At 30.3% G+C, this 57,671-nt stretch carries 54 protein-coding genes, 1 other RNA gene and 1 pseudogene (1 of these 56 running past the window's edge); 22 read left to right on the top strand and 34 right to left on the bottom strand.

Going from position 1 to position 57,671, the window contains the following annotated elements:
• Together HMPREF9131_RS05225 and HMPREF9131_RS08700 are read right to left on the bottom strand one after the other, a co-directional pair.
• Positions 1-1,036, bottom strand: a pseudogene (locus HMPREF9131_RS05225) (HylD family protein); the annotation flags it as partial.
• On the bottom strand, positions 996-1,376 hold the full coding sequence (locus tag HMPREF9131_RS08700) for an efflux RND transporter periplasmic adaptor subunit (RefSeq protein ID WP_009345828.1): 381 nt from the start codon (positions 1,374-1,376) through the stop codon (positions 996-998). The gene HMPREF9131_RS08700 and the pseudogene HMPREF9131_RS05225, both read right to left, overlap by 41 nt.
• Before the next feature lie 142 nt (positions 1,377-1,518).
• Here HMPREF9131_RS08700 and HMPREF9131_RS05230 point away from each other — a divergent pair, with 142 nt between their 5' ends.
• Entirely contained in the window at positions 1,519-2,814 is a 1,296-nt protein-coding gene (locus tag HMPREF9131_RS05230) for a Na+/H+ antiporter NhaC family protein (RefSeq protein ID WP_009345862.1), read from the top strand.
• Positions 2,815-2,868: 54 nt separating this feature from the next.
• On the opposite strand, the gene HMPREF9131_RS05235 is transcribed toward HMPREF9131_RS05230, so the two are convergent.
• Positions 2,869-3,270 carry an ATP-binding protein gene (locus HMPREF9131_RS05235; RefSeq protein ID WP_009345805.1) on the bottom strand — a complete coding sequence of 134 codons (402 nt, stop codon included), beginning with the start codon at positions 3,268-3,270 and terminating at the stop codon, positions 2,869-2,871.
• Between the two features lie 208 nt (positions 3,271-3,478).
• Here HMPREF9131_RS05235 and rd point away from each other — a divergent pair, with 208 nt between their 5' ends.
• A complete protein-coding gene (rd, locus tag HMPREF9131_RS05240; RefSeq protein WP_009345840.1) occupies positions 3,479-3,643 on the top strand; it encodes a rubredoxin in 165 nt (54 codons plus the stop codon).
• A 64-nt stretch (positions 3,644-3,707) separates the two neighbouring features.
• Here the strand turns inward: rd and HMPREF9131_RS05245 are convergent, their stop codons facing one another.
• The 4 genes from HMPREF9131_RS05245 to HMPREF9131_RS05260 are packed head-to-tail and all read right to left on the bottom strand — an operon-like array spanning position 3,708 to position 7,078.
• Positions 3,708-4,355 (bottom strand): ABC transporter permease, encoded by a 648-nt coding sequence (locus tag HMPREF9131_RS05245; RefSeq protein ID WP_009345817.1) that lies wholly within the window; start codon positions 4,353-4,355, stop codon positions 3,708-3,710.
• Positions 4,352-5,266: an osmoprotectant ABC transporter substrate-binding protein gene (locus HMPREF9131_RS05250; protein ID WP_009345813.1), complete on the bottom strand. Its 915-nt coding sequence runs from the start codon at positions 5,264-5,266 to the stop codon at positions 4,352-4,354. Before HMPREF9131_RS05250 ends, HMPREF9131_RS05245 begins: the two co-directional genes overlap by 4 nt.
• A gap of 2 nt (positions 5,267-5,268) precedes the next feature.
• Positions 5,269-5,895, bottom strand: a complete 627-nt coding sequence (locus tag HMPREF9131_RS05255; RefSeq protein WP_009345867.1) for an ABC transporter permease — start codon at positions 5,893-5,895, stop codon at positions 5,269-5,271.
• Positions 5,888-7,078: an ABC transporter ATP-binding protein gene (locus HMPREF9131_RS05260; protein WP_009345853.1), complete on the bottom strand. Its 1,191-nt coding sequence runs from the start codon at positions 7,076-7,078 to the stop codon at positions 5,888-5,890. Before HMPREF9131_RS05260 ends, HMPREF9131_RS05255 begins: the two co-directional genes overlap by 8 nt.
• A gap of 133 nt (positions 7,079-7,211) precedes the next feature.
• Here HMPREF9131_RS05260 and HMPREF9131_RS05265 point away from each other — a divergent pair, with 133 nt between their 5' ends.
• The 7 genes from HMPREF9131_RS05265 to HMPREF9131_RS05290 all read left to right on the top strand — a co-directional run bounded on the left by HMPREF9131_RS05265 (position 7,212) and on the right by HMPREF9131_RS05290 (position 14,158).
• Positions 7,212-7,565 carry an encapsulin-associated ferritin-like protein gene (locus tag HMPREF9131_RS05265; RefSeq protein WP_004825114.1) on the top strand — a complete coding sequence of 118 codons (354 nt, stop codon included), beginning with the start codon at positions 7,212-7,214 and terminating at the stop codon, positions 7,563-7,565.
• A 13-nt stretch (positions 7,566-7,578) separates the two neighbouring features.
• Positions 7,579-8,367 carry a family 1 encapsulin nanocompartment shell protein gene (locus tag HMPREF9131_RS05270; RefSeq protein WP_009345868.1) on the top strand — a complete coding sequence of 263 codons (789 nt, stop codon included), beginning with the start codon at positions 7,579-7,581 and terminating at the stop codon, positions 8,365-8,367.
• A gap of 11 nt (positions 8,368-8,378) precedes the next feature.
• Positions 8,379-8,546 (top strand): hypothetical protein, encoded by a 168-nt coding sequence (locus HMPREF9131_RS08495; protein WP_009345860.1) that lies wholly within the window; start codon positions 8,379-8,381, stop codon positions 8,544-8,546.
• A gap of 401 nt (positions 8,547-8,947) precedes the next feature.
• Positions 8,948-10,288: a DUF3798 domain-containing protein gene (locus HMPREF9131_RS05275; RefSeq protein WP_009345834.1), complete on the top strand. Its 1,341-nt coding sequence runs from the start codon at positions 8,948-8,950 to the stop codon at positions 10,286-10,288.
• A gap of 61 nt (positions 10,289-10,349) precedes the next feature.
• Positions 10,350-11,939 carry a sugar ABC transporter ATP-binding protein gene (locus HMPREF9131_RS05280; RefSeq protein ID WP_009345818.1) on the top strand — a complete coding sequence of 530 codons (1,590 nt, stop codon included), beginning with the start codon at positions 10,350-10,352 and terminating at the stop codon, positions 11,937-11,939.
• A 1-nt stretch (position 11,940) separates the two neighbouring features.
• On the top strand, positions 11,941-13,017 hold the full coding sequence (locus HMPREF9131_RS05285) for an ABC transporter (protein WP_009345826.1): 1,077 nt from the start codon (positions 11,941-11,943) through the stop codon (positions 13,015-13,017).
• Positions 13,010-14,158: an ABC transporter gene (locus HMPREF9131_RS05290; RefSeq protein ID WP_009345829.1), complete on the top strand. Its 1,149-nt coding sequence runs from the start codon at positions 13,010-13,012 to the stop codon at positions 14,156-14,158. The genes HMPREF9131_RS05285 and HMPREF9131_RS05290 overlap by 8 nt, the downstream gene beginning before the upstream one ends.
• A 33-nt stretch (positions 14,159-14,191) precedes the next feature.
• Here the strand turns inward: HMPREF9131_RS05290 and HMPREF9131_RS05295 are convergent, their stop codons facing one another.
• From HMPREF9131_RS05295 to HMPREF9131_RS05310, 4 genes are all read right to left on the bottom strand, one after another.
• Complete coding sequence (locus HMPREF9131_RS05295) at positions 14,192-14,821, bottom strand: AAA family ATPase (protein ID WP_009345804.1); 630 nt, start codon at positions 14,819-14,821, stop codon at positions 14,192-14,194.
• Positions 14,822-14,915: 94 nt separating this feature from the next.
• Positions 14,916-15,800 carry a DMT family transporter gene (locus tag HMPREF9131_RS05300; RefSeq protein ID WP_009345815.1) on the bottom strand — a complete coding sequence of 295 codons (885 nt, stop codon included), beginning with the start codon at positions 15,798-15,800 and terminating at the stop codon, positions 14,916-14,918.
• Between the two features lie 102 nt (positions 15,801-15,902).
• Positions 15,903-16,805, bottom strand: coding sequence for a DMT family transporter (locus HMPREF9131_RS05305; RefSeq protein ID WP_009345866.1), 903 nt, complete (start codon positions 16,803-16,805; stop codon positions 15,903-15,905).
• Between the two features lie 357 nt (positions 16,806-17,162).
• Complete coding sequence (locus HMPREF9131_RS05310) at positions 17,163-18,455, bottom strand: S1C family serine protease (RefSeq protein WP_009345816.1); 1,293 nt, start codon at positions 18,453-18,455, stop codon at positions 17,163-17,165.
• 433 nt (positions 18,456-18,888) lie between these two features.
• On the opposite strand from HMPREF9131_RS05310, the gene murJ reads away from it, so the two are divergent.
• Both murJ and HMPREF9131_RS05320 read left to right on the top strand, forming a co-directional pair.
• Positions 18,889-20,490 (top strand): murein biosynthesis integral membrane protein MurJ, encoded by a 1,602-nt coding sequence (gene murJ / locus HMPREF9131_RS05315; RefSeq protein WP_009345827.1) that lies wholly within the window; start codon positions 18,889-18,891, stop codon positions 20,488-20,490.
• Between the two features lie 258 nt (positions 20,491-20,748).
• Complete coding sequence (locus HMPREF9131_RS05320; protein WP_009345865.1) at positions 20,749-21,834, top strand: hypothetical protein; 1,086 nt, start codon at positions 20,749-20,751, stop codon at positions 21,832-21,834.
• A gap of 601 nt (positions 21,835-22,435) precedes the next feature.
• Here the strand turns inward: HMPREF9131_RS05320 and HMPREF9131_RS05325 are convergent.
• From HMPREF9131_RS05325 to pta, 9 genes are all read right to left on the bottom strand, one after another.
• Positions 22,436-22,783 carry a DUF3784 domain-containing protein gene (locus tag HMPREF9131_RS05325; RefSeq protein ID WP_009345821.1) on the bottom strand — a complete coding sequence of 116 codons (348 nt, stop codon included), beginning with the start codon at positions 22,781-22,783 and terminating at the stop codon, positions 22,436-22,438.
• 371 nt (positions 22,784-23,154) lie between these two features.
• The gene (locus HMPREF9131_RS05335; protein ID WP_036744444.1) at positions 23,155-23,337 is read right to left on the bottom strand and encodes a hypothetical protein; all 183 of its coding nucleotides are present in this window, start codon (positions 23,335-23,337) and stop codon (positions 23,155-23,157) included.
• A 499-nt stretch (positions 23,338-23,836) separates the two neighbouring features.
• Entirely contained in the window at positions 23,837-25,588 is a 1,752-nt protein-coding gene (pyk, locus tag HMPREF9131_RS05340; protein WP_009345807.1) for a pyruvate kinase, read from the bottom strand.
• Between the two features lie 8 nt (positions 25,589-25,596).
• Positions 25,597-26,553: an ATP-dependent 6-phosphofructokinase gene (locus HMPREF9131_RS05345; RefSeq protein ID WP_009345824.1), complete on the bottom strand. Its 957-nt coding sequence runs from the start codon at positions 26,551-26,553 to the stop codon at positions 25,597-25,599.
• A gap of 8 nt (positions 26,554-26,561) precedes the next feature.
• On the bottom strand, positions 26,562-29,999 hold the full coding sequence (locus HMPREF9131_RS05350; RefSeq protein WP_009345864.1) for a DNA polymerase III subunit alpha: 3,438 nt from the start codon (positions 29,997-29,999) through the stop codon (positions 26,562-26,564).
• A 54-nt stretch (positions 30,000-30,053) separates the two neighbouring features.
• Positions 30,054-30,320 carry an HPr family phosphocarrier protein gene (locus HMPREF9131_RS05355; RefSeq protein ID WP_004825121.1) on the bottom strand — a complete coding sequence of 89 codons (267 nt, stop codon included), beginning with the start codon at positions 30,318-30,320 and terminating at the stop codon, positions 30,054-30,056.
• The gene (gene whiA / locus HMPREF9131_RS05360; protein WP_009345808.1) at positions 30,313-31,254 is read right to left on the bottom strand and encodes a DNA-binding protein WhiA; all 942 of its coding nucleotides are present in this window, start codon (positions 31,252-31,254) and stop codon (positions 30,313-30,315) included. The genes HMPREF9131_RS05355 and whiA overlap by 8 nt, the downstream gene beginning before the upstream one ends.
• Before the next feature lie 156 nt (positions 31,255-31,410).
• Positions 31,411-31,980, bottom strand: a complete 570-nt coding sequence (locus HMPREF9131_RS05365) for a hypothetical protein (RefSeq protein ID WP_009345806.1) — start codon at positions 31,978-31,980, stop codon at positions 31,411-31,413.
• Positions 31,981-32,022: 42 nt separating this feature from the next.
• A complete protein-coding gene (pta, locus tag HMPREF9131_RS05370; protein ID WP_009345855.1) occupies positions 32,023-32,991 on the bottom strand; it encodes a phosphate acetyltransferase in 969 nt (322 codons plus the stop codon).
• A gap of 121 nt (positions 32,992-33,112) precedes the next feature.
• Here pta and HMPREF9131_RS05375 point away from each other — a divergent pair, with 121 nt between their 5' ends.
• On the top strand, positions 33,113-33,538 hold the full coding sequence (locus HMPREF9131_RS05375) for a hypothetical protein (protein WP_232202590.1): 426 nt from the start codon (positions 33,113-33,115) through the stop codon (positions 33,536-33,538).
• Positions 33,539-33,622: 84 nt separating this feature from the next.
• On the opposite strand, the gene HMPREF9131_RS05380 is transcribed toward HMPREF9131_RS05375, so the two are convergent.
• The 4 genes from HMPREF9131_RS05380 to HMPREF9131_RS05395 all read right to left on the bottom strand — a co-directional run bounded on the left by HMPREF9131_RS05380 (position 33,623) and on the right by HMPREF9131_RS05395 (position 36,853).
• Complete coding sequence (locus tag HMPREF9131_RS05380) at positions 33,623-34,219, bottom strand: hypothetical protein (protein WP_009345820.1); 597 nt, start codon at positions 34,217-34,219, stop codon at positions 33,623-33,625.
• Between the two features lie 5 nt (positions 34,220-34,224).
• Positions 34,225-35,088: a polyphosphate kinase 2 family protein gene (locus HMPREF9131_RS05385; RefSeq protein ID WP_009345857.1), complete on the bottom strand. Its 864-nt coding sequence runs from the start codon at positions 35,086-35,088 to the stop codon at positions 34,225-34,227.
• Between the two features lie 90 nt (positions 35,089-35,178).
• On the bottom strand, positions 35,179-35,898 hold the full coding sequence (locus HMPREF9131_RS05390) for an SDR family oxidoreductase (RefSeq protein WP_009345812.1): 720 nt from the start codon (positions 35,896-35,898) through the stop codon (positions 35,179-35,181).
• Positions 35,899-36,088: 190 nt separating this feature from the next.
• Entirely contained in the window at positions 36,089-36,853 is a 765-nt protein-coding gene (locus tag HMPREF9131_RS05395) for a serine aminopeptidase domain-containing protein (RefSeq protein WP_009345858.1), read from the bottom strand.
• A gap of 133 nt (positions 36,854-36,986) precedes the next feature.
• Here HMPREF9131_RS05395 and HMPREF9131_RS05400 point away from each other — a divergent pair, with 133 nt between their 5' ends.
• From HMPREF9131_RS05400 to HMPREF9131_RS05410, 3 genes are all read left to right on the top strand, one after another.
• Positions 36,987-39,542 carry a heavy metal translocating P-type ATPase gene (locus HMPREF9131_RS05400; protein WP_009345811.1) on the top strand — a complete coding sequence of 852 codons (2,556 nt, stop codon included), beginning with the start codon at positions 36,987-36,989 and terminating at the stop codon, positions 39,540-39,542.
• Positions 39,539-39,808 carry a metal-sensing transcriptional repressor gene (locus HMPREF9131_RS05405; RefSeq protein ID WP_004825692.1) on the top strand — a complete coding sequence of 90 codons (270 nt, stop codon included), beginning with the start codon at positions 39,539-39,541 and terminating at the stop codon, positions 39,806-39,808. Before HMPREF9131_RS05400 ends, HMPREF9131_RS05405 begins: the two co-directional genes overlap by 4 nt.
• 123 nt (positions 39,809-39,931) lie before the next feature.
• Positions 39,932-41,509, top strand: coding sequence for a potassium/proton antiporter (locus HMPREF9131_RS05410; RefSeq protein WP_009345842.1), 1,578 nt, complete (start codon positions 39,932-39,934; stop codon positions 41,507-41,509).
• A gap of 28 nt (positions 41,510-41,537) precedes the next feature.
• On the opposite strand, the gene HMPREF9131_RS05415 is transcribed toward HMPREF9131_RS05410, so the two are convergent.
• Both HMPREF9131_RS05415 and HMPREF9131_RS05420 read right to left on the bottom strand, forming a co-directional pair.
• Complete coding sequence (locus HMPREF9131_RS05415) at positions 41,538-42,275, bottom strand: SDR family NAD(P)-dependent oxidoreductase (protein WP_004825716.1); 738 nt, start codon at positions 42,273-42,275, stop codon at positions 41,538-41,540.
• 11 nt (positions 42,276-42,286) lie between these two features.
• Positions 42,287-42,697, bottom strand: coding sequence for a metal-dependent transcriptional regulator (locus HMPREF9131_RS05420; protein WP_009345819.1), 411 nt, complete (start codon positions 42,695-42,697; stop codon positions 42,287-42,289).
• A 263-nt stretch (positions 42,698-42,960) separates the two neighbouring features.
• Between HMPREF9131_RS05420 and HMPREF9131_RS05425 the strand changes: the two genes are divergently transcribed.
• The 4 genes from HMPREF9131_RS05425 to HMPREF9131_RS05435 all read left to right on the top strand — a co-directional run bounded on the left by HMPREF9131_RS05425 (position 42,961) and on the right by HMPREF9131_RS05435 (position 45,633).
• Positions 42,961-43,599, top strand: coding sequence for an HAD family phosphatase (locus HMPREF9131_RS05425; RefSeq protein ID WP_009345850.1), 639 nt, complete (start codon positions 42,961-42,963; stop codon positions 43,597-43,599).
• Positions 43,596-44,195, top strand: coding sequence for a VanZ family protein (locus HMPREF9131_RS05430; RefSeq protein WP_009345825.1), 600 nt, complete (start codon positions 43,596-43,598; stop codon positions 44,193-44,195). The genes HMPREF9131_RS05425 and HMPREF9131_RS05430 overlap by 4 nt, the downstream gene beginning before the upstream one ends.
• Before the next feature lie 48 nt (positions 44,196-44,243).
• Positions 44,244-44,594: a transfer-messenger RNA gene (ssrA, locus tag HMPREF9131_RS08265) on the top strand.
• A 91-nt stretch (positions 44,595-44,685) separates the two neighbouring features.
• Entirely contained in the window at positions 44,686-45,633 is a 948-nt protein-coding gene (locus HMPREF9131_RS05435; protein WP_009345822.1) for a DMT family transporter, read from the top strand.
• Positions 45,634-45,985: 352 nt separating this feature from the next.
• Here the strand turns inward: HMPREF9131_RS05435 and HMPREF9131_RS05440 are convergent, their stop codons facing one another.
• The 4 genes from HMPREF9131_RS05440 to HMPREF9131_RS05455 form a co-directional block, all read right to left on the bottom strand.
• On the bottom strand, positions 45,986-47,536 hold the full coding sequence (locus tag HMPREF9131_RS05440) for an S-layer homology domain-containing protein (RefSeq protein WP_009345814.1): 1,551 nt from the start codon (positions 47,534-47,536) through the stop codon (positions 45,986-45,988).
• Positions 47,537-47,602: 66 nt separating this feature from the next.
• Positions 47,603-48,904 carry a pyrimidine-nucleoside phosphorylase gene (locus HMPREF9131_RS05445; RefSeq protein ID WP_009345846.1) on the bottom strand — a complete coding sequence of 434 codons (1,302 nt, stop codon included), beginning with the start codon at positions 48,902-48,904 and terminating at the stop codon, positions 47,603-47,605.
• A gap of 114 nt (positions 48,905-49,018) precedes the next feature.
• Positions 49,019-51,025: a sodium-translocating pyrophosphatase gene (locus HMPREF9131_RS05450; RefSeq protein ID WP_009345838.1), complete on the bottom strand. Its 2,007-nt coding sequence runs from the start codon at positions 51,023-51,025 to the stop codon at positions 49,019-49,021.
• A 19-nt stretch (positions 51,026-51,044) separates the two neighbouring features.
• Positions 51,045-51,275 (bottom strand): preprotein translocase subunit SecG, encoded by a 231-nt coding sequence (locus HMPREF9131_RS05455; protein WP_004825712.1) that lies wholly within the window; start codon positions 51,273-51,275, stop codon positions 51,045-51,047.
• A gap of 359 nt (positions 51,276-51,634) precedes the next feature.
• Here HMPREF9131_RS05455 and cysK point away from each other — a divergent pair, with 359 nt between their 5' ends.
• Together cysK and epsC are read left to right on the top strand one after the other, a co-directional pair.
• On the top strand, positions 51,635-52,516 hold the full coding sequence (gene cysK / locus HMPREF9131_RS05460) for a cysteine synthase A (protein WP_004825715.1): 882 nt from the start codon (positions 51,635-51,637) through the stop codon (positions 52,514-52,516).
• On the top strand, positions 52,509-53,045 hold the full coding sequence (epsC, locus tag HMPREF9131_RS05465) for a serine O-acetyltransferase EpsC (RefSeq protein WP_004825706.1): 537 nt from the start codon (positions 52,509-52,511) through the stop codon (positions 53,043-53,045). The genes cysK and epsC overlap by 8 nt, the downstream gene beginning before the upstream one ends.
• A gap of 165 nt (positions 53,046-53,210) precedes the next feature.
• Here the strand turns inward: epsC and hydF are convergent, their stop codons facing one another.
• From hydF to HMPREF9131_RS05485, 4 genes are read right to left on the bottom strand one after another with little or no spacing between them, the layout of a single operon-like run.
• Positions 53,211-54,383, bottom strand: a complete 1,173-nt coding sequence (hydF, locus tag HMPREF9131_RS05470) for a [FeFe] hydrogenase H-cluster maturation GTPase HydF (protein WP_009345809.1) — start codon at positions 54,381-54,383, stop codon at positions 53,211-53,213.
• Positions 54,383-55,798: a [FeFe] hydrogenase H-cluster radical SAM maturase HydG gene (gene hydG, locus HMPREF9131_RS05475; RefSeq protein ID WP_009345832.1), complete on the bottom strand. Its 1,416-nt coding sequence runs from the start codon at positions 55,796-55,798 to the stop codon at positions 54,383-54,385. The genes hydF and hydG overlap by 1 nt, the downstream gene beginning before the upstream one ends.
• A gap of 37 nt (positions 55,799-55,835) precedes the next feature.
• On the bottom strand, positions 55,836-56,864 hold the full coding sequence (hydE, locus tag HMPREF9131_RS05480; RefSeq protein WP_009345810.1) for a [FeFe] hydrogenase H-cluster radical SAM maturase HydE: 1,029 nt from the start codon (positions 56,862-56,864) through the stop codon (positions 55,836-55,838).
• Positions 56,864-57,100 carry a TM1266 family iron-only hydrogenase system putative regulator gene (locus tag HMPREF9131_RS05485; RefSeq protein ID WP_009345823.1) on the bottom strand — a complete coding sequence of 79 codons (237 nt, stop codon included), beginning with the start codon at positions 57,098-57,100 and terminating at the stop codon, positions 56,864-56,866. Before HMPREF9131_RS05485 ends, hydE begins: the two co-directional genes overlap by 1 nt.
• 131 nt (positions 57,101-57,231) lie before the next feature.
• On the opposite strand from HMPREF9131_RS05485, the gene HMPREF9131_RS05490 reads away from it, so the two are divergent.
• Positions 57,232-57,671, top strand: partial view of a hypothetical protein gene (locus HMPREF9131_RS05490; RefSeq protein ID WP_009345831.1) — the 5' portion only. It continues 196 nt past the right edge of the window; 440 of the gene's 636 nt are visible here — the first part of the coding sequence; its start codon is at positions 57,232-57,234; its stop codon lies off the right edge, out of view.

Below are 57,671 nucleotides of genomic sequence, written 5' to 3' on the forward strand. Positions count from 1 at the left end.
CATCTTTTAAGGCTCTAATTTTAGTCTTTTCAAGTTCTTCATTTAAATATTTAAGTTCCACTTCATCTAAATTGTTAGAATTTGCATTTGCAGAATTTAGTGCATCTCTTAACATGGAAATTTCATTGTCTGCTGATGTTTGTGCAGATTTTAATGAAACAAGAGCTGCCTTATAGGAATTTTCTGCAGTATCCATGGCAAGTTTATAAGTTTTTAGCTGATCATCACGTGCTTGAGAAGCCTTTATTGATTTATCAGCATCTGATTTTAAGTCATCATGAGCTTTTTCTATATCAATTGACATTTGGTCAAGATTTTTTCTTTGACTATCAATTTCTTTATCAAGAGCATCGGCTTCTGATGTATATTTTTCCTTTTGAGATTTTGCACTAGCAAGTTCATCAGATAATTTAGAAAGTTCTATTTTTATTTCTTCTTGGTATCTAGTTAAACTATTTAATTCCTGCCTTTTTGATTTAATATCATCTTCTAATTTTTTTGCTTCGTTTTTGTTAACTTCGCTACCTTGTTCCTTATAAGATTGACCTTTACTTCCAATATCAGATATTTCATTTTGAACATCACTCATTCTTATTCCTATATCAGTAGATTTTCTTGTCAAATCATCAATCCTACTTTGAATTGCATCTATTCTACTGTTACAATCTTGTGCCAAAACTCTGTTATCACTTGATTTCTTTTTGTTATCTGAAAAATCGTTAATAAGTTGATTGTATTTCAATTGAGAACTCTTTTCCCCATAGGCTAAATTTTCTCTGGAATTTTTTTCTCCAACAATTTCTGGATTATATTGCTTTTCCAAAGAATTTTTATAATCTTCATAGGTTTTTTGTGCACTTTTATAAGCATCAAGACTTTGTTCAACACTTGCTTTTGCTGCTACAATTCCTGCATTTGTTCCATTAGATCTGTTTTCTACAGCTTCATCTAATCTTTTTTTAGCTGCGGCTATACCTGCTCCTACAGTTTTATTATTAGCTCTTGCAGAAGCTTTTTTTCTTTGCAATTTCTTCATCTATAGCACTTGAATCTAGAGTTGCAATTATATCTCCCTCTTTAACCTCATCGCCAACTTTAACATTAATTGAACTTACAGGTGAGTCCTTTTCAGCAAAAATATCAGTGCTTGTTGAAGAAACAACTTTTCCATTTTCATTTATTGAATTAACCACGTCACCTTTTTTCAGGATAATAACTTGGTTTGAAGAAATTTCTGTTCCTTTTTTCTTTAAAAACATTCCCTTAACCATAGATGCCATCAAAAATACTAAGGCTAATACAAGAATTATTAGAAGAAATTTGTGTGCCCACAAAAATTTTCCTATTGACCTAAAAAAATTCTTAACTTTTATCATAGAATCTCCTTTATGCTTTATACTTTATTTTGTTTAAATTATATTATACAATAATTTCAACAAACTTTTATGAAATTATAGTATATAATTATTAAATTATTCTTAAATTAATTTTAATTTTTGATTAATTGTGGGGGAAAATATGCTAGAAAACTTTGTACTTTTACTTTTTATTGTTGTCTTAATAGGTTCAATTGTTTTAAAAATATCTTTAGTTTTAGCCTTGCTGGCAAATTTAATAATTTTTATAATTTACTGTTTGATTAAAGGTCATAAATTAAAAGAATCCTTAAACTTTGTTTATCAAGGATTTTCAACATGTAAACTTATGCTTTTTATTTTTTTGCTTATAGGTATGATTACTGGAACTTGGAGAGCCTGTGGCACAATTTCTTACATAATTTATAATGCAGTAAAAATAATTTCTCCCAAGTATTTTTATGTTGGCATTTTCCTATTTAATGCAACAGTTTCCCTATTAACTGGTTCAAGTTTTGGAACATCTTCCACCGCTGGTATAATATCTATGACTCTTTCCTATGCCATTAATATGAATCCCTATTTCAGTGCTGGTGCTATAATTTCAGGTTGCTTTGTCGGTGATAGAACCTCACCAATGTCAACATCTGCTCTATTAATAGCTACAATTACAAAAACAGATTTTTATAATAATATAAAAAATATGATAAAAACCTCGATAATTCCTATAATTTTAACTATAATAACTTTTCAAATTTTAAATTTGAACAGCTTAGGGGCCATTCATAATGTTGATTTAACTTCAATTAAGAGCGATTTCAATTTTAATATTATCTTAGCTATTCCAGCTATATTAATAATTATTTTAGCAATGTTTAAAGTTCCCTTAAAATATAATATGAGCTTATCTATAATAATTGCAATTTCTCTTGCATATTTTTTCCAAAATATGTCCTTAAACCAAATTCTTAGAAGTGCTCTATTGGGGTATGTAAATGAAAATGCAGATAAATCAATAAATGGTGGTGGAGTAATATCCATGGCTAAAGCTATCTTAATAGTTGGCATATCTTCTGGTTATTTCGGTATATTCAAAAATACTGACCTATTAAAAAGTATCAAATTGACAGTAAACAGTCTATATAAAAAATTCCCACAACTTTTTGTAATGGAAATCTTGTCAATAATTATTGCGTGTTTTTCTTCAAATCAAACCCTTTCTATTATGCTAACCTATGAAATGAGTAGAGAAAACATAGAAGACAAAGAAAAACTTGCCCTTAATTTGTCAAATTCAGCCTTACTTAATTCTATGTTTATTCCTTGGAATATATCAGGTAGAATTCCTATAGACACAATATCAGCACCTATTGGAGGCATATATTTTTCTTTTTATAACATTTATATGATCCTTGTAAATACCCTAGCTGATATTTGGGCAAATAAAAAACACCATTAATTAGGTGTCTTTAAAAAATTATGAAACTCGATTAAAGATATATAAAAATGAGAATTATAAATTTTTTATAGCTATTACCTCATTGTCATGAAGGATAAGCTCATCAGTCAAGGCTTCAACGATAAATAAACCCCTTCCGTTGAAGTCCCACGATTTGCAGTCATCTCTTAAAGATTCATAGTCTATGCCCTCTCCTTCATCTTTAACAATTATCATAAGACTTTTTTTATCCATGACCATTTTTAAACGAACTTTTTTGGAACAATCTTTACAATTTCCGTGCATTGCTCCGTTAACTACCAACTCATTTAGAATTAATTTTATGTCAAATATTGCATCCCTGTCATCAATAAAGCCTTCTAATTCACTAACAGCTCCCTTTACGAAGGGTTCTATAGAGAATAAATCGCTAGTGACAGAATCGTCAAATTTATATATAACATTCATGTTATTCATCTCAATCATCCTTAATCTTTAATCGTAAAATATTTACCCCACTTTCAAATTGTTAAACTTTGTATAAAAATTTTTTTGCACAATTTTAAGATAAGTTTTTTAAATTTTTTTAATTTATTCTATTTTTTTATTTTAATGGGTATAAAGCATGTAATTAGAAATGGAATTATTGAATTTTTCTAATTATTAATATTGAAAGGAGAATAATATGAAAAAATACGAATGCACAATGTGTGGATACATTTATGATCCAGAAGTTGGCGACGAAGACGGTGGAATTGAACCAGGGGTAGCTTTTGAAAATTTACCAGAAGATTGGGTGTGTCCTCTTTGTGGAGCTGAAAAATCAGATTTTGAACCTGTAGAGGAATAATAATATTAAAAGGTAGTGTTACTAAATTGAATAGATTTATCTATTCAGTAACACTCCTTTTTTATTAACTAACTTTTTTAACAGATTTTGGCATTAATTTGTTTTCTATAATCCCTAAAACAAAATCACTGACAACTGCCATTAAAGCTGTAGGAACAGCTCCTGCAATTATAATCGCTCCTCCATTTGCAACATTTATTCCTCTTGAAATAATATCTCCAAGACCTCCTGCTCCAATAAATGTTCCAACAGCTGTAACTCCTATTGCGAGAACAAGAGCGTTTCTAATACCTCCCATAATAATTGCCATAGATAAGGGTATTTCTACTTTTAAAATTCTTTGTCCTGATGTCATTCCCATTCCCTTAGCTGCATCAATATATTTTTCGGGTATAGACGTTATGCCTACAACAGTATTTTTTAAAATGGGCAAAATTGCATAGAGAAAAACTGCAAACACTACGGTATTAGGGCCTGTCCCAATTGCAAACATTAATATTGCAAGCATTGCCAATGATGGTATTGTTTCTAAAATGTTTGCTACCCCTATTAAAAAATCGGATAATTTCACTTTCCTGGCAATAATAAATCCCAAGGGTATTGACAAGATTGAGGCAAACAAAACTCCATAAAAAGAAATTAAAAAATGCCTTATGAACTGTTCAAATATATAGGAAGAGTTTTGTAAATAATAAATTAAAAAATTTTTCATTTCTTATCCTCCTCAAAATAATTATGCTCTTCTAAAAATTTTTTCGCCAAGGTTTCCGGTTCAACTAAATCTTCATCACTTATCCTATTTAATTTTTGCATAGTTTCAGAATCTATAGAATTTTCAAGTTTTAAAAGTATTCTATCGAGCTCTTTGTGTTTTTCTAAAATTTTAATTGTGGCTACAGGTGAGCAATCATATGGTGGAAACAGCCTTTTGTCATCTTCTAATAAAATAAGTCCATAGGTATTTATCCTTCCATCTGTTGAATAACCCAAAACTACATCCATCTCATTTTCAGCCAAAGCTGTATATACCAAACTTATTTCCATGGGATAGAGCTTATTAAAGGAAAAACCGTAAATTTCTTGAAATCCCTTATATCCATCCCCAGGTCTGTTAATCCAACCTGTATCTACACCTACTTTTATTTGGTCTTTTATTTTTTCAAGATCCGAAACTTTTTTTAAATCATACTTTTGTGCCAAATCTTTTTTCACCATAAAAGCATAAGTATTTGCAAATCCAAAAGATGGATACCACTTCCTATTATATCTTTTTAAATATTCCACTTGCACAGTCTTTAGTGCTTTTTCCGGATCTTTGATAGGCTTCATTCCAAGTTCTCCAGTTAGTGATGTTCCTGTATACATTCCTCCGCTCACATTGAGATCCCCTTTAATCATGGCTACATTTATTAAAGTTGTTGATCCGAGGTTGGATATAATTCCTACATTTAAGTCTGTATAGTGTCTTATCATCTGTGCAACAATATTTCCTAAGATTTGCCTTTCAGTTGTTGATCCTGTTGCTACAATTACATCATTATTTGTATCCATACCAATTCCCGGTAAGCTGCATGATGTTAGAAAAATTAATACAAGACCCAATAATTTTCTAAGCTTTTTCATTGTTATGATCTCCTTAAGGGTGAGATTTTATTTTCAAGTTTTCTCAACAAAAAATCCGCCAATATTGCAAGTAGGGTTACAGGTATGGTCCCCCATACTACCATTGGCATTATTGCATTGTTTAAGCCGTTAAAAATAAAATCTCCCATACCGCCCCCGCCTATATATGAGGCAAGAGTAGCCCATGATAAAACATATACTGCAGATAGCCTTATTCCACTCATAATTACGGGCATAGCCATAGGTAATTGAACTTTAAATAATAACTGACTCTTAGTCATTCCCATGCCAAGAGCTGCATCTATTAAATTAGAATCTACCGCCTCAATGCCCAGATAAGTATTTCTCATAATTGGTAATAGTGAATATATAAATAAGGCACATATGGCAGGTTTTTTCCCAACTCCAAAAATTGGTATCATTATTGCCAAAAGGGCAAAAGATGGTACTGTTTGCAAAACTGAAGCAAGTGCCATAAAAATTTTAGCTATAACTTGACTTCTTATTAAAAAAATCCCTATTGGAACTGCAATTAAAATCCCCAGTCCAAGTGAAATGGTTGATATATATAAATGTTCTAAAATTTTTTTATAAATCTCAAAACTGTTTTCATTAAAAAATTTAAGCATTATTATCACTTTCATCCTTTATTACTGTGGTTTTTTCATTTTCATAATCACTGATATTTTCTATTTCATTAGACCCCCAAAGATTTGTATAAATTGTATCTACAATAGTTGCACGAGTTATTAGCCCTACAAAATGATTTTCTCCATCAACAACCGGCAAATTTTTAACATCAAGTTTCCAAATTTGCCTAATTGCATCCATGATTTTAGTTTCTTTTGTGATTGACAGAGCTTTTTTCATAACCTTATATAAGGGCAAAACTCTCCTGCCTTTGCTGCCTATATCAAACATATTTAAGTAGCCGCAAAGATGATTTTCACTGTCTGTAATAAACATATTGTCAACTCTTTTTTGTCTCATAAGTACCAGGGCATCATAAGTTGTCTTATCTTTAGAAATTGAAACCGGATCCTTAATCATAATGGTTTCAACTGAATTTAAAGAAGTTTTGGCTTCGTTTAACTTTTCTTCTCCTAACAGATCCCTAACATAATCATTTTTCGGATTTTTCAAAATATTTTCCGGAGTATCAAATTGTACAACTGTACCCTTGTTCATTATTACTATTTTATCCGCCAGTGTTAGGGCTTCATCCATATCATGAGAAACAAAAACAATAGTTTTCCCCATTTCTTTTTGTAATTTTTTTACAAGTTTTTGTAAGGAATCTCTGGTAATTGGATCTAAGGCACCAAATGGTTCGTCCATCAAAATAATATCTTGATTTGCTGCCAGGGCCCTTATAACTCCGATTCTTTGTTGTTGACCTCCTGAAAGTTCTCCCGGAAACTTATCCAAATATGAAAGCGGTAAATCCACTTTTTTAATTAAATCTTCTGCAATTTCTCTGTTTTTTCTTTCATCCCATTTTAATAATCTTGGAACAAGAACTATGTTATCATAAACACTCATATGCGGAAAAAGTCCTATTTGCTGAATCACATAGCCTATTTTTCTCCTTAAGCTTACGGGATTAATATCTTTGATGTTTATCCCATCAATTAGTATTTCTCCTTCAGTTAGCTCATTCATCCTATTAATCATACGCATACAAGTAGTTTTTCCGGAACCTGATAAACCAATAAAACAAATAAATTCTCCTGTGTTAAATTTTAAATTAATATCAGTTACTGCCACCTGATTGCCTGGATATATCTTCTTAACATTCCTAAATTCTATCATTTCGGTTCCTCTTTCCATCATCAATTATCACATATAATCATAAGTTAAATACCCTTCGACTCGAATTTATAAACTTCTGATTAATGATTGATTGGTCTTTTAATGGGTAGAAAAAAAGTATGGAGGTAATAATATGGCAAATGATTATCATGAACCTACAAGTGAAATGAGTCAAAAAGATAGAGATATAGTTAGAGCTATTGTTTCTTTAAAGGAAGAAATTGATGCGGTTGACTGCTATCATCAAAGAGTAGCTACAAGCTCAAATGAAGAATTAAATAGGCTTTTGCTTCACAATCAACATGAAGAAATGGAACATGCTATAATGCTTCTTGAATGGTTGAGAAGAAACCAAGATGGATGGGATGAACAAATGAGAACCTATCTTTTCACCAATAAAGATTTAACAAAAGTAGAAGAAGATGCCGAATCAGGTGAATCTTCCAAAGCTTCTTCTGATGAAGATTTAGGTATAGGAGAGCTTTAGGGGGTAGTAATATATGGATATTTTAAAAAGAAGTTTTGCTCCAATTACAAAAAATACATGGGATGAAATAGATAGTGCTGCTAGAGAAGCTATTATTCCAATGCTGAGTGCTAGACGAGTTTTAGATGTAAAAGGTCCTAAAGGTTTTAAATATAGCGGTGTTCAAGACGGAAGACTTGAAATTATTTCTCAAAAAAATGACAAGGTCCAAGCAGGTATAAGAAAGGTTGTTCCACTTGTTGAACTTAGAATTCCCTTAGAACTTTTGAAATGGACTTTAGATGATGTTGAAAGAGGAGCTAAGGATGTAAATTTTGACCCTTTAGAAGAAGCTGCTCGAAACATCGCTTTGGCAGAAGAAGAAATTATATATAATGGAAATAAAAGTGCAAAAATAACTGGTCTTGTTCAAAGTGCTGGTCATAAGCTTAAAATAGGTAGTGACGCAAATGAAATTTTAAAATCAATAGGTCAAGCTATATATAAATTATATGAAAGTTCAGCAGATGCCCCTTATGATTTAATTGTATCTAAAGAGATTTATGAAAAATTAAACATTATATACCAAGGTGCAAGTTTAATTAAGGTTATTTCAAAATTAATTGGCGGAAGCATTATAAGATCTAAAGTTTTAAAAGGTGCCTTATTAATTCCCCATAAAAATGAAGATTTTGAATTTGTACTCGGTTCTGACTTTGCAGTTGGATATGAAGGAGATTGTGGGGAAAGTGTAAGAATATTTATCACAGAATCTTTCACTTTCAGAGTATTAAATGCTGATAAAATTGTATATTTTTCATAAGGAGAAATAAAATGGATAAGAATTTATGTAAAATTAAAAAAAATGCAAGTAAGAAACTTGATGATATCACACATTTTTCAATATTTGAAAAAATTGCAATTTTCATCTCCCTAGCTGCTTTAATAATAAAAATTTTCGATTTGGTTGATGGAGTGTTAGACTTAATTAATAGAAATTAAAAATATAGGCGGATTCAATTCCGCCTTATTTTTTTTGCCCTTAATTATGATATAATCAATATAGTACAGGAACTACATTTAAAATAAAAAATTTCATTTTCTAATTAAAAATCTTTTATTTTTAAAGTAATTTTCTATAAATAACTACATTTTAAATCAATTATAATAAAAAAAGTTAGAATTATTAAAAAAATTTGATATTTTATAAAAACTTTTACAGGATATGACTAAGTTTGCAAAAGAAAATTATTACAAAAAATATATTATATGGTGAATTTACAAAATAAAAAACTTCTTTCTTTAGTTTGATAGTATTTTATTGACATAAACTCTATATTGTGTTAAACTGGTATAAAATATTTATTTTTAATAATGTTTAATTCAATTTAAGAGGTGTAATTATGAAAAAGAAATTTGTTCGATTTTTAACTGTTCTTTTGTTAATGGTCCTTGGACTAAGTATGGGAGCATGTTCTAAGGTTGAAAACACATCTTCTTCCAATGGAAAAGATGCAGAAGCAAAAGAAACAGAAGAAATCAAAGATTTACCTAAGGCTGATTACAAAGTTTTAAAAGAAGGCGAACCTTACCATATCGGTGTTGTTACAGGTACAGTTTCACAATCAGAAGATGAGTTCAGAGCAGCTCAAGCAGCTATTGAAGAGTTTGGTGCTGATATTGTAAAAAATGATACTTATCCTGACAGATTTGAAGCTGAAATTGAAACTACAATTCAAAAAATCACAGCCATGGCTGATGATCCTGATATGAAAGCAATTATTGTAAATCAATCTGTTCCAGGTACTTCAGCAGCTTTCCAAAAAATTAGAGAAAAAAGACCTGATATCATTTTAATCAACCTAACTCCTCAAGAAGATGTTATTATGGTTGAAAAAGCATCTGACCTTTGTATAGATGTTGATAATATATCAAGAGGTTATAGAATTGTTAAAGCTGCAAAAGAAGTTGGAGCTACTAAATTCGCTCATATAACTTTCCCAAGACATATGTCAATTGAAATGCTTGCTTTAAGAAGAGCTATTTTTGAAGAAGCTTGTAAGGATGAAGGGCTTGAATTTATTTCATTAAATGCACCAGACCCAACAACTGATATCGGTATTCCAGGAGCACAACAATATGTAGCTGAAAATATTCAAAGCTGGATTGATAAATACGGAAAAGATACTTGTTTCTTCTGTACTAATGATGCTCATACTGAACCTCTATTAAGAGGAGTTGCACAAGGTGGAGCAATATTTATTGAACCTGATTTACCTTCTCCAATAATGGGTTATCCTAATGCTTTCTCTGTAGATTTAAGCGATATTGCAGGAAATTGGCAAGCAATAAATAAAAGAGTTGAAGAAGCTGTCGTTAAAGCTGGCGGCGGTGGAAGAATGGGTTCTTGGGCTTACTCACTAGGATACACTGAAGTTAGAGGAGCCGTTGATCACGTTATTAAAGTTCTTCACGGTCAAGCTGAACTTACAAATGTTGAAGATATTAAGGCTTCACTTCACAAATATACTGAAGGTGCAAACTGGATGGCTTCAAAATTTGTAGATAGACAAAATGGTCAAGAAGTTGATAACCACGTTCTTATTTCTCAAGATACTTACCTATATGGTAAAGGATACATGGGAATGGACAAAGTTCAAGTTCCTGATAAGTATAAGAATCTAAATGTTGACTTAAAAGCTATTGAAAAATCTCAAGAACAAGCTGAAGGTCAAGCAGAATAAAAAAAGGCCAAAACCAACGGCTAAGGTCGTTGGTTTTTTTTAATAATTATGAGGTGATATTTTGACAGAAAATCTATTAGAAGTGCAAAATGTCAGCAAAAGTTTCGGTGAAAATCAAGTTTTAAAAGATGTTAACTTCACTTTAAAAGAAGGAGAAATTCTTGGACTTGTCGGAGAAAATGGGGCTGGAAAATCTACCCTAATGAATATTATTTTCGGAATGGAATTAATTCATGAAACAGGTGGATTTAATGGCAAATTAATTTTTGACGGTAAGGAAACAGCTTTTAAAAACCCAATAGAAGCTTTAAATGCTGGAGTAGGTATGGTCCATCAGGAATTTAACCTAATTCCAGGCTTTACTGTAGCTGAAAACATAACATTAAATATGGAAAATACTAAAAAATCTGTAGTTTCTTCTGTTTTCGGCAAAAAACTCGAAACAATTGATGGCAAAAAAAATATTGAAATCTCTGGTAACTCCCTTGAAAAGCTAGGTATTTCCATAGATGCAAATGAATTAGTATCAGAGATGCCAGTTGGTCATAAGCAATTTATAGAAATTGCTAGAGAAATAACCAGAAAAAATGTTAAGTTAATAATTATGGACGAACCAACAGCCGTGCTTACTGAATCTGAAGCAAATTCTCTTATGGAATCTTTAAAAAGACTTTCTTCTCTTGGTATAGCAATTATTTTTATCTCCCATCGTTTAAGAGAAATTTTAACTATTTGCGATAAGGTTGTTGTTTTAAGAGATGGTATTGTTGTTGAAAATAGACCTAATAAAGATTTATCTATAGAAGAGATTGCTAATTGGATGGTAGGAAGAAATTCTGACGACAAAATGGATGTTGTTAAGAAAAATAAAAAAGATATTGATGGCAAAGATACAATAATGAACATCAATAATTTATGGGTCGATATGCCTGGTGAAGCTGTTTTTGATGTTAGCTTATCTATTAAAGATGGCGAAATACTTGGTATAGCTGGACTTGCCGGTCAAGGAAAACTTGGGATTCCAAATGGAATTTTAGGTACTTATCCTGTAGGCGGTGAAGTTACTTTTAAGGGTGAAAAACTAAAACTTGGAAATACTTCAAAAATTCTTAAAAAAGGCATAGCATTTGTATCAGAAGATAGACGTGGAGTTGGTCTACTTTTAGATGAACCTATTTATTGGAATATTGCTTTTAATTCAATGCAAGTGCAAGATAAATATATTAAGAAAATATTAGGGCTTAAATTTAGAGATGAAAACGCCATGAAAGAATTGGCAAAAAATTACATTGATAGCCTCGCTATTAAATGCACAGGTCCTGAACAAAAAGCTGGTAATCTTTCTGGAGGTAACCAACAAAAAATATGTCTTGCAAAAGCTTTTGCCATGAATCCAGAACTACTTTTTGTTTCTGAGCCGACTCGTGGTATAGATATTGGAGCTAAACAACTTGTATTGGAAGCTTTGGAAAAATTCAACAATGAAAACAACACAACAATTGTTATGGTTTCTTCTGAACTTGAAGAATTAAGATCAATATGTGATAGAATTGCAGTAATCTGTGAAGGTAAAATTGCAGGAATTCTTCCTGCTGATGCTAGCCCTGAAAAATTCGGTCTATTGATGAGTGGAGAAAGTGTGGAGGTTTAAGGTGAAAAATAAAAATTTATTACAAAAATTTGGTTTGGCAAGAACAATAATTGCCCTCTTTTTAATAGCCTTATTTATAGCTGCTCCTTTTGCTGGTGTTAGTATAAAAGACTCTTTTGAAAATGTACTTTCAAGATTTGGTATGTTTTCAATATTAGTGCTTTCTCTTGTACCTATGGTTCAATCAGGTTGCGGACTTAACTTTGGTATTCCTATAGGAGTTGTTTGTGGTATCCTTGGTGGAGTTACATCTATAGAATTTGGATATGTAGGATATATGGGCTTATTTATGGCAATGGTTTTTGCTATACTTTTCTCCATATTTTTCGGCGCTATATATGGTTATGTTTTAAATAAAATTATGGGTGATGAAATGCTTATAGCTACTTATGTTGGTTATTCATTCACATCTTTTATGTGTATAGCTTATTTACTACTACCCTACAAAAATCCAGTTTCTGTTTTATCTTATGGAGGAACTGGACTTCGTCAACAAATTCCTGTTGCAAACTATTGGATGAAACAAGTTATTGGTAATTCAGGAAATAAGATGACTATGGGACTTATAAGTAAATTTTTATCATTTAATATAGGTGGAGTTCATGTACCTATAGGAATGTTTTTATTATTTGCATTTTTTGCCTTCCTTGTTTGGTCTTTCTTTAAAACAAAAACAGGAACAGCTATGACTGCTGTAGGTTCAAACCCTGAGTATGCAAGAGCAAGTGGTATAAATATTTCAAGAGTTAGATTTGTTTCTGTTATTTTATCAACAGCTATTGCTTCTGTGGGAATAATTGTTTATCAACAATCCTATGGATTCATTCAACTTTATCAAGCACCTCTAGCCTTTACTTTCCAAACAGTTGCTGCCCTTTTAATAGGTGGCGCTAGTATAAATAAGGCTACAATACCTCATGTTATAATTGGTACTTTTCTATTCCAAGGAATTATAACTCTTACACCTACTGTTATAAATGGTGCTTTTAATATTGATATTTCAGAAATACTTCGTATAATTGTTACAAATGGTATGATTCTATACGCACTTACAAGGAGGAACAAAGTAAATGAATAAAAATTTTGGAAAAACTTTAAGAAGCTCCATGGTTCCAATCCTATTTATAGTAATTTGCGGGATAGGAATTATAATTGCAAAACCACCAATAGCCTCTGTTACATCAGAACTTGCAACAAGATTAGTTAGAAATACTTTCTTAGTTCTTTCTTTACTAATTCCTATTATGGCAGGTATGGGAATTAACTTTGGTATACCTTTGGGAGCTATGAGCGGTCAAATCGGTCTTATATTTGCCCAAGATTGGGGATTTACTGGAGCTACCGGTCTTCTTGTAGCTGCTCTTATAGGTACACCCATTTCAATTTTACTTGGACAATTTTCTGGTATGGTTCTAAATAAAGCTAAGGGTCGTGAAATGATTACATCAATGATGCTTTCATTCTTTATACTTGGTTGGTATATGCTATTTTTACTTTTCTTCTGTGGAACAATAATCCCAATAAGAACTAAGGAATTGTTACTTTCTGAAGGATTCGGTATTAAAAATTCCCTTACCCTTGCATCTCGTGGTGCTTTAGATAATATTTTAAAATTTAGGATAAATTTGCCAGTTGGTCAAAGTCAAGCAATAAGATTTGATGTACCAATAATGACCCTTGTAGTCATTGGTATCTTGTGTGTTTTTGTTGTATGGTTTAAAAGAACAAAACTCGGACATGATATGAAGGCAGTCGGTCAAGACCAAATAGTATCAACAAATGCTGGTATGTATTCGAATAAAATTAGAGTTCAATCTATAATTATTTCAACTGTTCTTGCATGTTATGGTCAAATTATTTATCTGCAAAATATAGGCACTCTTTCCACATACGGAGGTCAAGACCAAGCAGCCCTTTATGCAGCAGCTTCCCTTCTAGTTGGTGGTGCTTCAGTTTCGAAGGCATCAATACCTAATGCAATCTTAGGTACAGCTCTTTTCCACTTGATGTTTATAGTAATGCCTCAAGCAGGAAAGGTAATCGCAGGAGATGCCATGATTGGAGAATATTTCAGAACTTTCCTTTCCTACGCAGTAGTAACTATAGCACTTATTATGCACGCTTACGAAAGGGCTAAAGCCTCTGAAGAAAAGAGATTAGAAACCAGACAGCAAAGAGAAAGGGCAACAGCCCAAGCTTCTGAAAAAATAAATAATTAAGAAAAAATCCCGAAATTTTCTTTCGGGACTTTTTTATCTTATTTTTTTATTGGCTAATTTAATTATTATATCCTCAATAGTATCAAAGGAAAATGCAGAAGAGTCAATAGATAAATCATAAACCGATGATTTACCCCATAATCTTCCTGTGTTTCTCTCATAGTGATTTTTTCTTTTCATATCTTCCCTATTCATCTTAGCTTCTATCTTATCTTTTTTAATGTTATAGTCTTTCTCAATCCTATTTAATTTAAAATCTTCTGATGCATAGATAAATACGCTTAGAACTATATCATCACCAAGTACATAATCTGCACACTTGCCCAAGATAACGCATTGACCTTTTTTTGCAATGTCCCTTATAGTTCTTGAATCCATAAGAAATTGTGCATCAGAAAAGGCTATATCTTCCTGTGAATAAGAATAATTTTCTCTATATAGATCATAAATTGTGCCTTGTAAGAAAGAATCATCTTTACTCAAATCCTCAGGTTTGACTTTCTTTTCTAAAGTCATAAGCTCTATTAATTTAGAATCGTAAAATTTAATATTTTCCTTTTCTGCAATATTTGCAGCTATATTATAAGCTCCAGACCCATATTCTCCGTCTATAGTAATTATCTTTTTACTTTTGTTAGAAAAAATTTTATCAATAAGTGACATCATCTCACCTCATTTTAATTATAAAATATAAATATGAAATAAAAATTTTAGAATTTTGTTAATTTTATGAAAAAAATATTAAATCTCATTAATATTAAACTTTTTTCTTAGATGGTAGTTGTGCAATAATTGTTACTACTAGGATGATTATACATCCTGTAATTTCTCTTAGATTCATCTTTTGACCAAGAATCATCCAACCTCCAACAGCAGCGAATACTGATTCTAAGGAAGAAACCAATGAACCTATTGTTGGATCGATATCTTTAATTGCAATCATCTGTAGGGTAAAACCTACCCCTGATGAAAGAACACCTACAAAAAGTATTGCTGGAATTGCAGCTTTTAAACTTGAAAGGACTATTTCTTCCTTAAATATTGCAATAACAAGAGATACTAGCATAACTACAAAAAATTGTGTCAGAGAAGCTAGGATAGCTTGGCAGTCATTTGGAAGTTTTGTCATAACCATGATATGTAAAGCAAAAAATATAGCTGAAAATAAAACCAAAAGATCATATCCATTTACTGTAAAGTTTTCCTTAACAGAGAGTAAATATGTTCCAACCATGGCAAAAAAAACGCACAAAATAATTCTTGGTTTTATTTTTTTGCCTAAGAAAAAATCAAATATTGGAATCAAAACTATATATGTAGCAGTTAAAAATCCTGCCTTGCCAGTAGTTGTACCAATAATTCCCATTTGTTGGAAATTTGTGGCAACTGTCATTAAAAGTCCACATACTGAACCAAATATGATTGTACTTTTTAAGGAAAAAATCTCATTTTTGTAATAATTTGATGTTTTTTTAAAGAAAAGATAAGTCAGCCATAAAAAAATACAGGCTACAAAGGACCTGGCAGTATTAAAGGTGAAGGGCCCGACTTCTTGCAAACCCAAGGCTTGGGCTACATAAGAAAAACCCCATATAATTGCTGAGATAAGTAGCATAATTACGGATTTAAATTCTCTAGTCATCTTACACCTCCAAAAAATTTGCACCTGATAATAACAAAGTGCATAATAAAAATGGTAAATAAGTAAATTTACGAAATAATCTTAAATTGATTAAGTAAACCTTTACCCTTTACTCAATCCTTTTGTTTTCCCCTTACTTGGTAATTGTGCAACCACTGTGGCTATTAATATTATAACACACCCACTAATCTCTCGTAAATTCATTCTTTGATTTAAAAATACCCAGCCTCCAAGAACTGCAAATACAGACTCAAGTGATGCAACTAATGACCCTATTGTGGGGTCTATCTCCTTAAAAGCTATCATTTGTAAAGTGTAAGCTACTCCTGATGATATAATTCCAATAAATAAAATTTCTTTATAGGCTGCAAAAATATCTCTTATTATAATATTTTCAAATATCAGTGCTATGATCAAAGAAAATGTACTTATTACTATAAATTGAATCATGGATACTAAAATTTTCTCGCAGTCATCAGGTAAAGATGCCATAATCATAATGTGAACAGCAAAAAATAATACTGAAATAAGGACAAACCCGTCGTATCTGTTTATTGAAAAATTTCCTTTGATGGATAATAAATAAACTCCAAGCGTAGCAACTCCTATACAAAATATAATTTTTTTTGATACTCTATTGCCTAAAAAAAATTGAATTATAGGTATAATTACAATATAAGTAGATGTTAAAAATCCAACCTTTCCAGTTGTTGTCCCTAATAAGGCAACTTGCTGTAAGCTATTTCCCACTGTTATAAGTAAACCGCAAATAATACCGTATTTTATAGTATTCCTCAATGAAAAAATTTCATTTTTGTAGTAGGGTATTGTTTTTTTGAAAATTGAGTAAATAATAATTAAAAATATCCAGCCGATAAAAAACCTTGCAAAATTAAAGGTAAACGGTCCAATATAGTTCATGGCAAGGACTTGTACCACATAGGCAAATCCCCATATTATTGCAGCATTCAAAAGCATAATAGTAGACTTTAATTCTCTAGACATAACTCACACCTAATTTTGAAAACGTTAATCATAATTACAGACTTAAATTTTTTATTTTGATTTGATGTACTTTATAAGTGCAAAAATAACTAATATAATAAGAATAATTTTTAATATGACCATAACAGAGCCTAAAATTATAGGAATATTTATTAACATAAGCCCTCCTTTATTAATATTTATTAAATTTCTATTTTATTTTACTATATTTATTTTATTATATCATTTTGTGATTTTTGTGTAAATAATATCATTTTATAATTCTTCTCCGCTGGGCTTACAAATTTATAAAAATAAAAAATGCTACAGCTTGTGCCATAGCATTTTTTATTAAATACTAATCAAATTAATGTTTATTTATTCTCCGAAAAAAGACCTCATATATTCTCTATATTGATTAAAAGGATCTGACTCATCATAATTACCTTGTGAATTTTGACCTTGGTCTTGTCTATTTTCAAAGTTTTCTTGTGTTTTTTTATCTTCCTTTAGCTTTTCACTTACAGGAACCCTGTAATTTGTAAAAGTCAATTCTGTTTGTTTTTCTTTGCCTTCCCTTATATAAGTTATGGTGACTTTATCTCCTTCTTGATACTTGTAAAGGGCAGCCTTAAGGTCTTTAACTCCTTTAATTTTGTCATCACCAAGTTTTGTAATAACATCTCCAACTTCTAGACCTGCAGTTTTTGCTGGCGAATTATCAAAAACTTTTAAGATAAATATCCCTTCATCTATTCCCAAATCTTTACCGATAATTTGGTTGGCATATTGAGCATCCGCTGAATATACGCCAAGAGATAATTCCTTGTAATCTCCATTTTTCACAACTTGATTGATTATTGTTTTTACATAATTAATTGGTATTGCAAATCCAAGACCTTCTGCAGATTGAACTTTTACTGTATTTATACCTATAACTTGTCCTTGTGCATTTAATAAGGCTCCGCCTGAGTTACCTCCATTTATTGACGCATCAGTTTGTATTAGCCCCATCATATAGCCACCACCAGAAACTTGACCAACATATCTATTCAATCCTGAAATAATACCTTGAGTAACAGTTTGACTAAATTGTAGAGAAATTGGGTTACCAATAGCTATTGCCACATCCCCTATATTTAATTTATCACTATCTCCAAGCTCTGCTGGAACAAGTTTTTCTTTAGTATTAACTTTAACTACAGCAAGATCAACATTTTCGTCAACCCAAATAGGTTTACCTTCTACAGTAACATCTTTATCAAGTTGAACATTTACCTTATCCACTACTTGATTATTTAATTTTACAACGTGAGCATTTGTTACAATATATCCTTTGTCATCAAAAACTATACCTGAACCCATACCTTGGACTTGAACAGGTCCAAAAAATGATGGTTGCACACCTGTTGTTGTAATCCCAACTACTGATGGCATTGATTTTTTTGCCACAGCACTAGCTACAGTTGAAACATCGCTTGCATTTATAGTTATATTCTTTGATGAATTTTCTGAATTAGCAGGAAATTTTTTATAAAAACAATAACTTGTAAATGCTGAACCTATAACTCCGCCTATAATCGCAAAAATTAAAGCCAAAATTATAAGGCCATTACCAGATTTTTTCCCTCTAGTGGATTTGTTACTTTCTATTATATTTCTATCTTCCAAAATTATTCCTCCTTATTTTTAGCTTGAATAAATATTAATAAATAAGTGTGAAAAATTAATGACAGCTTGTTTAAAGACAATTGAAAATCTATGTCTAAAACTTCTAAATTTGAAGCTTATTTTTTATTTTTTGGTCAAAAGGAAAAACAACCATATTTTTAGTAGAGATAAAAAATTTTCTTGAAGATATAGATTAATTATTGTCCTTTTAAAATTAAATTTATAAATTATTTTTTCCCATTTTACTATATCTAAATCAACAAGTTTTATATAATATGTAAATAAAGGCCATATGATAGTAAAATTAATTATTTAAATAAAATAATTGCATTAAAAATTTTAAAGTTTTATAATAGTTAAGATTGCTTTTAAAGGCTAAATATTGACACATACATACTTTATAAATATAATCTATAAAGACGTGGAGGTTTAAATGAATAAAAAATCATCTAATGGCTCAAAAATTGCAAAATCAACCCTTGCACTAATAATATTTTCACTAATAGGCAAAGTTTTTGGTTTTGTTAGAGAATCTTTAACAGCTAATGTATTTGGAGCAACTGTTGAAATGAGTGCATACTCACTTGCTCAAGCTGCTACAGCTATGATTTCAGCTTTCGTAACATCAGCTATAGCTACAACTTTTATCCCGGCCCTACAAAGAGCAGAAAATGATTTGGGAGAAGAGAGAAAAAATTATTTCACAAACAATCTTCTTTCTATATCAAGTGTAGTTTCAATTATATTAATATTACTCGGTTGGTTTTTTCCAAGACAAATTGCTTATTTAACAGCTTCTAGAGCAAACCCTGAAACTTTTAAAATAGTAGTAAGACTTATTCAACTCGGAATGCCTGTAGTAATTTTTTCTTGCTGGGTAGGTGTTTTTACAGGATATTTGCAATATGGTGGAAAATTTGCAGCGACAGGAGCAATATCTATTCCCTTAAATATTGTCTATATTGTTTATCTTGCTATGTTTTCCCACCATGTAGGAATAGTAGGTTTAACTGTTGCAGCAGTTGTCGGAGCCTTTGCACAATTTTTATTTCTATTACCAGACTCTTTTAAGCTAGGCTATAGACCTAAACTTATTTTTGACCTAAAGGATAAATATGTAAAAGAAGCATTAGAATTATCTTTACCTGTTTTGGTATCTGTTTCTGTAAATGATATTAATACAGCAGTAAACAGATCTTTAGCTTCTGGAATGGGAACTAAAGCCCCTTCAATTTTATATTTTTCCAACAAAATGAATACTTTAATAATCGGAATTTTTATAGCTGCTGTTACAGCTATAGTTTATCCAATTCTTACAAGGTCTTTTGGAAGAGGAAATATGCTACAAGGGAAAAAAGTTATGAATGCCTCAATAAAATCAGTTTTATTTTTAACAGTCCCAGCAACAATAGGTATGATTATCCTAGCAAGACCTCTTATAGAAATTGCATTTGTCCATGGTAAATTTACAGTAGAAGATGGAATTAGTGCAACTTCAACTTTAAGATTTTACTCATTATCGCTTATTTCTATATCTCTTACCAATGTACTAAATAGAATTTATTATTCACTAAATGATACAAAGACTCCTTTTGTTATAGGTGCCTTAAATGTAATAATTAATGTTGGTCTTAATTTATTAGTCGCTCACCACTATGGTACAGATGGGCTTGCAGCTTCAGTATCTATTGCTACAACTGCTGCTGTCTTTATAGGTTTCTACCTTCTACGCAAAAAAATTGGAAATTTAGGCACAAAGTCCTACATTAAAGCCATAATTAAAACGGTAATGGCCTCAGTTGCCATGGGATTAGTAGCACTTACCTACTTCCCAATAGAAAAAATATTATTCTCCTTTAGCTCAGGAGCACTGTTAACCCTACTAAGACTCATAGTATTATTGATAGTAGTTTCGATAGCAGCTCTAATCTACCTTGTAATTCTATATTATTTAGGTGTAAGAGAAATTAGAGATTTAGTAGCAATTCTTAAAGAAAAAATTCAAAATAGATATTTAAAATCAGCTAACAAATAAGATTATTATAAAACTTAATATATTATTTAATAAAACTCAGTAAATTCTGAGTTTTATTTTTTTCATATAATGGAATATATTTCTTATTTTGATATTTCTATTGACAATTTAAATTTGCCAGCTTATAATATAAATGATTTAACAAATAAATAAAATCACCCCTAAGAAAATCCCCCGGCAGGGATTTTTTTTATATCTTTTTTCAAATTCTTGTTGTTATATTATAGTAAAATGGTATAATATCAGTGGAGGTGCTTTATGAGAACATTTACATTACTAATAATTATTGCAGTGATTTTATGCATTGTTGCTTTTATTATTATAAAAAATATTTTATCAAAAAACGAAAGTTTAGCACATGACCAAAATTTAATTGAATGGGAAAAATCGAGAAATTCAAAAAACAATACCGAAGATGAAAACCTTATTAGTAAAGATAATAAGAATCCCACAATTGAAAATACAAGTAATGAAAGTGATTTTTCAGATAGTAAATATTTAGTTGATAAGGATAAGGCAATAACTCCTAGCAAACCTTCCGAAAAATCTATTGGCTCTAATGTTAATAAGTCTAAAACAATTGAGTATGGACATAACATTGATGATAAAAAAAATAAAGAAGTAAAAGAAGATTACTTAAATCAAAAAGAGGAGGCTAATGATTTGGTTAAGAAAAGAAGAAAATATCAAAGTAAAGAAACAACTAATAAAGAGTTAGAAAACAAAAATTTTGAATCTCCTGATTCAAAAAATAAGGAAGAATTCGAAAATGTTGATCTTGAAAAAACTGAAATAAAAACTCAAGAACAAGTAAAAGAAGAGATAAATGACAAAGAAATTTCTTCCCAAGAAAAAGTTAAGGCTGCAAATTCACATATTAAGGAAGTTGATGATTTCATAAATAATATTGAAGATATTGACTCTTTGAAAAAATCTTCTCCTAAGCTTTGTCAAAAAGAAAATTACGATTCAAAATTAGATTTTCACAAGTCCATTACAACTGGCGGCATGGATGAATTTGAAAAAACAGAAATTCAAATTAAGCCTGGAGATTATAACTTATTTGATGTAGTTGAATTTATTAAAAACACAAAAACTCTTCCAACTAAAATCAGTAAGAAAAAGCTTCTAACATTGCAATATTCTTCAACAAATAAAGAAGATATAAGAAAAATCCTATCAAATAATAAAATTATTGATGAAAAAGAGTTAAACGCTTTAAATGAAAATTCATCTGTAAACTCAACCATCATAATTGATAAGGAAAATAATAAAATCACAGAAGTAACAGATTCTATAAACTATAGTGATTCAAAAAGAACAATATTCTCAAAATTTTATTAAGGTCTTTTGAAAAGTTTTGTGTATCAGCCCTCCTGATAGGATGTGGCTGATATTTTTTTAATATCTTAAAAATAAATATATTCAAAATTTCACTTTTATGAATCTTTGAAAGCTAATTTTGGAACAAGAAAATTAGATTCTGTCTTCAAAGTATATTGTTAGCTGAGATAATGTTTGATTTTCTATGTTAGATATGTATTTGTCGTTTGTGCCCATAGATATATTTCTTTAATGCTTGTAGTTTCAAAGCTCCTTGTCTATGTCTTGGCATGTCTAGGTTTATATTTCCATATGATGATTTGACTGTTTTTTACTTGAAGCGTTTCTAGTGTTTAATGATAGTAGATATTCATCGTAATCATAGTCTAAATGCTCTTACAGTTCTGATTTAAGCACTTGCTTCATTGTTTCTCCTAAAAAATCATTTAAATCTTCTTGTAAATCTTTTACTGTTTATGGCTAATAATTTTCGATTAAAATTTTGATGTTTTGCTTATTCTAGTTTATGGTCTTTTTCTTGGCATAAAAATTCCTACTGATTAGTTTTCTCTACTATAATCAGTAGGTTTCTATACACAAAATATTTCAAAGCTTCTAGGAATTATTTTCTTACAGAATAATTAACAACTACAATTCCTAAAATCGTAATTATTCCAAACACCCCCCATGCTCCCATAAGAATATCATTATAAATCTTAATATTCTTAACAAAAAAATTAGACAAAAAGGCAATCACTAAAGGTATACTCATTATAAAAGTCATTTTTTTGACTTTAGATAGATATCCCTTTTTTATTAGCTGTTCTTTCTTGTCTTCTTCCATAGTATTAAATCCTGCTATAATATTTCCATTTGTCTTATCTATCATATATGAAGAAAATAATGTTAAAATAATCGGTATCAATAAAACTATTTTAACGGTAATATCTTTTGGATCCGCTAAATTCATATGTAAATCACTCTCCTTCAAAAGTTAAAATTTTACTTCCGTTTAAAATAGAAAATATCATCATATACTCGTTATACTTCTCAGGTTTTACATCAGTAAGTATCACTCTTATACTATCATTTTTTTTTGATATTTTCAAATATTTTTTCGTTAATATCTAAAACCAGCTCATTATCAACCATTATTTTAGTATAATCTAATTTAATTTTATCAAACTTAATACTTTCATTAAATCTATATTTTTTATTAAATGATATGTTATCTGTATCTATTCTATTAATGGTTAATAGAAAGCCATTATTAATATATTCAATTACAACAGAATACATTTTTGTAGCGTTATTTTCTCTGAAAATTCTTTCAAACTTTTTTCAAAAACTTGTCCTGTATTCTTCATCTGATAAATACAATATTAAATTTATATAATAATCTATTTGCTTATTAACTGGAATCGCTGTGATAACTCTAATATTAAGCATCCCTTTAGTCCTATATTTATTAAATACGTCAATTATATATGGTTGTGTATCACTTCCAATACATTCTAAAACCATATATGCATATCCTCCTTTAGATAAATATTTATCATATCTTTTTATTATCCTATCGACTATTTCAAATCCGTTTTCTCCATCGCCTCCACAAATTGGCACATTAATATTTTGAGGAGCTGGAACGTAAGGTAGATTAGATAAAATGCCATCAAATTTCTTTTCTTCCTATACGTTATATAAGTCCGATGGTTTTACAAAAATGTTTTTAAAAAATTTTTATTTGAAGCGTTTCTAGTGTTTAATGATAGGAGATATTCATCATAATCATAGTCTAAATGCTCTTACAGTTCTGATTTAAGCACTTGCTTCATTGTTTCTCCTAAAAAATCATTTAAATCTTCTTGTAAATCTTTTACTGTTTATGGCTAATAATTTTCGATTAACATTTTGATGTTTTGATTCTTCTTGTTTATGGTCTTTTTCTTGGCATAAAAATTCCTCCTGATTATTATCTTATCAAGAGGAATTTCTATACACAAAATATTTCAAAGCTCCTATTCTAATGACTGTTTCCTTGACTTATTGTGCCGTCTGTTGAATTAATGCTTATTATATCTCCTGTTTTTATTTTTTCTGTTATATTTTTTGCTCCTACTATTGTGGGAATTGCTAAACTAACTCCAACAACTGCTCCATGAGATGTGTATCCAGCTTTTTCTGTTACCAATCCGCCTGCTCTTTTTATATAAGGCATCATTTCTTTATTTGTAAATTTACTTACAATAATATTTCCATTTTTAAAGAAATTTACCAGATCATTAAGTTCGTTAACTACTATGGCTTTAGCGGTTATTTTCCCATTTCCGAGTCCTGTTCCCCTTGCAATTATTTCTTCTATATTTTCAATTTTTATTAAATTTGTAGAACCTGATAGACCAACAGGAACACCAGCAGTCACTATAACCTTGTCACCAGAAGAAAGATAATTTTCTTTTTTTGCTTCCTCTATAGCTTCTGAAATCATAAGATCTATATCTTCATAATTATCGAGTAGAATTGATTTGACTCCCCATTCAAGATTTAGTTGACGTCTTACCTTGGTATCGGGAGTTGCTGCAAGAATTAAACATTCAGGTCTAAATTTTGATATGGCACGAGATGTATTACCGCTTGTTGTTGCTGTTAAAATTAATTTAACTCCTAAATCTCTTGCCATTTGACAAGTTGATTTACCAATTGCATTTGTTGTAGTGTTAGAAATTTCTTCTATTTTTCTCTGTAAAATTTGAGAAAAATCCATAGATTTTTCTGTTACTTCTACAATTTTTCTCATGGTTTCTACGGCTTGTACTGGAAAAGAACCTCCTGCAGTTTCGCCTGAAAGCATAACAGCACTTGTTCCATCAAGGACTGCATTAGAAACATCATTGGCTTCAGCCCTTGTAGGTCTTGGATTTCTCATCATAGAATCAAGCATTTGCGTTGCAGTTATTACTGCTTTTCCCTTTAAATTGCATTTTTTTATTATTTGTTTTTGTGCAATAGGAACCTCTTCTGTTTCTATCTCTACTCCTAAATCTCCTCTTGCTACCATTATTCCATCACTTGCATCAATAATCTCATCAATATTATCCATTGCAGATTTTGACTCTATTTTTGAAATAATTAAAGTTGAAAAATCTCCAGCTTCTTCTAAAACTTTTCTTATGTTGTATATATCTTCCTTTGTTCTTACAAAAGATGCAGCAATAAAATCTACTCCCATCTCTACACCAAATTTTAAATCCTCGATATCAGATTCTGTCAAAGCTTCTATAGATAAGTTTGTGTCAGGTACATTTACACCCTTATGAGAGGATATTTCTCCTCCATTTTCTACAACAGTGTATATATCTTCACCTGAGATTTTTTGAACTTTTAAACCAACAAGACCATCATCAATTAAAATTTTTGCTCCAACTTTTATATCTCTAGGTAAATTTTTATATGAAACTGATGCTATTTTATCATCTGCAAGAACTTCTCTTGTAGTTAATATAAAAGTTTCTTCTGCTTTTAGGTTAACTTTTTTATTATCCTTAAAGTCTAAAAGTCTAATTTCTGGTCCCTTTGTATCAAGCATTATAGCTATAGGAATCTTTAGTTCTTCTCTTAATTTTTTTATTTTTTCTATTCTTTTTCTATGTTCCTCATGATTTCCATGAGAAAAATTAAGTCTTGCAACATCAACACCTTTTAGAAAAATCTCTCTTAAGGTTTCTAAATCATCACATGCCGGGCCAATTGTGGCTACAATTTTTGTTCTTCTCATAACTGCTCCTATATTGAAATTATCTTTAGTATATTCAACAAGTTGTAGGAAAATTTACTTTCTTCGCTAAAAATTTCCTCAAGATTTCTTGTAATTATTGTTTCTTTCCTTGTTCCAATAGCAAGATTAAAATTATTTTTATTTATTTCTTCTATTGCCCTAAATCCCATTTGCGATGCTAAAATTCTATCAAATACGCAAGGACTTCCCCCTCTTTGAATATAACCGGGAATTGTAACTTTTGTGTCAATTCCTGTTAAAGATTGGAATTTATCGGCAAATTCATAAGGGCTACCCATAGCTTCTGATATTAAAATAATATGGTGCCTTTTGCCACGATTTTTGCCAAGGATGGCTTTTTTTGCAATCTCATCAATATCTGTCGGGCATTCTGGAACTAAAATATTTTCTGCTCCACCAGCCAAACCTGCATAGAGAGCTATATTTCCGCAATTTCTACCCATAACCTCAACTACATTTGCTCTTCCGTGGGATTCTGTTGTATCCCTAATTTTTGAAATCAAATCGCAAAGAGTTTCAAGGCATGTCATAAAACCTATTGTATAATCTGTGTAAGCTAAGTCGTTATCTATGGAAGCAGGAATTCCCATGACTTTTATTCCAGCATTTTTTAATTTTAATGCTCCTTTTAAAGATCCATCTCCTCCACAGACTATTAAAACATCAATATTAAAAATATCTAAAACATTTATTGCTTTATTAAAACCATCTTGCTCTTGGAAAGATGGACTTCTTGATGTACCTAAAAAAGTTCCGCCTTTTTGAATAACATCTCCAACAGATGATTCATTAAGCTCTATAACTTTGCCTTCAATTAGTCCTTGGTAGCCCGATTCTATACCATAAACTTTGTGTCCATAATATATTCCACTTCTTACTACAGCCCTAATTAAGGGATTCATTCCAGGTGCATCTCCGCCACTTGTTAATATTGCTATATTCATAATTTTACCTACTTTAAAATAATTTTATTTGGATTCTCATTTAAATATACTAAAAGCTCAAGCTTAATATTTTCAAATTCTTTTTCGTTAATCCATATAGACATATCGGTTCCATAAGTTTTCTTTTGACTTTCGTCATAAAAAATGACAGGAACATTTCCTCTATATGACTTTAACACTTCTTTTATACCCACTAAAATATTTTTATCCGCCATAGATTTTATGGATATATATAATTTCTTGTCACTGGGTTCTTGTATCTGTATCAAACTATCAACTATTATTTTTGGATCCTCTACATCAGATGAAGAAATATGTCCCATAATGGCAAGAACTTTTCCATCTTCAATTAAATTTTTATATTGGGAATAAGTTTTGGGAAAAATTATTAACTCTATTGTTCCAAATAAATCTTCCAAAGATGCAAAAGCCATTACCTTATTAGTTTTTGTAATCATGGTCTTTTTGTTTTTTAATAGTCCTGCAATTCTTATATCTTTATTTTGAATTAAAGAAGAGCTGTTATAAGACTCAAAAATTTCTCCTGTATTGGTGTTAGAAAAACTTATAAGTGCAGGTCTATAGTCATCTAAGGGATGACCGGAAACATAAATACCTATAACTTCTTTTTCCATGTTGAGCTTATCCCTTAATGAAAAATCTTTTAAATTTGGTAGATCTTCAGACTTATTTAAATTTCCAAACAAAGTAACTTGACCTCTAATGTTGTTTCTTATGGATTTTTGATTATTCTCCATAACTTTTTCATATACTGCCAAATACTGTGCTCTATTTCCATTAAAGTCATCTAAAGTTCCACACCTAATTAAAGATTCCAAAGCTTTTTTATTTAGGACTTGAGCACTAACTTTTTGAACCTTATCTACAAAATCCCAAAGACTTGTAAAATTTCCTAATTTATCTCGTGCTTGGACTATTGCTTCAATTAAATTTTCTCCAACATTTTTTACTGCCTTAAGTCCAAAACGAATTTTTTTACCTTCAACGGTGAAATTTTTTTGTGAATAATTCACATTTGGAGGCAAAAGTCCAATACCTAATCTTTTTAATTCTTCTATATAAAGGCTTACCTGCTTAATATCAGATGTATATGTTGAAATTTGTGCTGCCATAAATTCCCTTGGATAATAGTATTTAATCCATGCACTCCTATAAGCTATAACAGAATAAGCAACTGAGTGAGATTTGTTAAAGGCATAATCAGCAAAGTCAATAATTAAATCATAAATTTCATTGGCAGATTTTTCATCCACTCCATTTCTTATAGCCCCACATACATTGTCTTTTTCATTTCCATAGATGAAATTCTTTCTTTCTTCTTCCATGACAGCCATTTTTTTCTTGGAAATTGCACGCCTTACTATGTCTGCTCGTCCCAAAGAATATCCGCCAACAATCTGAACTATCTGCATAACCTGTTCCTGATAAACGATGCAACCGTAAGTATCTTTTAATATAGGCTCTAAAATTGGATGAATATAAGAAATTTTACTTTTATCGTGCTTAGATTCAATAAACTTAGGAATCTGTTTCATAGGTCCCGGTCTAAAGAGTGCATTAGCCGCAACAAGATCTGAAAAAGCATCAGGTTTTAATTCCTTTAAGAACAATCTCATGCCAGAAGATTCAAACTGAAATACACCTAAGGTTTCAGCTTTAGCAAACATTTTTAAAACCTTCTCATCATCATAGGTAAATTCAGAAAAGTCAATTTTTACTTTATAATTATCATATACCAGTGAAATTGCATCCCTTAAGACAGTTAGAGTTCTTAGACCTAAAAAGTCCATCTTAAGAAGTCCCAACTCTTCAAGCTGAATCATATTAAACTGGGTAGCAATAATTTGGTCATTACGAGTTAGTGGTACATAATCTGTCAGAGGATTTTTTGAAATTACTACTCCTGCAGCATGAGTTGATGTGTGACGAGGAAGACCTTCAATTCTTTTTGCAATATCAATTAAATTTCTAGCTTCCTTGTCTTTTTCATAAAGTTCTTTAAAAGATTCTGAAATATCAAGAGCCTTATCTAAAGTCATCTTAAGTGCATGAGGCACCTGTTTTGCAATATAATCAACTCTAGAATAAGCAATATCTAAAACTCTTCCGACATCACGAATAGCCTGACGTGATTGCATCGTTCCAAAAGTTACAATTTGAGCTACTCTTTCGTCGCCATATTTTTCACAAACATAATCAATAACTTCTTCACGTCTTTCATAGCAAAAGTCAATATCAATATCAGGCATTGATACTCTTTCTTTATTTAAAAATCTTTCAAAAAGTAAATCAAATTTTAAGGGGTCAATATCAATAATACCAAGACCATAAGAAATTATTGAACCTGCTGCAGAACCTCTTCCAGGTCCAACCTGAATATTGTTTTTTTTCACATAGTTAATGAAGTCCCAAACAATTAAAAAATAGTCCACAAAGCCCATTTGTGTAATTGTTTGAAACTCCATATTAAATCTATCTTTAATTTTTTTATCAATAACTTTGTATCTTTTATTAAGACCTTCTTTTGCAAGCTTTTCTAAATAGGATTCATTGGTATAACCACTTGGCACTTTAAATTCTGGAAGATGATAATGCCCAAATTCAAAATCAACATTGCATCTATCTGCTATAATCCCTGTGTTATTTATAGCATCCAAATTATCAGAAAAAATATTTTCCATTTCTTCAGCAGACTTTAAATAAAATTCCTCTGTTGGAAACTTCATTCTTTTTTCATCTTTAATTTTGGCTCCTGTCTGTATGCACAAAAGAACATCAGTAGCTTTTGCATCCTCTTTTTTTAGATAATGCACATCATTTGAACAGCTTAGACTTATGCCCGTTTCTTTTGAAAGTCTATTAAGTTCTCTGTTAACTCTTTTTTGTTCAGGAATTCCGTGGTCCTGAAGTTCTAAAAAGAAATTATCTTTGCCAAAAATATCCCTATATCTTAGAGCTGCTTTTTTAGCCTCATCATAATCTCTTCTTTGAATTAATCTTTGTACCTCTCCGGCTAGGCAAGCTGAAGTGGCAATGATTCCCTTTGAATATTTTTTCAAAACATCTAAATCGACTCTAGGTTTGTAATAATATCCGTCTACAAAAGCAATTGATACAATCTTCATCAAGTTTTTTAAACCTTGATTATTCTCTGCAAGTAAAACTAGATGATATCTTTCATTAGTCCTATCTTTTAAATATAAGGACTTTTGGCTAACATATATCTCGCAACCAATTATTGGTTTTACACCAACTTTTTTACAAGCTTTATAAAAATCAATCGCCCCATACATATTGCCATGATCAGTAAGAGCTACAGCTTTCATTCCTAACTCTTTTGCTCTTACGGGAATTTCTTCTATTTTAGTAGAAGCATCTAGAAGGGAATATTCACTATGCACATGTAAATGAATAAAATTTGACATAAATCCCTCCTCAATTAAAATATTTTAAAACAAAAAATATAATAAATTTTTCCTTTAAATTTTTGCAAACTCATTTCCAATTAATTTATATAAGGTATCCACAGCCTCTTTTTCATCGCTGCCATCAGCATAAATAGTTACTTTTTCACCTTTAAAAGCTCCTAAAGACATAATGCCAATTATACTCTTTCCGTTGACTTTTTCTTCATGTGCTTCCAAGCTTATCTCAGAGGAAAATTTGTTAGCTTCTCTTACAAAAAGTGCAGCCGCTCTTGCATGAAGTCCATCTTCATTTGTCAAAGTGATGGATTTATTAGTCATTTAAATCACCCCTTAATTTATTTGCTATGTTGTTAATCTTTTTAAATCTATAATTTATAGTGGATTTAGATAGGGGCGGTTTCAACATTTTACCAATTTCCCCTAAAGATATATCTCTGTGTTTTAGTCTTATAAGACAAATTTCTCTTAAATCATCTGAAATCTTGTCAAGACCTAAGTGTTCTTTTATATATAATATATTTTGAACTTGATTATAGGATGTTTTAACAATTTTATTAATATTGTAAGATTCACAATTTACAATTCTATTCACATTGTTTCTCATGTCTTTTATGACTCTTGTGTTCTCAAAATCCAAAAGAGAATTATGAGCCCCCATAAGACTTAATATATCACTTATACTCTGAGCATCCTTCAAGTAAATAATCAGATTGTCCTTTCGAGTGACAATTTTTGCTCCCAAATTAAAATAATTTATGTTATCTCTTAAAAATTGTGCATGTTCTAAATTATTACATACAAATTCTAAATGATAACTTTTTTTGGGGTCTACAACAATACCTGCTCCTAAAAAAGAACCTCTTATATAAGCTTTTTTACCCAATACGTCCTGTGTTAAATTCAAAGGTTTGTAATTTCTAGTAAATACGTTTTCACCTTTTAAAAATTTAATCTCATCTAATAAAACCTTGGAAGAGTTCTCATCAAGACTTATTGTATAAAGATTTTTTTTTAACTGCTTAGACTTAACATTTCTAACTTCGCAATTAAAATCGAAATATCTCCTCAAAAAAGTAAAAACTCTTCTTGTTAAGGATGGATTTTCCGTATTAAATTCCAAGAAAATTTTACCATTATTATAACTTAGAATACCACACATGGGTACAAGGCCACTCAGCTCAGCAAGTACAATTTCATACCCTGAAACAGGAAGTTTAGAAAGTTCTTCCTTGACATTAGATGAAAAACTCACATAATCACCTCAATTAACCATGTATAAATATACTATCAGAAATTTTAAATTTTTTCTACATTTTTTTAATAATATTTATTGATGAAACTATAAGATTTTTACTATATGAAAAATATTAAATAAAAACCAAGCATCCGGCAATACCTGTTTTTACATTTAATTTTCTAATTCTTCATCTATAAATTTTTCAAATTCTTCTTCATCCTCAGGTAAGCTATCAACAAAAGATGGATCTAAATGAGCAAAAAACCACCTTTCTCCTTTACCGCTAATAGTTATAGCTTCGCCATCTTCTGAATCTTGAAGTTCTCTATTTACTTTATATCCACGAGATTTTAAAGCTTTTTGGACACGCTCAAATGCTTTTTCTCTTTGGTCAATATATGTCTTTAAATCTTTATTATCAATGGCATAATTTTCAATAACACTAAAGCCTTCGATTATTCCATTACCTTTTAAAGATAAATCTGTCAAATCACTTATACCAAAATAAATTTCATTGTATGGGGCAAAGGCATACTTACTTATAGGAATTAAATTCCCATTAATCTCAATATCCTCATAATCTTTAAGACTGTCCCTATAAAAACTTATATTGTAAATATCATCAAATGTTGTAATTTCAATATTTAAAAGTTTTTTAATGAATTTTTTAATATCTTTAAAATCATCAAACAAACCAATATTTAAATATTTTTCTTCTTGTAAAAAATATAAAAGTTTCATATATTTATATCATTATGTAAAAGAGCAGCTGCTCTTTTAATATTATAAAGCTTCAGCTGCTGTAACTATTGCTAAATCGTAAACTTCATCTTCAACGCATCCACGAGAAAGGTCATTTACTGGTTTATTTAATCCTTGTAGTATAGGTCCTATTGCCTTATATCCACCAAATCTTTGAATCAATTTATATCCAATATTTCCTGCTTCAATATTAGGGAAAATGAATACATTAGCACTTCCATGTAATGGTGAATCAGGAACTTTCTTATCTGCTACTTCTTTAACAAAAGCTGCATCAAATTGTAATTCCCCATCAATTAACATATTTGGATTTTTTTCTTTTGCAAGTTTTGTTGCATTAGCTACCAATGTAACTCTGTCATGCTTTGCTGAACCGTGGCTTGAGAATGAAAGCATAGCAATTCTTGGTTCTAGTCCGAATTTTCTTGCAGTTTCTTCTGTAACAACTGCAACTTCCGCAAGTCCTTCTTCATCAAGGTCTGTATTAATTGCACAGTCAGCAGCTACATACATTTTGTCATCTCTTAGTAAAACAAAAGCTCCGCTTGTTCTTTTAATACCTTCTTTAGTTTTAATAATTTGAAGAGCTGGTCTTACTGTTTCAGCAGTAGTGTGATTTGCACCTGAAACCATTCCATCTGCCTTACCCATATAAACATACATTGTTCCAAAATAATTTGGATCTTTTAAAATATCTCTAGCTTGTTCAACAGTTGCTTTTCCCTTACGTCTTTGAACAAAAGCATCAACCATTTTGTCAAATTCTTCAAATTTTTTTGGATCAACTATTTGTAAATCTGAAAGATTAACCCCTTCTTTATGGGCTAAATTTTTAATTTCTTCTACATCACCTAAAACAATAGGTTCAATTACTCCATCATTTTTAAGTCTAATTGTTGCTCTTAAAACTCTTGAGTCATTTCCTTCAGGAAATACAATTTTTACATTTTTACCTTTTAATTTTTCACTCAATGATTCGATTAATGACATTTTTATCAACGTCCTCCTTTTTCTTCAAAATAATTATAACACATTTAAATATTTTTTAAACAACTATATGAGCACTTATTTGCTTTTTATATATGGATATTTAGTATATAATGTAGGTGAGGTGAATTTTTTGAGCAAAATTATAAAAGAATTTTTTAAAGTCGAAACAATTGATGCCCTGCCTACAGGAAAAATTGAAGATATTTTAAATTTAGTTAATGATACTTATTTAGAAGTTATGGCTAGAAATCACCAAGTAGATTATGATAATTTATCAATGGATGATATAAAGGAAGAATTACATAAAAATATTTTAGAAAATTTCAAAGCTACTCTTATGAGCTTTGACAAAAAAGAACTTAAATCTTTTAATGAATTTTATCAAGGTATAGTAGATTATTCTGATGAAATGGTCTATGTAAATTTAAAAAAATTCTTATCTTTAGGATTTATCTTTTTATTTTTATCAAAGAGCGGAGGATATTTTACTTTTGTGATGCCCGACCCATTGATCGACCAATTTGAAGAACTTTTAAGAACTAGCTAAAAACTGATACCCATAAGTAAGGTATCAGTTTTTTGATAAAATATTTTTTTGAAATAATAAATTTATATTGGTAATAAAAAAATTCTAATTAAATTCTGAAGATTTATCCATAAATTTTAAACACATTAAATAATATTCATGGTCAGCCTGCCCCTCAAATTCATCAAGTGTTTTTACATCTATACTTTTAGTTCCTTTAGAAGCTGGAAAATAGTCTACTTGCATAAGTATATAGTCTTTATTTAATTCTATCTTTTCAAATTCTTCGTTAAAAGATATTGCTCTTGCTTCTTTTTTATCAACATTGACATCAGGTTTTATACTTGTAATATCTCCATTTCCTAAGCTAAAAATAAACTCATTTTTCAATAAACCACCAGCAAAAGAAAAGCTATTCTTAGAAAAATTTTTTATATATTTAAAATCTCCGCTAAAAGAAGATGTGTTTTTTTCATCTATTTTCCCGCTTTTTACCCTTACAATTGATAATTTATAGGAGATAGCATTTTCAGGAACTTTAGCCTTATAAAATTTTAAATCTGGAATAATAGCTTGGTATGTTTGTAACTTTTCTTGGTCTGTAATTCCTGTATCGGTACTCATCATAAATTTGCTTTTATTTGAAAAATTACAAGCCGTTAAAGTCATTATAATTAATAAGATTGATATTATTTTTTTCATATAGCCTACCTACTTGACTTCAAAATTTCTTTCCACTTATCTAAACTATCTTCTTCATCTTTAGAAAGTTTTGGAAATTTGGGGTCTAAAGCTTCAAGTTTTTCAAGTATAACTGTTGAAACAAGATAACGAGAAAACCATTTTCTATCTGCTGGAACTACATACCAGGGGCATTTTTTTGTGGATGTTTTTTCTAAAACATCTTCATAACACTGTCTGTACTTGTACCAATGTTGTCTTTCTAAGATATCACTCTTAGAAAATTTCCAATGTTTTTCAGGTCTCTCCAATCTTTCCATCAGCCTTTCTTTTTGTTTGTCTTTGGAGATATGAAGGTAAAATTTAACAACGCTGATTCCATTATCTGATAGGTATTCTTCAAAGTTGTTTATTTCTTCAAACCTTCTATCCCATATATCTTGACTTATAAGTTTTTCAGGAAGTGGTTGTTCTTCAACTAAATTATGAACCCTTGTTACGATAACATCTTCATAATGACTTCTGTTAAAAATACCTATTTCACCTCTTGCTGGGACCATGGAATGAATCCTATATAAATAATCCCTATCTAAGTCCATATAAGTTGGAACTTTAAAGGAAGCAACATGAGTGCCTTGAGGATTTAAACCAGTCATTATTTTTTTTATAAGCGAATCTTTTCCAGCCGCATCCATAGCTTGCAAAACAATTAAAAGTGCTTGCTTGTTTTCAGCATATAACTTTTCTTGTAAATCCTTCATCTTTTTTATATTTTCTGGAATAAGTTCCTTATAGACTTGATCCTTTGTTAGTTTTCCTTGATAAGAAGTGGGAACCTTATCTAAATTAATTTTTTCTTTAGGTCTAACTAGATATTCATTAGTATTCATAATTTACTCCCTTTTTAATATTTTAAAAGGTGGCTTTTAAGCCACCTGTTATTTTTCGATTCAAAATAAATCAAATCTTTTACACTTTAATTATAATGTAAGTCCTCCATCAATAACAAGAGTTTGACCTTGAATATATGTTGCTTGGTCTGAACATAAGAAATAAATTCCGTTAGCTATTTCATCAACTTTACCAAATCTCTTCATAGGGATTTGTTTTACATACATATCTTCAAGACCTTCAGTCATATGACTAACTATAAAACCTGGTGCAACAGCATTTACATTGATGCCCTTTCTTCCGAACTCACGAGCCCAAGTTTTAGTCATTCCCATTACGGCAGCTTTTGAAGCAACATAGTTACATTGTCCATAAGTTCCCATAATTCCTGAAACTGATGCTAAAGATACAATCTTTCCTTGTTCTCTTTTTAACATTTCAATACCTACAAGCTTAGTCATGTAGAATACAGAAATTAGATTTAAATCTATTACTTTTTTGAAATTTTCTTCACTCATTTTAACTGTGGAAGCATCTAAGATTCTACCTGCATTATTAACAAGTATATCAATCTTGCCAAATTTTTCCATCGCTTTATTTACGAGTTCTTGACAAGCTTCATATGTTATTATATCTTCTTTAACTTTCAAAATTTCAACATCATAGTCTTTTAAAGAATCAATAACATTTTGAATTTTTTCTTCATTTCTATATTGAAGAACTAAATCAATTCCTTCAGATGCAAATTTTCTAGCAATTGCTCCACCAATATCCCCTGACGCTCCTGTAATTATAGCACTTTTCCTCATTTTTTTTACTCCTTTCATAATTTAATTTTTTATGCCTTCCCTAAATCTTTAGATAATACTAAATATTATCATTTTATGTAAGCACAGAGAACTTTGCCGCCATTTTAAGATATTATTATAAAATCGAAGTAAAGTACCCTGTTAATATTATAACGCAAATTCCATTATTTGAAAAGTTTTTTTCCAAATTTTACAAATCTTTAAAAATTTTTATCGATTCTTCAAGCATGGGTGTCGTCAATTGATGAGTCGTAAGTTCAAACCTTTTAAACTTAATTAATTCTTTATTATCATAAATTTTATAAAGCTTTTTAAAGGCATTTTCTTCAATATCTGGGTTTATAACATTATCTTCATTTCCATTAAATAAAATTAAAGGTCTATTTTTTAATTTATCCATATTAGCTATAGGATTAACTTTTATTAGAAAATCACAAGTTTCAGTAAATTCTTTATCTTCATTTTCTGAAACTATAGATTTTTTCGCCCTGTCAACTATATAATCATAATCAATAATACCATTAAAAATCATTGCCATATTCAAATCTTTATTTAAAGTATAAATACCCCCACTAGATATAGCTCCCATAGAATGACCGGAAACGCCTATTTCTTTTTCCTTAAAATTTTCTTTTATATATGAGATAATTTGACTACTTTCCCTAATGTTTTGAGAAATTGCACGCACAAAATATTTAGCCCCTGTGTTTTTATCATCATAATCTATATGACCCCTTTGACCGTGAAAGATTGCATCTGGTAAAAATACTCTATATCCAAAACTTGCAAAAATGTTTGCTCTAAAAAGTTGATTTTCGGCAGAACTGGACCAACCATGATAAAAAATTAAATTTTTAATTTTAAAATTTTCTTTTTGAGGTTCAAGTACAAAAAGATTAATATCACAAATATTAATTTTATTCATCTTGCAATAATTATTTATTATATATTCCATAATATAAGCTCCCTTAAATTATTTATAAATCTATTATATATCAATAAAATTATTTTAGAATAATAAGTCTTTACTTTATTTGTTAAAGTGTTATAATAAAGATACCCCACCCAGGGTGTGAGGAGGTAAGGTTATGAAAGAAAAATTTGATATTTCCGGCATGACTTGTGCTGCTTGCTCAGCTAATATTGAGCGTGCAGTAAATAAAATTTCTGGTGTGAACAAGGCTGAAGTCAGTCTTATGACTAATACTATGAATGTTGATTTTGATAAAGATAAAACCGATATAGATGAAATTATTAAAGCAGTCAGTAATATTGGATATGGTGCAAACTTGCAGGCTCAAAAATCTCAAGTAATCCCAAATCAAAATATAAGTCAGGAAGAAAATTTAAGAAAAAGATTTTTTCTTTCTCTTGGATTTTTAATTGCCCTTATGTATGTATCTATGGGACATATGATAGGTCTTGCTCTTCCTGATTTCTTAACAGGTACCAAGGGAGCTATGTCTTTTGCATTTTTACAATTTTTACTAACATTACCTGTGATTTTTATTAATAGAACTTTCTTTATATCAGGTTTTAAAGGTCTTAAAAATTTTGCTCCAAATATGGATTCTCTTGTAGCTCTTGGGGCAAGTGCATCTTTAATATATGGTATTTATGCTATTTTTAAAATGTCTATTGGATTTGGAACTTCAAATCTTTCTCTTGTAGATGCTTACAGAGAAAATTTATATTTTGAATCTTCAGCGATGATACTTTCCCTGATAACACTAGGAAAATATTTTGAAGAAAAATCTAAAAACAAAACAAAAAATTCTATAAAATCTCTTATGGACTTGGCTCCTAAGATGGCAAATGTTGTTATTGATGGAGAAATTGTAAGTAAAAAAGTTGAAGACATAAAGCTTGGAGATATAATTTTAGTTAAAGCTGGAGAAAAAATTCCCTGCGATGGTATTATAGTCGAGGGACAAACATCCATAAACCAAGCTGCAGTAACAGGTGAATCAATCCCCCTTTATAAAAAAGTTAATGATAGAGTTATTTCTGCAACAATAAATGGGTCTTCACCATTTAAATTTAAAGCTACAAAAGTGGGTCAAGATACAACAATCTCAAAAATAATTTCTATGGTCTCTGTTGCTAATCAATCTAAAGCACCCATTTCAAAATTAGCAGACAAAATTTCTGGAGTTTTTGTACCTACAGTTATATTTATTTCAATTATGACTTTTATAATTTGGTTTTTAATTGATAAAAATGTAGAAAAGGCTCTTAACTTTGCAATTTCTGTTCTTGTAATTTCTTGTCCTTGTGCTTTGGGACTTGCAACCCCAGTATCAATTATGGTGGCTACAGGAATGAGTGCAAAGCAAGGTCTACTATTTAAAAATGCTGAAGTTTTAGAAAATCTCCATAAAATTGATTCCATTGTCCTTGATAAAACAGGAACTATAACAAATGGTAAGGCTCAAGTTACTGAAATTTTTACTTCAATGGATAAAAATAAATTTCTAGACCTCATAATTAATCTTGAAAAAAATTCTGAGCATCCACTTTCTAAGTCAATAATTGATTTAAAAAAAGATTATCCTACAAAGGATCTGAAAGTCGAAAATTTCAAATCAATAGCAGGTCGTGGCATTGAAGCAGAAATTTCAGGTAAAAAATATTTAGCTGGAAATCTTCCCTTAATGGAAGAAAAAAATATAGATATTTCTAAATATGAAAAACAAGCTAAAGAACTTCAAAAATCAGGCAAAACTCTGATGTATTTTTCTGATGAAAAAGAAATTATTGGCCTTGTGGCTCTTATAGATCTTCCCAAGAAAAATTCTAAGAAAGCTATAAAAAATCTTAAAGATTTAGGATATAAAATTATTATGCTTACAGGTGATAATATATATACAGCAAATGCTATTAAAGAGCTACTTAATATTGACAAAGTTTATGCAGAACTCATGCCTGAAGATAAAATTAAAATTATATCTAAATTGCAAGAAGAAGGTAAAAAGATATTAATGGTTGGAGATGGCATAAACGATGCTCCAGCCCTTGCTAAGGCTGATATTGGTATGGCAATTGGAGGAGGTACTGATGTGGCTATTGAATCATCTGATGTCGTTTTGATGAGTCAAGATTTATTAGATATAAGTAAAGCTATAGAAATTTCTCAAGCAACTATAAAAAATATTAAAGGGAATTTATTCTGGGCATTCTTCTATAATGTATGCGGAATTCCTCTGGCTGCAGGAATTTTATATAATTCTTTAGGATTAAAATTAAACCCTATGTTCGCATCAGTTGCCATGTCATTTTCATCAGTATTTGTTGTAACTAATGCCCTTAGATTATATAAATTCAAATCTAGAATTATAGATAACAATAATGACAAAAAATTTCAAACTCAAGATAATAAAAGTAAATTAAATTCACAAGAATTTAAAAATATAAATGAAAAAGGAGAAGATAGTATGGAAAAATTATTAAAAATTGAAGGAATGTCATGTAATCACTGTGTAAATCATGTTAAAGAGGCTCTTGAAGGTCTTGATGGAGTAAAAGAAGCTTCAGTTTCTCTTGAAAAAAATCAAGCGAGGGTTATTTTAGATAAGGAAGTTTCTGAAAAAAGCCTTAAAGATGTGGTTAAAAAAGCAGGATATGAACTGACAAGTATAAAATGAAAGCAAATAAAGAAGTACAAATAAAAAAATTAAAAACAGTTAGAGGTCAAATTGATGGTCTTATAAAAATGATGGAAGATAACAGATATTGCCTTGATATTTCTAATCAGCTCATGGCTTCAATTTCCATTTTAAAAAATATAAATAAAGATGTCCTTAGTGCTCACTTAAATGGATGCCTAAGAGATGCTTACGGAGCAAGCCAAGAAGATATTGATGAAAAAATCGAAGAGATTAATAAGCTTATAATAAAACTTTCAAAATAAATAAGTTTGCTAAAAAAATAAGTAGATATCTTAAAATTTTAAAAAAACATCCCTATTCTTAACCTTATTAAACTTTTATCGGGTATAATATAGTTAAATTTAGAATTTTATGGAGGTTTGTAGTTGCATCTACTTTTTATTGCCATAATTTTAATATTGGCTCTTATAGCTATTAGGATTTCTAATAAATCTGGAATCCCCGCACTTCTCTTGTTCCTGACTTTAGGAATATTATTTAATTTTTTCGGGGTGAATTTTAAAGACTATCATTTAGCAGATAAAATTGCAAATTTATCTTTAATGATAATTATGTTTTATGGGGGTTTCGGTACCAACTGGTCCATGGCTAGACCCGTTGCTGGCCCTGCTATTACACTTGCATCCCTAGGAGTAGTGTTTACATCCATAATAACAGGATATTTTTCATATAAATTTTTGGGCTTTGATTTTTATCAAGCTATGCTTTTAGGCTCAGTTGTCGGTTCCACTGACTATGCATCGGTATCAAATATTTTGGTTTCAAAAAATTTAAACTTAAAATATAATACCGCATCACTTTTAGAGATAGAATCAGGCTCAAATGACCCCACTGCCTATACTTTAACAATAGTTTTCATTTCTATAATTTTAAAAGAAAAAATTTCCATTCCATTATTAATTTTTAAACAGATATTTTTTGGCATTGGTCTAGGATTTTTAATGGGCTATATTTTTATGAAAATCATAAAAACTTTAAAATTATCAGAAGATGGATTATTTTCAGTTTTTATAGCTGCTGTAATGCTGGGAACTTATTCACTGTGTGATTTTATCGGTGGAAATGGATACTTAGCTTTATATATCTTAGGGATATATATAGGTAATAAAGAATTTACCCATAAAAAAGAAGTTGTGTTTTTTTATGATGGAGTTACAAACCTGGTTCAAATTGCACTTTTCTTCCTATTGGGATTGTTGTCTGACCCAACAAAAATATTTCATTCCCTTTTCTATGGATTTATACTTATGATTTTTATGCTTTTAATAGCAAGACCTATAAGCGTTTTTCTGCTATTAAAAGTTTTTAAAACAAAATTTAAACAAAATCTTTTAATTTCAATTGCAGGAATCAGAGGAGCTGCAGCTATTGCTTTTGCCATTATGGCAGTAAACTCCGGAGCAAATTTAGGAATAGATTTATTTCATATAGTATTTGTAATATGTCTATTCTCATCATTAATCCAAGGATCACTCATGCCCTATCTGACAAGAAAACTTTCTATGTTTGATCCAAATGATACAGTTCTTAACACATTCAATTATTATCAGATAAAATCTCCCTTCGGCTTTATTATTTCAAGAATAAAAAATGGAAGTTCATGGGTTGATAAAAGAATTAAAGAAATAAATCCTCATTTTGACCTTATTATTGCAAAAATAGAAAGAGATGGAAAAACAATAATACCAAAGGGTCATACGATAATAAAAGAAGGCGACACTTTGGTAATAGGTGGAGAAATGTTTTTTGATGAAAGCGGAAAAGAACTTGAAGAAATAAAACTTTCAAATGGTCATCCTTGGGTTAATAAATATATAAAAGATTTGCATATAAATAAAACTACCCTAATAGTTATGATAGTAAGAAATAATAAAGAGATAATAATACCAAATGGTCAAACCCAATTGAATGAAAATGATAGAATTGTAATTTTAAAAAAATAAGTTCCCTGCCTTGTGTGCAGGGACTTTTTTAATCGTAATATCCTCCATTTACTCCTAAAACTTGACCAGACATATATGAAGCCTTGGAAGACAAAAGAAAATTAATTACTTGTGCAACTTCTTCAGCCTTACCATTTCTCATTAAAGGAACTTCTTGAGCAAAGCCATCTAGGGTTTCTTTACTCAATATTGCCGTCATATCTGTTAATATGCAACCGGGAGCTACAACATTAACCCTAATATTTGAAGGACCAAGTTCCCTTGCTAAAGCTCTTGAATATGCAATAACTGCGCCCTTACTTGCCCCATATGTGGATTCCATAGACCCGCCAGTTTGTCCCCAAACAGAGGATAAATTAACAATTGCTCCTCTTTTTTGAGAAACCATATAAGGAACAGCCAATCTACAAGTGTTAAATTGTCCTCCTACATTGACTTCAAAAACTCTTTTCCATTCAGAATCCTCAACTTCTTGACATAATTTAGGGAAGGGAGCAATACCTGCATTATTTACAAGCTTATCAACGCCACCAAAATTTTTTTCAATAGTTTTAAACATATCCTTAACTTGATCAAAATCAGAAACATCGCACCCCACAGCCATGGAATTTATGCCCCTTGATTTAAGAATACTTACTACTTCTTCTGCCTTTTCTTTTTCTTTTATATAATTAATAACTATATTTAAGTTTTCATCAAAAAAACTAAGGGCAGTAGCTCTACCTATGCCCCTGGAAGAACCTGTTATTAAAATAGTTTCTTTCATAATATCCACTCCTATATATTTTCCTTAGCATTAATATAAATTATCCTACCGTGAGGACAATTTTTAGGATAATTTAAATATTTATTAAGAGATTCGACAAGCTCATCTGAGGTCACATGTTCTAACAAATCAGCTTGATTATGCACTTGGTCTGCTGGAAAATCTAAAACTTCTTCCAAAAACTTTTCCCACAATCTGTGAATAGAAATTAATTTTTCTCCAATTTTTAGACCTTGTTCAGTTAAATAGATTTTTGAATTTTCAGTATAAACTAAATTATCATCTTTCAATTTTCCAATCATTTCTGTAACAGAAGGTTTAGAAACTTCAAGATAATTAGAAATATCCTTATTTTGTGCAAAGCCAGCATTTTCAATTCCTTTAAAAATATTTTTTATATAATCTTCTCTTGATGGACTCATCTTAACTCCTCTCAAATCTCAATACTTATAAAAGATTTTATATATTAAATCTCTTCTATTTTACATCATATCAGGACACTTTACGAATTTATTTAAAAAGCTTTATCTTATATAAACTAATTTTATACATTTATCATCATTTTTATATTATAATATATTAGGAAAAATATTTGTATAAGACAAACATTCAAATTACTGAACTAATTATTATAAATTGACATAATATTTGTACTTATATATAATCGTTGGGATTGGAGGATATTATGAAGCTAATTATATTTGACTTAGATGGAACCCTAGTAGATTCTATGGGATATTGGAGAAATCTATCAACAGATTTTTTGAAAAAAATGGGTCTTACTTTAAAAAGAGAAGATGAAGATTATATGACAACTTTAAACCTAAAGCTTTCAACATCTTTTTTAATAGATAAATTTAACTTAGATATGTCTTATGATAGCCTTTATAATACCTTTAAAGAACAAATTGTTGATTTTTATTCAAATAAAGTGCAATTAAAATATGGTGCTATAGATATTTTAGAATATTTCAAATATAAATCTTATAAAGTAGTAATAGGAACTTCAACCAACAAAGAATTTGCTAAAATACCTGTTGAAAAATATGATCTAAAAAAATATATAGAAAACATCTATACGGTAGAAAGTCAAACTTATGCAAAAAATGATCCAAAATTCTTTAAGAGTATATGCCAAGAAAATAATATTTTACCCGAGGATGCTATTTTAGTAGATGATTCAGTAATAGCTTTAAGAAATGCTAAAAAAGCAGGTCTTGTTACAGTCGGTATTTATGATGAAAACTCTAAAGATACTTTTCCATATATAAAAGCAGAAAATCCCTATTCGATAAAAAAATTAACTGAGCTAAAAAATATATGAAACTATTTTTATTTTTCTTTACAAGAAGTTTAGTAGCTTTTCTTCTCACTTTTATAGGATTTTCACAGATTAGACTTCACTTCTTCAGAGATTTTAGAAAAAAATCTAATGGTCAAAGAGAATTTTTCATGTGCCTATTGGCAAGTTATCTGGTAGTTTTAGCTATTATTTTATTTACTCCAAATTCTTTTATCTCATCACATGGCATAGACCTTACAAATGACCATTTTAATTTTGTAGGAAATTTTAAAGATAGGATAAGCGCTGGCAATTGGGGAGTGAATTTGATACCTTTTAGAACCATAAAATCATATATAAAATATTCAGGATTTTTACACTCTCTAATAAATATATTGGGAAATGTATTAATATTTCTTCCCTTAGGTTATATTATCCCTATAATCTATAATAGATATAAAAACTTTACCAAATTTATATATCTGACCATATCCATATCAATATTTATAGAATTTATACAATTCTTTATAGGCAGAAGCGTAGATATAGATGACTTAATTTTAAATACCCTTGGTGGAATTTTAGGATATCTATACTACAAAAAGCACAGCAAAAAACTTGATAAAATAGGAAGATAATTGACAAAAAAAATCTTATTTTATATAATGTAATTTACAATAAAATAAGGGGGCGAAAATGGTTTCGACGGGGATTCTGAGCCTTAAGTAGCGAGTCGTTGATGAATCACACAACGCTAAAATGGTTCATAAAAATAAACGACGAAAATAATTTCGCACTAGCTGCCTAAGGGTAGCTTATCTAGCTTAAAGTGCCCACGCTTTAAAATCTAGGTATCAAATTTTGTGGGGAACCGCACTGCACAAGTTGTCATAATGCAGGACGGAACTTATGACAATATCCTACGATTTTTTTGATTATTTAAAAGACTAGGAGAAAATTTAAAAATAGTCTGCACTCGGAGAAGCTTTTTGCAGACGAATCTTCGGACGTGAGTTCGACTCTCACCGCCTCCACCATACAAATACATTCTTTTGAATGTGTTTTTTTTATTATCTTTAAAACTTGCATGAGTCTACTACTAACCTTATAATGATTAGGGAGGCAATAATGAATTTAATATATGTATTTTTAGCCGCCATATTTTTTTCAAGTATGGAGGTTGCAATTAAACTTTCTGGAGGGGCTTTTAATCCCATACAATTAAATCTTCTTAGATTTTTTATAGGTGCATTAATCCTATATCCCATAAGTAAAAGAGAATTAAAAAAAGCAGATTATAAACTGAAAAAAGATGACTACATAGGCTTTGCTATTACCGGACTTTTGTGCATAGTTTTTGCAATGACATGCTACACCCTATCCGTATATTACTTAGATGCCCATGTGGCAGGTATACTTTTCTGTTCCAACACATTTTTTTCCATGATTTTGGGACATCTATTTACCAAAGAAAAAATCAGTAAAAATGTTTTTATAGGAATAGTCATAGCTTTTATAGGATTTTTAGTCTTAATAAATCCTTTGAATTTCAAGGGTTCCTTGTTCGGATTTATTGTAAATATTTTATCGGCGTTTTCTTTTTCCCTTTACTCTTTAGTAGGCAAAAAATTGAATGCCCATAAACCTATAAAATCACCAACAATAACATCATTTACCTTTCTCTTTGGCTGTGTTGAACTATTAATATTAGTATTAGTATCTAGAATCTCTTCTGTCAGCGAATTCTTTATGGGAATTGGACTTGATAAATTTGCAAGTATCCCAATAATTTCAGGAATAAACAAGGATAATATTTTAATACTACTTTATATAGCGATTTTTGTAACAGGAATGGGCTTTGCTTGTCATTTCTTTGCAGTAGAAAAAAATCCAATAGCAATATCATCTCTTGTATTTTTTATAAAACCTATACTTGCACCAATATTTTCCCTAATATTTTTGAAAGAAAGAATTTCTACAAATGAAATTATAGGTGTGATTCTTATAGCCATAGCTTCATCAATAATATTTATGGAAAAAAGAAATTTAGAAAAAAGAGTAAGTTTAGAAAATTAACTTTAAAAATATTATTTTGATGGTCGTATGATATTTAATACATTAGAAAAGGTGATGTTGCAGAATAGGTAAATCTATTATGCTCATCACTTTTTTCTTTAATATTTGTATTAAGCCATTAATTTATATAGTTTTTTTTAACAATAATGAATCTTTCCACATTTTCCTTAAAAAGTAGGGTCACATAATAAAGCTAGCTATAGTGAATATTTTTTTATTATTGGTAATATCTATAGGAGATTTATACTGATTTTATTTAATAACATTAATACTTTAAAATTAATATACTTTTCTCCATAAAAAAAGACTTTTAAGATTTATAAAAATCAAAAAAGTCTTTTTTATAAACTTTTTACAAACCACTGACCTCAAGTATTTGATAATATGCCCAGTGTTTATCTGATAAATCCTTGTAAGGATTTTTGCTATAGGTATTTAAAAATTCCTTATTTACTTTTCTATCTAAAATATTATTTACAATTACCGCTGCCTGACATCTTTTAAGCTTGCCATCAGGGTTAAAGTGTTTTGAATCTGTACCTACCATTATTTTATTAGCCACTAGGGTATCTATAGCTTTTTTTGCCCAATGATTATTGGAAACATCCGAAAATTTTACACTTTCAGAACTTTCATCAAGTTTTAAATAATTATAAATAATCATGGCAAATTCTGATCTTTTTATTTCTTTTTCAGGTTTAAAGGTCCCGTCACTATATCCTGAAATAAGCTTTCTGGATTCAATTGCAGTTACTGCTCCTGCATACCATTTTTCTTGATCAACATCTTTAAAAGATGAAAAATCACTAACAGTCTTATTGCCCATTATGATTTTACTTAAAACTTGACAAACTTCAGCTCTAGTCATTGCCTTATCAGGATTGAATTTGCCCTCGCTTCCAACCATATAGGGCTTTCTAACACCTTTGATTGCTTCTTGAAGTTCATTAAAGACTTTTCCTATATCTTCATCTTTAACCACTTTTTTTACTTGAAGATATTCTCCACCAGCTATTGCTGCCTTTAGCCTTGCTTCTTCTTCCTTTGTAGCCTTAGCTGTTGGCAATCCTTTTGCAAAAGCTACATAGTCGCTTATTTTTTTCATATTTGAAATAGAATTTATTACTTCTTCGCTGGACTTTTTTACATCCTTTGTTTTATAAGACTCATCTACTCCCTTAATTATATAATCAACATATACATTATCATCTTCATAGTAGGCATAGAGTCTAATTTTTTCACCTTCACTAAAAGGATTTACATCAATAGAAAAGTTACCATCTTTATCAGCTTTAACTCTTTTTAACTCATCTTTACCCTTATAAAGAACAATAGTTGCATTTTTTTCTGACTTACCCTTAATTGTTTTTGAATTAGCATAGATGTCGTAAATTTTTAATTCAATATTTCCTGCCTTTGTTGAAGATTCCAAATTTTTTTGACTAGAACCCGTATATCCCTTCCTATCCTGATAGGAAAGAACAAAGGAATTTTCTAAATTTTCACCTGATTTGATTTCTTTTCTCACCTTTGTGTTGATCTTTAAGCTTAAGTTTTCCTTATCAATCTTACTTATATCATCAACATTTAAGCTGATAATATTTTGAGAAGTTTTAGAGTTTTCTGTTGTTTTTAAATTAATCTTTCCCGGATTTACTTCTGCTCCCACTAAATCTGTAGAAAGTACTTTTAAATTACCATCCATAAGTACGCTGACAGAAAAAGATTCATATTTTTTCTTATAATCTTTAGGTAGTTTTATATTTAAGTTATATAGAAGATTTTCCCCACTTTTTGCACTTGAAACGGCAGGTTGTTCTAAAACTACCTGAATATCTTCATCAGCATATACACCAATAAAAATTAAAAACATGGAAAGAAAAATTACAATTAATTTTTTCATGAAAACCTCCTTTTGTTACATTATACTAAAGTATCAATTCCTTATCAATTAAATTAATAACATTATCTACTTTAAAATCTCTTCAATAACCTTAATTTTTTCCACCTTATTTTTTGAAAACTCATAAGCTTGGTAAAAGCTATCTATTAATTGCTTATCTAATAAATCATCATAGTGGATTTGACCTAAACTATCCCCAATTTTTACATAATCTCCAACTTTTTTATCCATAATTATGCCCACAGCATAATTAATTTTATCCTCTTTCTTTTTTCTTCCTCCTCCAAGTTTCATGGATAGAATCCCTAACTCTTCTGAATTTATCTTAGAAATATATCCTTCTTCTTTAGATTTCATATCTTCTATATGTTTTGATTTAGGCAAGAGGTCTAAATCATCAATTTGATCAACATTTCCACCTTGAGATCTGACCATCTCTTTAAATTTTAAAAATGCTTTTCCATTTTTTATATTTTCCCTCAACATCTTATCAGCTTCTGCTTCATCTGATGTGATTTTTCCTTGCATTAACATAATTTTCGCTGCAGAAATAATAAATTCTGTAAAAGACTCTTCACCCTGACCTTTTAATGTCAATACAGCTTCTTTTATTTCTAAAGCATTACCAATTGTTCTTCCAAGAGGAGCATTCATATCTGTAATCATCGCCATAGTATTTTTACCAAGACTTTTGCCTATTGAAATCATAGTTTTTGCAAGTTTTTTTGCATCTTCCACAGTGTGCATAAAAGCACCCTTGCCATATTTAACATCGAGAAGAATTGTATCTGAACCCGCAGCTAATTTTTTTGACATTATTGATGAGGATATCAGGGGAATAGAATCAACTGTTGCCGTTACATCCCTTAGGGCATAAAGTTTTTTATCTGCAGGCACAAGCTCTCCTGTTTGTCCAACAATTGCTATACCAATTTCAGCAACTTGTTTTTTAAATTCATCTTCTGATAAAAATATATTTAAACCGCTTATAGATTCCAATTTATCTAGAGTTCCACCAGTATGACCCAAACCACGTCCACTCATCTTGGCAATTTTTAAACCACAAGATGCTACAAGAGGTCCTAAAACTAGAGAAGTTTTATCTCCAACTCCCCCTGTAGAATGTTTATCTGCTTTTATACCTTCTATCTCCGATAAATCAAGAATATCTCCACTATGTACCATTTCTTGGCAGAGATTAACCGTTTCTTCTTGATTCATTCCCTTCAAGCGAATAGCCATAAGTAATGCTGAAGTTTGATAATCTGGAATATCTCCACTACAAAGTCCCTTTATCCAAAAAGAAATTTCTTCCTTTGAAAGTTGTTCTCCTAATTTTTTCTTTTCTATTATATCTAAAATTCTCATAAACCCTCCTAATATAAATATATTATAAAAAATATTTCTTATAAATTAAAGATTAAAAATATAAAAAAAGTGCAAGGACTTGCCTCGCACTTTAATCAGGGTAAATATTCTTTATTATTTAATTAAAATTCCACCATAAGCTACAAATAATGGTGCAAATACTAATGAAACAACTGTAATAAGTTTAATTAAAATATTTAGAGAAGGTCCAGATGTATCCTTGAATGGATCTCCTACAGTATCTCCAGTTACAGCAGCCTTGTGAGCTTCTGAACCCTTTCCACCATGTTTTCCACCTTCAATATATTTCTTTGCGTTATCCCATGCTCCACCAGCATTAGACATAAATATTGCCATCAAAACTCCTGTTACAAGAGCTCCAGCTTGAAGTCCTCCAAGTGCTTCAGTTCCAAGAAGTATACCAACAACAATTGGTACAACAACTGCTATAAGACCTGGTACAATCATTTCTCTTAAAGCTGCTGTAGTAGAAATATCTACACACTTTGCATATTCTGGAGTAGCTTCTCCTTCCATGATTCCTGGAATTTCCTTAAATTGTCTTCTAACTTCATCAATCATAGCTGATGCTGCATTACCTACTGCTGACATTGTTAAAGCAGAGAATGCAAATGGAAGCATACCACCAATAAATGTTGCGGCAATAACTGCTGGTTTAGAAATATCAATTCCTGTAAGACCAGTAGCATTTATATAAGAAACAAATAATGCTAAAGCTGTTAGTGCTGCTGAACCAATGGCAAATCCCTTACCAATAGCTGCTGTTGTATTACCAACTGAGTCAAGAGAGTCTGTAATTTCTCTAACCTCTTCAGGTAATTCACACATTTCTGCAATACCACCTGCATTATCTGCAATTGGTCCGTAAGCATCAACGGCTATTGTCATACCAGTTGTAGAAAGCATACCAACAGCTGCAAGAGCTATACCATAAAGTCCATAAAGTGGTTCAATATTTCCACCTGCTCCTATATAAGAAGCGATGATTCCAAGAGCTATAACAACAATTGGCCAAACAGTTGAACTCATACCTACTGAAAGACCTGCAATAATATTTGTAGAAGAACCTGTTTCAGATTCAGCCGCAATTCTTTGAACTGGCTTATATTGATCAGCAGTATAATATTCAGTAAATTTTGAAATAATAAGACCAACAACAATACCAATAATAACTGGTATAAATGGTTTAAATGATGCAAAAATATAATTTGATAAAAGTGCTGCTGCTACCATTGTAACTGCTGCAGCTACATATTCACCACTGTTTAGAGCCTTTTGAGGATTCTTATCTCCCTTAACAAAAAATGCTGCAATTATTGAAGCTACAATACCGAAAGCTGCAATTAGAGTTCCGTATAAAACTCCATTTTCACCATAAGCTACAACTCCAAGAGTAATAACTGAAAGTAAAGCTCCTACATATGATTCAAAAAGGTCAGCTCCCATTCCTGCAACGTCCCCAACATTATCACCAACATTATCTGCAATAACAGCAGGGTTTCTAGGGTCATCTTCAGGAATTCCTGCTTCAACCTTACCAACAAGGTCAGCTCCAACATCTGCTGCCTTAGTATAAATACCCCCACCAACTCTTGCAAAAAGTGCAATAGATGATGCTCCTAAAGAAAATCCAGTAATAATTTCAACTGAAGCATCAGCAAAGAAATAAGCTCCAATAATACCTATAATTCCAAGACCAACAACGCACATTCCCATAACTGCTCCACCTGAAAATGCAATATCAAGTGCTTTTCCAAGTCCGTGAGTCATGGCTGCATTAGATGTTCTAACATTTGCCTTAGTGGCAACCTTCATACCTACAAATCCGGCTAATACTGAAAATAAAGCCCCAAAAACAAAACAAACTGCAGTTTGAATTGAATGAAGCCCAATTGCCAAGATTAATGCAAGTACGATTACAAAAACAACAAGAGCCTTATACTCTCTTGTTAAAAATGCCATAGCTCCTTGTGAAATGTAAGAAGAAATTTCTTTCATTCTGTCATTACCTGGATCTTGTTTTGAAACAAAAGATGCCTTATATCCGGCAAATAAAAGTGCCAAAACACCAGCTATAGGAGCAAGTAACAATAAATTCATCCTTATAATCCTCCTTAAATTAGCTTAAAGCTGCAAGTACTAATAAAACTACTGCAAATATAATACTTGAAACAATTACAATTTTATTTTGTATTTCTTTCTTACTTGAACCCTTATGTTGACCCCAAAGACTTGTGTCGCTAGCGCCTTGTAAAGTTCCAAGACCTGCTTGCTCAGTTTCCATTTGGGCAATAATAAGAGTTACAATTATACCTGCAATTATTATTATAATTGATAATAAAGTTTTCATCGTGTCCCCCCAATTTATTTATAACATATTGATTTTAACACACAGCGCTCTATTTATCAAATAAAATATTCATAAAGATGGCTTAAAATTAAGAAAAACTTTAAAATCGTTAAAATGAATAGTCTTTAATTTAAAATTATTTTTTAACTTATTGACATAATATAGTTTTTATTGTATGCTTATGTCTAAGAGAGAGTTGATTACTTATGAAAAATTTATTTTTAAAAAATTCAACTATGGCATTCTGTTGTCCTATCTACAAATAGGGCTTCTTTGAATGTGTAAAATCTTTCCAAAGTTTATTCGGGATATATGTTTTACATATATCCCTTTTTTATTATAAGAAAGGAAAAAATTATATGAAATTATTAGAAACCATAGGAAAAACAAATTTAGTACAATTAGAAAACATCAGCAAAAATATTTATGTCAAAGTAGAAAAATCAAATCCTGCAGGCTCAATTAAGGATAGGGCTGCTTATCAAATGATTATGGGTGCAATAGAAAGAGGAGAACTAAAAGAAGGCATGAAAATTGTTGAGCCTACAAGTGGTAATACCGGCATAGGTCTTGCCCTAATAGGTAGAACTTTGGGTTTCCCAGTAGTATTAACAATGCCTTCATCCATGTCTATTGAAAGGGTAAAATTAATCAAAGCTTATGGAGCTGAAGTTATTTTAATTAAAGAAGGTGGCATGGCAGGATCAGTAGAAAAAGCAAAAGAACTTGTTGAAAATGGAGCTTATTATATGCCTAATCAATTTGATAATAAAGACAATGCTCTTGCACATTATAAAACAACAGGTCCTGAAATTTATAATGATCTAAAGGATATAAATGGATTTGTAGCAGGATTTGGAACAGGCGGAACTGTTACAGGCGTAGGAAGATATTTAAAAGAACAAGACAAAAATATTAAAATTTGGGCAATGGAACCTTACGAATCTCCCCTTTTAAGTCAAGGAAAATCCGGCAGTCACAAAATTCAAGGAATAGGTGCTAATTTTATTCCTAAAGTTTTAGATGTAGATTTATTAGATGAAGTTATCACAGTTAAATCTGATGATGCTATAGATATGGCAAGACGTCTATCAAAAGAAGAAGGTCTTTTAGTTGGTATATCTTCAGGTGCTAATGTTGTCGCTGCATTAAAAATGCAAGAAAAACTTGGAGGAAATATTGTAACCGTTCTTCCCGATACGGGAGAAAGATACCTGTCCACAGAATTATTCAATGATTAAATATTTTAAAGCCTTAAAAGAATATGGCGAATTTATCCTGGACCAAGACCCTGCATGCCAAAGTCTTTTTGAAGCAGTCTTTTTATATCCAATAGTTCGTGCCATGATTTATCACAGGATTGCCCACCATTTCTACAATAAAAACCACAAGATTTTAGCAAGATGGATTTCTCAAATTTCTAGAAGAAGGACAGGTATTGAAATTCACCCTGGAGCAAAAATAGGCAAAAATTTATTTATAGACCACGGCATGGCTGTTGTTATAGGAGAAACAGCAGAAGTTGGGGATTATTGCCATTTTTACCACAATATAACTCTTGGAGGTACAGGTAACGAAAAGGACCACAAAAGACACCCAACTGTTGGTAACTATGTAACAATAGGAACTGGCGCCACAATTCTTGGTCCTGTAAAGGTGGGAGATTTTGCAAAAATTGGTGCTGGTGCCTTGGTTCTTTCTGATGTTCCAAAGGGTGCCACAGCAGTTGGTCTGCCGGCAAAAGTTGTAAAAATTAAAGAAATTGATTAAATTTTATGATTAATAATAATATATACATGATAAATAGCTAACTTCTTTAATAATTATCTATTATTTCCTATGAGAACTATTAATGTATATTAAAAAAATTCAAAAAAATATAAAACTTACCCCAAAGATTCAAATTTTAACTGAGTTTGGGGTAAATTTTATATTTTATATAGTTATTTTATCAAGAATTTTTTTAAAATAAGCAATAGTCAGCCCGTAGTTTGTAATGGGTACATTTAAAACTTTTGCTTTTTCAATCCTATTTAATATATTATTTCTTGTCAGCATGCAACCACCACATTGGATGATTAGATCATATTTTTCAATATCTTTTGGTAGGGATGCTCCACTTTGAAAATCTACCTGCAAATTTTCTCCATATTTTTTCTTTAACATATTTGGAATCTTAACTCTTCCAATATCTTCGCTTAAAGGAGCGTGGGTGCAACATTCAGCTATTAAAATTTTTGAATTTTCATCAATTTTTGAAAAAACTTCTGTACCTTTAATATAAGCGTCAATGTCACCCTTCATTTTTGCAAATAATACAGAAAAAGAAGTGAGTTTTGATTTTTCCGGTTTTAGTTTATAAACATCTTGTAAAACTTGGGAATCAGTAACTATTAAATCAGGCGCCTCTTTTAAGGATGAAAGCATATCTTCCATATTTTCCACCTTTGCAATATATAAAAGTGCTTCTCTATCTAAAAGTTCCCTTATAGATTCCACCTGAGGCAAAATCAGTCTTTTTTTTGGAGCTGCAATATCCTGTGGCATTATGAGTAAAACTCTGTCGCCTTTTTTTACAAGACCATCAAAAATTAAAGGAGCCTCCTCTGGTTTTAATTTGACAAGTTCTTTTTTTAATTCTTCTATTCCATTTTTTTCTTTTGTAGAAATTTCTATAATTTTAAAGGGCAAATCTTTTAAATTCTTATAAATATTTTCTTTTTCTTGGGCTGATAAAATATCTACCTTATTAATTACAAGTAAAATTTTTGATTTTTTAAGTTTTTTTATGAGTTCAAGCTCTCTTGCAATATCAGAATCAGAAAATAAAATTATGGCAATATCTGCCTTTTCAATATCTCTTTCTAATCTCTGTTCCCTGAGCTTACCTAAAAAACTTTTATCACAAACCCCTGGAGTATCCATTATAGTTACAGGTCCTAGTCCCAAAAATTCCATAGACTTATATACACTATCAGTAGTAGTTCCTTCTCTATCTGAAACTATTGATACTTCCCTAGCTGCTAAAAGATTTATAAGAGAAGACTTGCCACTATTTACTTTTCCAAAAATACCTATATGAATCCTATTTCCCTTTGAAACTTCCATTAAAATCTAAAATCTCTCTTTCCTTCATAAGCCATCTGAGCTATCATGGTTTTTGCTCTTTCTCTTACAGAATCTCTTGGAATTTTCTTAAGTTCATGATCAATTAATTTTTCTCCTAATTCTTTAGAAAAATCTGAACCATAATCAAGTAAATATTCCTTTAAAGTCATAAGAGCATTGGGTTGACAGCAGTTTAATATTTGCTTGGACTTGCACAATGCCATAAACCTATCTCCAGTTCTGCCTGCCCTATAGCAAGCAGTACAAAATGATGGTATATATCCAAGCTCAATAAGCCAATCTACAACTTCTTCAAGGGTTCTATTATCTGCCAGTTCAAATTGAGCAGAATTTACATCCTTACCATTGGCATAACCGCCAACTGTAGTTCTTGAACCACCTGAGATTTGACTGATTCCTAAAGCTAAAGCTTTTTCCCTTACTCTTTTTGATTCCCTTGTAGAAATAATCATACCAGTATATGGAACACTCAAGCGAATAAGACCAATAATTTTTTCAAAAATATCATCTGCAAGAGCATTTTTAAAAGATTTAGGGTCAATATCATCAGCAGGTTGGATTCTCGGCACAGAAATAGTGTGTGGTCCAACACCAAAAGTTGCCTCTAAGTGTTCGGCATGCATAAGCAATCCTACCAGCTCATATTTATAAGTTTCAAGTCCAAACAAAACTCCAATACCAACATCATCAATCCCGCCTTCTTGGGCTCTATCCATGGCTGTTGTGTGATAATCATAATCGTGTTTAGGTCCGTAAGGATGAAGTTTTTCATAAGATTTTTTATTGTAAGTTTCTTGGAATAAGATATATGTACCTATTCCCCTATCATGTAATTTTTTATAATTTTCTACAGTAGTAGCTGCAATATTTACATTGACACGTCTGATTGAGCCATTTTTATGCTTAATCGAATAAATTGTATCAATAGATTCCAAGACGTAATCAATTGGGTTATTTACTGGATCTTCACCAAGTTCAAGAGCAAGCCTTTTGTGACCTAAATCTTGAAGAGCAATAACCTCATTTTTTATCTGCTCCTGTGTCAATTTAATTCTAACTATATTTTTGTTTTTAGCATGGTAGGGACAATATACGCAGTGATTTACGCAATAATTTGAAAGATAAAGAGGTGCAAATAGAACAATTCTATTTCCGTAATAATTTTCTTTGATTTTTTTTGCAAGAGAAAAAATACCGTCTTTGACCCATTTTTCATCAGATAAGAGAAGCACCGCCGCTTCCCTATGGCTCAAACCTTTTTCTAAAGAAGCCTTGTTTAGAATTTCTTCTAACATAAGCTTGTTGTTCTTATTTTTTTGTGCAAAATCCAAAGTGTCTAAAATTTCCTCATGATTAATAAATTCATTAGGATCGCTTGAATATTTATTATACATAATTTCTCCTTTCCAGGTCAGATTTTAATCTTTCCTGTCAATAATCCCCTCTAGACATAGAGAGTTCATAACCTATTGCACCAACTTTAGAACTCAGAGAGAAAAAATCATCTTCATTTTCAAGTTTAGTGCCAATTTTATTATCATAGAGCTTATAAGATTGTCTCAATTTTTCACTGCCAATATTTGGCATAAGAACATTAGCTCCAGCAAGAATTCCAAGTTCCCTTCCCATCTTATGGATAGTCCCAAGAGCTGTAGTCGCAGGCAAAAGAACTTTTTCATCAGCAATTCTTACAATAGATAATATTTTAAGAACATAACTTAATTTACCATTTTCATAATTATTAAAAGGCGAATCTTTTTGGGCAATAAAAGGTCCAAGACCAACCATTTGAGGCTTTAATTTTAAAATTAGTTCTAGATCTTTGTAGACATTTTCAATTTTTTGATAGGGAGAGCCTATCATCATACCACATCCAGTTTGAAAACCTAGAGATTTTAAATTATAAAGGCACTCGATTCTGTTATCAAAAGACATTTCACGAGGATGCAGTGCCTGATAATGACCCCTATCATAAGTTTCATGACGCAAAAGATACCTATCAGCACCAGCCTCTTTAAAAGCTTTAAAATCTTCAAAAGATCTTTCTCCAAGAGATAGGGTGATGGCAATGTCTGGATAAATATTTTTAAGAGTTTTAATAATATCAACCATATAATCCTTAGTATAAAAAGGGTCTTCCCCTCCCTGCATAACTAAGGTTCTAATGCCCATCTTATAACCAGCCTCAGCTCTTTTTAAAATATCTTCCTTTTTTAATCTAATTCTCTGGGTATTTTTATTATCACTTCTTAAACCGCAATAATAACAATTATTCTTGCATACAGTAGAAATTTCAATTAAACCCCTAATATAAATTTTATTAGAAAAATTTTTCAAAGCTAATTTTCTAGCAAAGGCATTTAAGGAAGAAAAATCTTCTAAGCAATAAAGAAACTTAAATTCCTCAAAAGAAAGCTTTTTAGTCAGATAAAACTTATTACAAATATCCTCAACATTCATTATTGTATTATTGTCTTTGATGATACCCCTGGCAAAGCACCAATTTTCCCGTTAAGTGCGTTAATAGTATCCATAGGAGCATCCAAGGCTACAGAAATAATATTTAAATTTTTTTCTCTGTAAGGTACTCCAAGCCTTCCAATAATAAATTGTCTAAATTCGTGAAGTTCTTCGTTTAATTTTTCAACAGAATCTGGGTTAGTAACAATGATAGCTATTACTGCAATTCTAGTCATAAAATCCTCCTTTTGTTATATCCTTAACAATTTAATTATACTAAATTTATAAAATATATCAACTAAATATTGAAAAAACCACTTATTTATATTTATATGTGAGTATGATAAAATAGTAAAGAGGTGAATCTATGAAAAAGCTACTTTTAATTCCTTTAATATTAATATTAGGTGCCTGTTCCCTATCATCTACAAAAAATTATAATAACATAGACCAAGTATATAGGGTAAAGCCCGTAAGAATTTCTTTTGAAAATTTAAAAAATACCACAAAATCAAAAGATAAAAACTTCAAATTCAAAGTTACGTACAGGGACTTGAGACTATTTGAAAATCATTTAGGCATAGACTTGTTCAAAAATCCAGCCCAAATCTATGTAAGTTACATAGAATTTTTTGGAGGACCTATTTCACAAGTAAATATATATTCAGTTGAGCAGAACTCCTTTAATGACAAAGAAGATGACCTTCTAGTAAAAATTACATTCTCTACATCATCATCAATAAAAAACTTACCAAAAGACTCATTAAAAGAATATGAATACTACGATAGCTACCAATTTGAAAACTC

The sequence above is a fragment of the Peptoniphilus sp. oral taxon 836 str. F0141 genome, assembly GCF_000179335.1.
In the GTDB taxonomy this organism is placed as follows: domain Bacteria; phylum Bacillota; class Clostridia; order Tissierellales; family Peptoniphilaceae; genus Peptoniphilus_A; species Peptoniphilus_A lacrimalis.

What these genes read in the sequence shown, in the direction of transcription:
- hydG (WP_009345832.1), bottom strand. Translation starts at nt 55,798, where the DNA reads ATGTATAATAAATATTCAAGCGATCCTAATGAATTTATTAATCATGAG.
- HMPREF9131_RS05395 (WP_009345858.1), bottom strand. Translation starts at nt 36,853, where the DNA reads ATGGAATATATAATAAATAATTATTGCAAGATGAATAAAATTAATATT.
- HMPREF9131_RS05265 (WP_004825114.1), top strand. Translation starts at nt 7,212, where the DNA reads ATGGCAAATGATTATCATGAACCTACAAGTGAAATGAGTCAAAAAGAT.
- hydE (WP_009345810.1), bottom strand. Translation starts at nt 56,864, where the DNA reads ATGAATGTTGAGGATATTTGTAATAAGTTTTATCTGACTAAAAAGCTT.
- pyk (WP_009345807.1), bottom strand. Translation starts at nt 25,588, where the DNA reads ATGAGAAGAACAAAAATTGTAGCCACAATTGGCCCGGCATGTGATGAT.
- hydF (WP_009345809.1), bottom strand. Translation starts at nt 54,383, where the DNA reads ATGGAAGTTTCAAAGGGAAATAGGATTCATATAGGTATTTTTGGAAAA.
- HMPREF9131_RS05255 (WP_009345867.1), bottom strand. Translation starts at nt 5,895, where the DNA reads ATGCTTAAATTTTTTAATGAAAACAGTTTTGAGATTTATAAAAAAATT.
- HMPREF9131_RS05295 (WP_009345804.1), bottom strand. Translation starts at nt 14,821, where the DNA reads ATGTCACTTATTGATAAAATTTTTTCTAACAAAAGTAAAAAGATAATT.
- HMPREF9131_RS05320 (WP_009345865.1), top strand. Translation starts at nt 20,749, where the DNA reads ATGAGAACATTTACATTACTAATAATTATTGCAGTGATTTTATGCATT.
- HMPREF9131_RS05305 (WP_009345866.1), bottom strand. Translation starts at nt 16,805, where the DNA reads ATGTCTAGAGAATTAAAGTCTACTATTATGCTTTTGAATGCTGCAATA.
- HMPREF9131_RS05245 (WP_009345817.1), bottom strand. Translation starts at nt 4,355, where the DNA reads ATGAAAAATTTTTTAATTTATTATTTACAAAACTCTTCCTATATATTT.
- HMPREF9131_RS05275 (WP_009345834.1), top strand. Translation starts at nt 8,948, where the DNA reads ATGAAAAAGAAATTTGTTCGATTTTTAACTGTTCTTTTGTTAATGGTC.
- HMPREF9131_RS08700 (WP_009345828.1), bottom strand. Translation starts at nt 1,376, where the DNA reads ATGATAAAAGTTAAGAATTTTTTTAGGTCAATAGGAAAATTTTTGTGG.
- HMPREF9131_RS05325 (WP_009345821.1), bottom strand. Translation starts at nt 22,783, where the DNA reads ATGAATTTAGCGGATCCAAAAGATATTACCGTTAAAATAGTTTTATTG.
- HMPREF9131_RS05250 (WP_009345813.1), bottom strand. Translation starts at nt 5,266, where the DNA reads ATGAAAAAGCTTAGAAAATTATTGGGTCTTGTATTAATTTTTCTAACA.
- HMPREF9131_RS08495 (WP_009345860.1), top strand. Translation starts at nt 8,379, where the DNA reads ATGGATAAGAATTTATGTAAAATTAAAAAAAATGCAAGTAAGAAACTT.
- HMPREF9131_RS05445 (WP_009345846.1), bottom strand. Translation starts at nt 48,904, where the DNA reads ATGAGAATTTTAGATATAATAGAAAAGAAAAAATTAGGAGAACAACTT.
- HMPREF9131_RS05425 (WP_009345850.1), top strand. Translation starts at nt 42,961, where the DNA reads ATGAAGCTAATTATATTTGACTTAGATGGAACCCTAGTAGATTCTATG.
- pta (WP_009345855.1), bottom strand. Translation starts at nt 32,991, where the DNA reads ATGTCATTAATCGAATCATTGAGTGAAAAATTAAAAGGTAAAAATGTA.
- HMPREF9131_RS05230 (WP_009345862.1), top strand. Translation starts at nt 1,519, where the DNA reads ATGCTAGAAAACTTTGTACTTTTACTTTTTATTGTTGTCTTAATAGGT.
- HMPREF9131_RS05405 (WP_004825692.1), top strand. Translation starts at nt 39,539, where the DNA reads ATGAAAGCAAATAAAGAAGTACAAATAAAAAAATTAAAAACAGTTAGA.
- HMPREF9131_RS05450 (WP_009345838.1), bottom strand. Translation starts at nt 51,025, where the DNA reads ATGAATTTATTGTTACTTGCTCCTATAGCTGGTGTTTTGGCACTTTTA.
- HMPREF9131_RS05455 (WP_004825712.1), bottom strand. Translation starts at nt 51,275, where the DNA reads ATGAAAACTTTATTATCAATTATAATAATAATTGCAGGTATAATTGTA.
- HMPREF9131_RS05485 (WP_009345823.1), bottom strand. Translation starts at nt 57,100, where the DNA reads ATGACTAGAATTGCAGTAATAGCTATCATTGTTACTAACCCAGATTCT.
- HMPREF9131_RS05380 (WP_009345820.1), bottom strand. Translation starts at nt 34,219, where the DNA reads ATGAAAAAAATAATATCAATCTTATTAATTATAATGACTTTAACGGCT.
- murJ (WP_009345827.1), top strand. Translation starts at nt 18,889, where the DNA reads ATGAATAAAAAATCATCTAATGGCTCAAAAATTGCAAAATCAACCCTT.
- HMPREF9131_RS05345 (WP_009345824.1), bottom strand. Translation starts at nt 26,553, where the DNA reads ATGAATATAGCAATATTAACAAGTGGCGGAGATGCACCTGGAATGAAT.
- HMPREF9131_RS05260 (WP_009345853.1), bottom strand. Translation starts at nt 7,078, where the DNA reads ATGATAGAATTTAGGAATGTTAAGAAGATATATCCAGGCAATCAGGTG.
- HMPREF9131_RS05365 (WP_009345806.1), bottom strand. Translation starts at nt 31,980, where the DNA reads ATGAAACTTTTATATTTTTTACAAGAAGAAAAATATTTAAATATTGGT.
- cysK (WP_004825715.1), top strand. Translation starts at nt 51,635, where the DNA reads ATGAAATTATTAGAAACCATAGGAAAAACAAATTTAGTACAATTAGAA.
- HMPREF9131_RS05435 (WP_009345822.1), top strand. Translation starts at nt 44,686, where the DNA reads ATGAATTTAATATATGTATTTTTAGCCGCCATATTTTTTTCAAGTATG.
- HMPREF9131_RS05355 (WP_004825121.1), bottom strand. Translation starts at nt 30,320, where the DNA reads ATGACTAATAAATCCATCACTTTGACAAATGAAGATGGACTTCATGCA.
- HMPREF9131_RS05235 (WP_009345805.1), bottom strand. Translation starts at nt 3,270, where the DNA reads ATGAATAACATGAATGTTATATATAAATTTGACGATTCTGTCACTAGC.
- HMPREF9131_RS05390 (WP_009345812.1), bottom strand. Translation starts at nt 35,898, where the DNA reads ATGAGGAAAAGTGCTATAATTACAGGAGCGTCAGGGGATATTGGTGGA.
- HMPREF9131_RS05335 (WP_036744444.1), bottom strand. Translation starts at nt 23,337, where the DNA reads ATGGTTTTAGAATGTATTGGAAGTGATACACAACCATATATAATTGAC.
- HMPREF9131_RS05270 (WP_009345868.1), top strand. Translation starts at nt 7,579, where the DNA reads ATGGATATTTTAAAAAGAAGTTTTGCTCCAATTACAAAAAATACATGG.
- HMPREF9131_RS05430 (WP_009345825.1), top strand. Translation starts at nt 43,596, where the DNA reads ATGAAACTATTTTTATTTTTCTTTACAAGAAGTTTAGTAGCTTTTCTT.
- HMPREF9131_RS05300 (WP_009345815.1), bottom strand. Translation starts at nt 15,800, where the DNA reads ATGACTAGAGAATTTAAATCCGTAATTATGCTACTTATCTCAGCAATT.
- HMPREF9131_RS05420 (WP_009345819.1), bottom strand. Translation starts at nt 42,697, where the DNA reads ATGAGTCCATCAAGAGAAGATTATATAAAAAATATTTTTAAAGGAATT.
- HMPREF9131_RS05290 (WP_009345829.1), top strand. Translation starts at nt 13,010, where the DNA reads ATGAATAAAAATTTTGGAAAAACTTTAAGAAGCTCCATGGTTCCAATC.
- rd (WP_009345840.1), top strand. Translation starts at nt 3,479, where the DNA reads ATGAAAAAATACGAATGCACAATGTGTGGATACATTTATGATCCAGAA.
- HMPREF9131_RS05350 (WP_009345864.1), bottom strand. Translation starts at nt 29,999, where the DNA reads ATGTCAAATTTTATTCATTTACATGTGCATAGTGAATATTCCCTTCTA.
- HMPREF9131_RS05385 (WP_009345857.1), bottom strand. Translation starts at nt 35,088, where the DNA reads ATGAATACTAATGAATATCTAGTTAGACCTAAAGAAAAAATTAATTTA.
- HMPREF9131_RS05400 (WP_009345811.1), top strand. Translation starts at nt 36,987, where the DNA reads ATGAAAGAAAAATTTGATATTTCCGGCATGACTTGTGCTGCTTGCTCA.
- HMPREF9131_RS05415 (WP_004825716.1), bottom strand. Translation starts at nt 42,275, where the DNA reads ATGAAAGAAACTATTTTAATAACAGGTTCTTCCAGGGGCATAGGTAGA.
- HMPREF9131_RS05440 (WP_009345814.1), bottom strand. Translation starts at nt 47,536, where the DNA reads ATGAAAAAATTAATTGTAATTTTTCTTTCCATGTTTTTAATTTTTATT.
- epsC (WP_004825706.1), top strand. Translation starts at nt 52,509, where the DNA reads ATGATTAAATATTTTAAAGCCTTAAAAGAATATGGCGAATTTATCCTG.